The 55,334-nt window shown below is 69.7% G+C and carries 54 protein-coding genes and 1 pseudogene (1 of these 55 only partly in view); 17 read left to right on the plus strand and 38 right to left on the minus strand.

All coding sequences use genetic code 11. From position 1 onward, the window contains the following. Positions 1 to 50: 50 nt before the first annotated feature. The 11 genes from ACH3VR_RS19200 to ACH3VR_RS19250 all read right to left on the minus strand — a co-directional run bounded on the left by ACH3VR_RS19200 (position 51) and on the right by ACH3VR_RS19250 (position 9,287). A complete protein-coding gene (locus ACH3VR_RS19200; protein ID WP_397557934.1) occupies positions 51 to 1,286 on the minus strand; it encodes a type II secretion system F family protein in 1,236 nt (411 codons plus the stop codon). 3 nt (positions 1,287 to 1,289) lie between these two features. Then, on the minus strand, positions 1,290 to 2,528 hold the full coding sequence (locus ACH3VR_RS19205; protein WP_397557935.1) for a type IV pilus twitching motility protein PilT: 1,239 nt from the start codon (positions 2,526 to 2,528) through the stop codon (positions 1,290 to 1,292). 3 nt (positions 2,529 to 2,531) lie between these two features. Then, complete coding sequence (locus tag ACH3VR_RS19210) at positions 2,532 to 3,200, minus strand: hypothetical protein (RefSeq protein ID WP_397557936.1); 669 nt, start codon at positions 3,198 to 3,200, stop codon at positions 2,532 to 2,534. Further along, complete coding sequence (locus ACH3VR_RS19215; RefSeq protein ID WP_397557937.1) at positions 3,200 to 3,853, minus strand: hypothetical protein; 654 nt, start codon at positions 3,851 to 3,853, stop codon at positions 3,200 to 3,202. The genes ACH3VR_RS19210 and ACH3VR_RS19215 overlap by 1 nt, the downstream gene beginning before the upstream one ends. After that, positions 3,853 to 4,878, minus strand: a complete 1,026-nt coding sequence (pilM, locus tag ACH3VR_RS19220) for a pilus assembly protein PilM (protein ID WP_397557938.1) — start codon at positions 4,876 to 4,878, stop codon at positions 3,853 to 3,855. Before pilM ends, ACH3VR_RS19215 begins: the two co-directional genes overlap by 1 nt. A gap of 11 nt (positions 4,879 to 4,889) precedes the next feature. Further along, the gene (locus ACH3VR_RS19225) at positions 4,890 to 5,708 is read right to left on the minus strand and encodes a prepilin peptidase (RefSeq protein ID WP_397557939.1); all 819 of its coding nucleotides are present in this window, start codon (positions 5,706 to 5,708) and stop codon (positions 4,890 to 4,892) included. 2 nt (positions 5,709 to 5,710) lie between these two features. Beyond that, positions 5,711 to 7,276: a hypothetical protein gene (locus ACH3VR_RS19230; protein ID WP_397557940.1), complete on the minus strand. Its 1,566-nt coding sequence runs from the start codon at positions 7,274 to 7,276 to the stop codon at positions 5,711 to 5,713. Beyond that, entirely contained in the window at positions 7,276 to 7,806 is a 531-nt protein-coding gene (locus ACH3VR_RS19235) for a hypothetical protein (protein WP_397557941.1), read from the minus strand. Before ACH3VR_RS19235 ends, ACH3VR_RS19230 begins: the two co-directional genes overlap by 1 nt. Continuing rightward, positions 7,803 to 8,180 carry a prepilin-type N-terminal cleavage/methylation domain-containing protein gene (locus ACH3VR_RS19240; RefSeq protein WP_397557942.1) on the minus strand — a complete coding sequence of 126 codons (378 nt, stop codon included), beginning with the start codon at positions 8,178 to 8,180 and terminating at the stop codon, positions 7,803 to 7,805. Before ACH3VR_RS19240 ends, ACH3VR_RS19235 begins: the two co-directional genes overlap by 4 nt. A gap of 77 nt (positions 8,181 to 8,257) precedes the next feature. Continuing rightward, positions 8,258 to 8,734, minus strand: a complete 477-nt coding sequence (locus tag ACH3VR_RS19245; protein ID WP_397557943.1) for a prepilin-type N-terminal cleavage/methylation domain-containing protein — start codon at positions 8,732 to 8,734, stop codon at positions 8,258 to 8,260. A 256-nt stretch (positions 8,735 to 8,990) separates the two neighbouring features. Continuing rightward, positions 8,991 to 9,287, minus strand: a complete 297-nt coding sequence (locus tag ACH3VR_RS19250) for a DUF1905 domain-containing protein (protein ID WP_397557944.1) — start codon at positions 9,285 to 9,287, stop codon at positions 8,991 to 8,993. 122 nt (positions 9,288 to 9,409) lie between these two features. Between ACH3VR_RS19250 and ACH3VR_RS19255 the strand changes: the two genes are divergently transcribed. Beyond that, positions 9,410 to 10,342: an NADP-dependent oxidoreductase gene (locus tag ACH3VR_RS19255; RefSeq protein WP_397557945.1), complete on the plus strand. Its 933-nt coding sequence runs from the start codon at positions 9,410 to 9,412 to the stop codon at positions 10,340 to 10,342. Between the two features lie 251 nt (positions 10,343 to 10,593). Here the strand turns inward: ACH3VR_RS19255 and ACH3VR_RS19260 are convergent, their stop codons facing one another. Beyond that, positions 10,594 to 11,388, minus strand: coding sequence for a glycosyltransferase (locus ACH3VR_RS19260; protein WP_397557946.1), 795 nt, complete (start codon positions 11,386 to 11,388; stop codon positions 10,594 to 10,596). A gap of 10 nt (positions 11,389 to 11,398) precedes the next feature. Then, entirely contained in the window at positions 11,399 to 12,727 is a 1,329-nt protein-coding gene (locus ACH3VR_RS19265) for an MFS transporter (RefSeq protein WP_397557947.1), read from the minus strand. A 220-nt stretch (positions 12,728 to 12,947) separates the two neighbouring features. Between ACH3VR_RS19265 and ACH3VR_RS19270 the strand changes: the two genes are divergently transcribed. From ACH3VR_RS19270 to ACH3VR_RS19280, 3 genes are all read left to right on the plus strand, one after another. Continuing rightward, positions 12,948 to 13,352, plus strand: coding sequence for a DUF7144 family membrane protein (locus ACH3VR_RS19270; RefSeq protein WP_397557948.1), 405 nt, complete (start codon positions 12,948 to 12,950; stop codon positions 13,350 to 13,352). A gap of 165 nt (positions 13,353 to 13,517) precedes the next feature. Next, complete coding sequence (locus ACH3VR_RS19275; RefSeq protein ID WP_397557949.1) at positions 13,518 to 15,407, plus strand: adenylyl cyclase; 1,890 nt, start codon at positions 13,518 to 13,520, stop codon at positions 15,405 to 15,407. A gap of 247 nt (positions 15,408 to 15,654) precedes the next feature. Beyond that, on the plus strand, positions 15,655 to 16,062 hold the full coding sequence (locus ACH3VR_RS19280) for a DUF1294 domain-containing protein (RefSeq protein WP_397557950.1): 408 nt from the start codon (positions 15,655 to 15,657) through the stop codon (positions 16,060 to 16,062). Between the two features lie 140 nt (positions 16,063 to 16,202). Here the strand turns inward: ACH3VR_RS19280 and ACH3VR_RS19285 are convergent, their stop codons facing one another. Beyond that, positions 16,203 to 17,192: an aldo/keto reductase gene (locus ACH3VR_RS19285; protein WP_397557951.1), complete on the minus strand. Its 990-nt coding sequence runs from the start codon at positions 17,190 to 17,192 to the stop codon at positions 16,203 to 16,205. A gap of 89 nt (positions 17,193 to 17,281) precedes the next feature. Here ACH3VR_RS19285 and ACH3VR_RS19290 point away from each other — a divergent pair, with 89 nt between their 5' ends. Continuing rightward, complete coding sequence (locus ACH3VR_RS19290) at positions 17,282 to 17,680, plus strand: HsmA family protein (RefSeq protein ID WP_397557952.1); 399 nt, start codon at positions 17,282 to 17,284, stop codon at positions 17,678 to 17,680. An 18-nt stretch (positions 17,681 to 17,698) separates the two neighbouring features. On the opposite strand, the gene ACH3VR_RS19295 is transcribed toward ACH3VR_RS19290, so the two are convergent. The 4 genes from ACH3VR_RS19295 to ACH3VR_RS19310 form a co-directional block, all read right to left on the minus strand. Continuing rightward, positions 17,699 to 18,019, minus strand: a complete 321-nt coding sequence (locus ACH3VR_RS19295; protein ID WP_397557953.1) for a YciI family protein — start codon at positions 18,017 to 18,019, stop codon at positions 17,699 to 17,701. Positions 18,020 to 18,119: 100 nt separating this feature from the next. After that, entirely contained in the window at positions 18,120 to 18,689 is a 570-nt protein-coding gene (locus ACH3VR_RS19300) for a mismatch-specific DNA-glycosylase (protein ID WP_397557954.1), read from the minus strand. Then, a complete protein-coding gene (locus ACH3VR_RS19305; protein WP_397557955.1) occupies positions 18,689 to 19,099 on the minus strand; it encodes a ribosomal maturation YjgA family protein in 411 nt (136 codons plus the stop codon). Before ACH3VR_RS19305 ends, ACH3VR_RS19300 begins: the two co-directional genes overlap by 1 nt. Further along, the gene (locus ACH3VR_RS19310) at positions 19,096 to 19,986 is read right to left on the minus strand and encodes a L,D-transpeptidase (protein ID WP_397557956.1); all 891 of its coding nucleotides are present in this window, start codon (positions 19,984 to 19,986) and stop codon (positions 19,096 to 19,098) included. The genes ACH3VR_RS19305 and ACH3VR_RS19310 overlap by 4 nt, the downstream gene beginning before the upstream one ends. Positions 19,987 to 20,101: 115 nt before the next feature. On the opposite strand from ACH3VR_RS19310, the gene ACH3VR_RS19315 reads away from it, so the two are divergent. Further along, positions 20,102 to 20,347: a DUF4287 domain-containing protein gene (locus ACH3VR_RS19315; protein WP_397557957.1), complete on the plus strand. Its 246-nt coding sequence runs from the start codon at positions 20,102 to 20,104 to the stop codon at positions 20,345 to 20,347. Between the two features lie 3 nt (positions 20,348 to 20,350). On the opposite strand, the gene ACH3VR_RS19320 is transcribed toward ACH3VR_RS19315, so the two are convergent. Beyond that, positions 20,351 to 21,571, minus strand: coding sequence for a globin domain-containing protein (locus ACH3VR_RS19320; RefSeq protein ID WP_397557958.1), 1,221 nt, complete (start codon positions 21,569 to 21,571; stop codon positions 20,351 to 20,353). Positions 21,572 to 21,707: 136 nt separating this feature from the next. Between ACH3VR_RS19320 and ACH3VR_RS19325 the strand changes: the two genes are divergently transcribed. Continuing rightward, positions 21,708 to 22,328 carry a helix-turn-helix domain-containing protein gene (locus ACH3VR_RS19325; RefSeq protein ID WP_397557959.1) on the plus strand — a complete coding sequence of 207 codons (621 nt, stop codon included), beginning with the start codon at positions 21,708 to 21,710 and terminating at the stop codon, positions 22,326 to 22,328. A gap of 58 nt (positions 22,329 to 22,386) precedes the next feature. On the opposite strand, the gene speB is transcribed toward ACH3VR_RS19325, so the two are convergent. From speB to ACH3VR_RS19345, 4 genes are read right to left on the minus strand one after another with little or no spacing between them, the layout of a single operon-like run. After that, entirely contained in the window at positions 22,387 to 23,346 is a 960-nt protein-coding gene (speB, locus tag ACH3VR_RS19330; protein WP_397557960.1) for an agmatinase, read from the minus strand. Further along, positions 23,343 to 25,010 carry a thiamine pyrophosphate-binding protein gene (locus tag ACH3VR_RS19335; RefSeq protein WP_449566857.1) on the minus strand — a complete coding sequence of 556 codons (1,668 nt, stop codon included), beginning with the start codon at positions 25,008 to 25,010 and terminating at the stop codon, positions 23,343 to 23,345. Before ACH3VR_RS19335 ends, speB begins: the two co-directional genes overlap by 4 nt. A gap of 2 nt (positions 25,011 to 25,012) precedes the next feature. Further along, complete coding sequence (locus ACH3VR_RS19340; protein ID WP_397557962.1) at positions 25,013 to 26,683, minus strand: amidohydrolase; 1,671 nt, start codon at positions 26,681 to 26,683, stop codon at positions 25,013 to 25,015. Further along, positions 26,680 to 28,008, minus strand: a complete 1,329-nt coding sequence (locus ACH3VR_RS19345; RefSeq protein ID WP_397557963.1) for an MFS transporter — start codon at positions 28,006 to 28,008, stop codon at positions 26,680 to 26,682. The genes ACH3VR_RS19340 and ACH3VR_RS19345 overlap by 4 nt, the downstream gene beginning before the upstream one ends. A 213-nt stretch (positions 28,009 to 28,221) precedes the next feature. On the opposite strand from ACH3VR_RS19345, the gene ACH3VR_RS19350 reads away from it, so the two are divergent. Continuing rightward, entirely contained in the window at positions 28,222 to 29,112 is an 891-nt protein-coding gene (locus ACH3VR_RS19350) for an Lrp/AsnC family transcriptional regulator (RefSeq protein WP_397557964.1), read from the plus strand. A gap of 56 nt (positions 29,113 to 29,168) precedes the next feature. After that, complete coding sequence (locus tag ACH3VR_RS19355) at positions 29,169 to 29,525, plus strand: MmcQ/YjbR family DNA-binding protein (RefSeq protein WP_397557965.1); 357 nt, start codon at positions 29,169 to 29,171, stop codon at positions 29,523 to 29,525. Between the two features lie 93 nt (positions 29,526 to 29,618). Here ACH3VR_RS19355 and ACH3VR_RS19360 read toward each other — a convergent pair whose 3' ends face one another. Together ACH3VR_RS19360 and ACH3VR_RS19365 are read right to left on the minus strand one after the other, a co-directional pair. Further along, positions 29,619 to 30,929, minus strand: a complete 1,311-nt coding sequence (locus ACH3VR_RS19360) for an ABC transporter permease (RefSeq protein ID WP_397557966.1) — start codon at positions 30,927 to 30,929, stop codon at positions 29,619 to 29,621. Then, entirely contained in the window at positions 30,926 to 31,630 is a 705-nt protein-coding gene (locus ACH3VR_RS19365; RefSeq protein ID WP_397557967.1) for an ABC transporter ATP-binding protein, read from the minus strand. The genes ACH3VR_RS19360 and ACH3VR_RS19365 overlap by 4 nt, the downstream gene beginning before the upstream one ends. 174 nt (positions 31,631 to 31,804) lie before the next feature. Here ACH3VR_RS19365 and ACH3VR_RS19370 point away from each other — a divergent pair, with 174 nt between their 5' ends. Genes ACH3VR_RS19370 through ACH3VR_RS19380 form a run of 3 tightly spaced genes read left to right on the plus strand, consistent with a single transcriptional unit; the run spans position 31,805 to position 34,169 of the window. Next, complete coding sequence (locus ACH3VR_RS19370; RefSeq protein WP_397557968.1) at positions 31,805 to 32,977, plus strand: sensor histidine kinase; 1,173 nt, start codon at positions 31,805 to 31,807, stop codon at positions 32,975 to 32,977. Beyond that, positions 32,974 to 33,660: a response regulator gene (locus ACH3VR_RS19375; RefSeq protein WP_397557969.1), complete on the plus strand. Its 687-nt coding sequence runs from the start codon at positions 32,974 to 32,976 to the stop codon at positions 33,658 to 33,660. Before ACH3VR_RS19370 ends, ACH3VR_RS19375 begins: the two co-directional genes overlap by 4 nt. A gap of 53 nt (positions 33,661 to 33,713) precedes the next feature. After that, positions 33,714 to 34,169, plus strand: coding sequence for a nitroreductase/quinone reductase family protein (locus tag ACH3VR_RS19380; protein ID WP_397557970.1), 456 nt, complete (start codon positions 33,714 to 33,716; stop codon positions 34,167 to 34,169). Between the two features lie 7 nt (positions 34,170 to 34,176). On the opposite strand, the gene ACH3VR_RS19385 is transcribed toward ACH3VR_RS19380, so the two are convergent. Together ACH3VR_RS19385 and ACH3VR_RS19390 are read right to left on the minus strand one after the other, a co-directional pair. Continuing rightward, a complete protein-coding gene (locus tag ACH3VR_RS19385; RefSeq protein ID WP_397557971.1) occupies positions 34,177 to 34,509 on the minus strand; it encodes a hypothetical protein in 333 nt (110 codons plus the stop codon). Then, positions 34,494 to 35,219, minus strand: a complete 726-nt coding sequence (locus ACH3VR_RS19390) for a Gfo/Idh/MocA family protein (RefSeq protein WP_397557972.1) — start codon at positions 35,217 to 35,219, stop codon at positions 34,494 to 34,496. Before ACH3VR_RS19390 ends, ACH3VR_RS19385 begins: the two co-directional genes overlap by 16 nt. 400 nt (positions 35,220 to 35,619) lie before the next feature. Between ACH3VR_RS19390 and ACH3VR_RS19395 the strand changes: the two genes are divergently transcribed. Both ACH3VR_RS19395 and katG read left to right on the plus strand, forming a co-directional pair. Continuing rightward, positions 35,620 to 36,054, plus strand: a complete 435-nt coding sequence (locus tag ACH3VR_RS19395) for a Fur family transcriptional regulator (RefSeq protein WP_397557973.1) — start codon at positions 35,620 to 35,622, stop codon at positions 36,052 to 36,054. A 51-nt stretch (positions 36,055 to 36,105) separates the two neighbouring features. After that, a complete protein-coding gene (gene katG / locus ACH3VR_RS19400) occupies positions 36,106 to 38,373 on the plus strand; it encodes a catalase/peroxidase HPI (protein WP_397557974.1) in 2,268 nt (755 codons plus the stop codon). An 82-nt stretch (positions 38,374 to 38,455) separates the two neighbouring features. Here katG and ACH3VR_RS19405 read toward each other — a convergent pair. The 4 genes and pseudogenes from ACH3VR_RS19405 to ACH3VR_RS19420 form a co-directional block, all read right to left on the minus strand. Beyond that, positions 38,456 to 39,859: pseudogene (locus ACH3VR_RS19405) on the minus strand (MFS transporter). Beyond that, complete coding sequence (dapA, locus tag ACH3VR_RS19410) at positions 39,859 to 40,752, minus strand: 4-hydroxy-tetrahydrodipicolinate synthase (RefSeq protein WP_397557975.1); 894 nt, start codon at positions 40,750 to 40,752, stop codon at positions 39,859 to 39,861. Before dapA ends, ACH3VR_RS19405 begins: the two are co-directional and overlap by 1 nt. Further along, complete coding sequence (locus tag ACH3VR_RS19415) at positions 40,749 to 42,188, minus strand: protoporphyrinogen/coproporphyrinogen oxidase (RefSeq protein WP_397557976.1); 1,440 nt, start codon at positions 42,186 to 42,188, stop codon at positions 40,749 to 40,751. Before ACH3VR_RS19415 ends, dapA begins: the two co-directional genes overlap by 4 nt. Before the next feature lie 127 nt (positions 42,189 to 42,315). Further along, complete coding sequence (locus ACH3VR_RS19420) at positions 42,316 to 42,984, minus strand: GntR family transcriptional regulator (RefSeq protein WP_397557977.1); 669 nt, start codon at positions 42,982 to 42,984, stop codon at positions 42,316 to 42,318. A gap of 177 nt (positions 42,985 to 43,161) precedes the next feature. Here ACH3VR_RS19420 and ACH3VR_RS19425 point away from each other — a divergent pair, with 177 nt between their 5' ends. The 3 genes from ACH3VR_RS19425 to ACH3VR_RS19435 all read left to right on the plus strand — a co-directional run bounded on the left by ACH3VR_RS19425 (position 43,162) and on the right by ACH3VR_RS19435 (position 46,944). Beyond that, a complete protein-coding gene (locus ACH3VR_RS19425; RefSeq protein WP_397557978.1) occupies positions 43,162 to 44,667 on the plus strand; it encodes an aldehyde dehydrogenase family protein in 1,506 nt (501 codons plus the stop codon). Between the two features lie 9 nt (positions 44,668 to 44,676). Then, positions 44,677 to 45,570 (plus strand): formyltetrahydrofolate deformylase, encoded by an 894-nt coding sequence (gene purU, locus ACH3VR_RS19430; protein WP_397557979.1) that lies wholly within the window; start codon positions 44,677 to 44,679, stop codon positions 45,568 to 45,570. Between the two features lie 573 nt (positions 45,571 to 46,143). Continuing rightward, positions 46,144 to 46,944 (plus strand): GIY-YIG nuclease family protein, encoded by an 801-nt coding sequence (locus tag ACH3VR_RS19435; RefSeq protein WP_397557980.1) that lies wholly within the window; start codon positions 46,144 to 46,146, stop codon positions 46,942 to 46,944. A gap of 90 nt (positions 46,945 to 47,034) precedes the next feature. Here ACH3VR_RS19435 and ACH3VR_RS19440 read toward each other — a convergent pair whose 3' ends face one another. The 7 genes in view from ACH3VR_RS19440 to glyA are tightly spaced (at most 21 nt apart) and all read right to left on the minus strand, a layout consistent with a single transcriptional unit that may run on beyond the window. After that, complete coding sequence (locus ACH3VR_RS19440; protein WP_397557981.1) at positions 47,035 to 47,790, minus strand: methylenetetrahydrofolate reductase; 756 nt, start codon at positions 47,788 to 47,790, stop codon at positions 47,035 to 47,037. Beyond that, complete coding sequence (locus tag ACH3VR_RS19445) at positions 47,784 to 49,166, minus strand: L-serine ammonia-lyase (RefSeq protein ID WP_397557982.1); 1,383 nt, start codon at positions 49,164 to 49,166, stop codon at positions 47,784 to 47,786. Before ACH3VR_RS19445 ends, ACH3VR_RS19440 begins: the two co-directional genes overlap by 7 nt. A gap of 3 nt (positions 49,167 to 49,169) precedes the next feature. Beyond that, on the minus strand, positions 49,170 to 49,775 hold the full coding sequence (locus ACH3VR_RS19450) for a sarcosine oxidase subunit gamma (RefSeq protein WP_397557983.1): 606 nt from the start codon (positions 49,773 to 49,775) through the stop codon (positions 49,170 to 49,172). Next, positions 49,768 to 52,623 carry a glycine cleavage T C-terminal barrel domain-containing protein gene (locus ACH3VR_RS19455; RefSeq protein WP_397557984.1) on the minus strand — a complete coding sequence of 952 codons (2,856 nt, stop codon included), beginning with the start codon at positions 52,621 to 52,623 and terminating at the stop codon, positions 49,768 to 49,770. The genes ACH3VR_RS19450 and ACH3VR_RS19455 overlap by 8 nt, the downstream gene beginning before the upstream one ends. Next, positions 52,620 to 52,967, minus strand: coding sequence for a sarcosine oxidase subunit delta (locus ACH3VR_RS19460; protein ID WP_397557985.1), 348 nt, complete (start codon positions 52,965 to 52,967; stop codon positions 52,620 to 52,622). Before ACH3VR_RS19460 ends, ACH3VR_RS19455 begins: the two co-directional genes overlap by 4 nt. A 21-nt stretch (positions 52,968 to 52,988) precedes the next feature. Beyond that, a complete protein-coding gene (locus ACH3VR_RS19465; protein ID WP_397557986.1) occupies positions 52,989 to 54,224 on the minus strand; it encodes a sarcosine oxidase subunit beta family protein in 1,236 nt (411 codons plus the stop codon). A gap of 8 nt (positions 54,225 to 54,232) precedes the next feature. Continuing rightward, positions 54,233 to 55,334: the 3' portion of a serine hydroxymethyltransferase gene (gene glyA / locus ACH3VR_RS19470; RefSeq protein WP_397557987.1), read on the minus strand. It continues 200 nt past the right edge of the window; the window shows 1,102 of its 1,302 coding nt (coding positions 201-1,302); the start codon falls outside the window, past its right edge; the stop codon is at positions 54,233 to 54,235.

The following is a 55,334-nucleotide window of genomic DNA, read 5'->3' on the forward strand; positions in this document are numbered from 1 at the left end:
GGCGGCATCCCCCAAGATGCCGCCGCCTCCTTCCCCCCAGAAGACTTCTCCTACTGCTGTGCGAGCTCTCCATACAGCGTGAAGATCGGCAGGTAGAGCGAGATCACCATGCCACCGATCACGATGCCGATGATCACGATGAGCAGCGGCTCGATCATCGCCGACAGCTGCGACGTGGCGGTCTCGACCTCGTCCTCGTAGAAGTCGGCGATGCTTGCGAGCATCTCGACGAGCGTGCCCGACTCCTCGCCGACGGCCACCATCTGCGACACCATCGTCGGGAAGACCTCGGCCTTCGCGAGCGGGCCGGCAAACGAACGGCCCTGTCGGATCGATTCCTGGATGTCGCGCACGGCACCCTCGATCTTCCAGTTGTTCGACGCCTGGCCGACGATCGAAAGGGCCTGGATGATCGGCACGCCGGCGTCGAGCATCATCGACAGGTTGCGGGCGAATCGCGCGACGGCGATCTTGGTGGCGACCTTGCCGAAGATCGGCAGCTTGAGCTTGAGCGGGTCGACGACGCGGCGCACCTGCTCCGTGTGCCGATTGCGCACCCACCAGATCCAGATGACCGCTATGACGAGGACGAGGGCCGGCAGGATCCAGACCATGTTCTTCGAGATCGTCACGAGGATCTGCGTCGGGAGCGGAAGCGCACCCCCGATGCCCTCGAACATCTGCTCGAAGATCGGCACGACGAACGTGACCATGACGAGCACGCCGATGATCGCGATCGAGAGGACGATGATCGGGTACGTGACCGCGGCGCGGATCTTGTTCTGCAGCTCGGCTTCGCGCTTGTAGTTCTCGGCGATCGAGTTGAGCGCACGTGCCAGGAAGCCGCCGCTCTCGCCGACACGAACGATGCTCAGCAAGAGCGGCGGGAAGGTCTGCGGATGCCGCGCCAGCGCCGCCGAGAACGATGAGCCGCCTTCCACATCAGCCTGCACCGCGATGAGCGCCGGCTTGAGGTTCTTGTCGTCGGTCTGGTCGATCAGCACCGCGAGCGTGCGCATGAGCGGAAGGCCGGCGGTGAGCAGCCCCGCCATCTGCCGCGCGAAGACAGCGAGCGCCTTGGCCGAGACGTGCTTCGAGCCGCTGCCGATGCGGATCTCGCGGTTGAGACCCGTGTTCGACTTCAGCCCGACCTCGAGCGGCGTGAGGCCCTGAGCCTTGAGCTTGCCCGTGACGGCGGACTCGGTCTGCGCCTCGATCGAGCCCTTGACGACGCTGCCGCTGCGCGGGTCGACCGCGCGGTAGACGAACTCCTGCAGGACTGCCATGACTCAGACCTCCTGCCGGGGCTGCGGAGCACCGAAGCGCGACCCCATGCCGATGCCCGTGCCGAGCGCCGCTCCGATCTCGCCGCCGACGGGCGTGGATGCGGACGCGCCGACGAGCGGCTGATGCCACTCCCCTGCGTGCGCCGACCATGCCTCCGCGTCGAGGTCGCTCGGGCGCACCCACACGCCGTCGAGCGAGCTGGGATCGACGGCGAACGACCTCGCGACGTTGTGCGCGATGACGCCCTCCTCGACGAGGCGCTTCAGATCCTGATCGAGCGTGTGCATTCCGACCGATGAGCCCGCCTGCATCGCCGAGTAGATCTGCGCGACCTGCCCCTCGCGGATCATGTTCGCGACGGCCGGAGTGTTGATGAGCACCTCGGTTGCGATCGTGCGACCGTTCGTCTGCGCCAGCGGCATGAGCGTCTGGCTGATGATGCCCTGCAGGGTGTCGCCGAGCTGCGTGCGGATCTGCGCCTGCTGGTCGGCGGGGAACACGTCGATGATGCGGTTGACGCTCTTCGCCGCCCCCTGCGTGTGCAGGGTCGAGAGCACGAGGTGGCCCGTCTCCGCCGCCGACAGCGCGGTGCGGATCGACTCCGGGTCGCGGAGCTCACCGATGAGGATCACGTCGGGGTCCTGACGCAGGACGCGTCGCAGCGCCTCAGCGAACGAGTCGGTGTCGGTGCCGACTTCGCGCTGGTGAACGAGCGCGCGCTTGCTCTCGTGGTGGAACTCGATCGGGTCTTCGATCGTGATGATGTGGGCGGGCACGAGCTCGTTGATGATGTCGACCATCGCCGTCAGCGTCGTCGACTTGCCCGACCCTGTCGGCCCGGTGAGGAGCACGAGCCCTCGAGGCAGGAGCGCGAGATCGCGGGCGATCGGCGGCGCTCCGAGCTCCTCGAGCGAGTACACGCGGTCCGGGATGTAGCGGAGCGCGATCGCGATGTTGCCGAGTTGGCGGAACACGTTCACGCGGAAGCGCCCGATCTCGGGCGACGCGTGGGCGAGGTCGACCTCGCCATTCTCCGCGAATTCGCGGCGCTGCGCCTCGGTCATGAGGTCGAACGCGGCCTTCTCGACCCACTCGAAGGAGAGGGGCTCGGTGAAGCCCGGCACCGGCATGAGATCGCCGTCGACACGCATGAGCGCCAGGCTGCCCGCAGTGATGTGAAGGTCGGATGCCTTGTGCCGCGCGCCCCTCGCGAGGAGCCCGTCGAAGTTCTGCTCGACCATGGCTCAGCCCTCCGCATCCGTGTAGGCGAGCGCCTTCACCTGCACGTCGATCGCGTCTTCACCCGACGTCGTGGCGCTCGTCTCGATGTTGCTGAGCAGTCGCGGACCACCTCGCAGCGCGTCGAGGAACGCCGTGACCTGGTCCATCGACGTCGCCGTCACGCTGATCGCGAAGTCGACCTGCTGACGACCGCCGACCGGTGTCGTCGGCGCGGCCGCGGCATCCGTCGTCGTGTCGGTGGTCGAACCCTCCGCCGAGGCGCTGGGCGACGGCGCGGGCGCCGGAGCCGGCGCCGCGGCCGTCTCCGAGGCATCCGCAGCCGTGCGAGGTGCGAACGCGACGACGTCACCCGCCGTCACGCTCACGATCGTGACTCCGGACGCCGCGGCGGCATTGCCGACCACCTCGAAGACGTCGTCGAACTGGTCGGAGCCCGGGATCTGCTTGCGGAGCGCGTCGACGGATGCCTGGATCTCGTCCTGGTGCTTCTGCTGCTCCTGCAGCGTCGCGAGCTGGGTCTCGTAGGTCGCGTTCGTCGCTGCGACTGATGCGGTCTGCGCATCCACGGCGAAGGCCTGCGCGACGAGCGGCGCTGCGACCGCCGAGACGCCGAGGGCGACGACGCCGAGCGTGACGATGAGGCCGATGATGGTGATGAGCTGCTTGGGCATCACTTCGCCCCTTCCGCGTCGGCCTCGTACTGGCCCGAGTAGACGGACTGGTCGAACTGCACCGTGATCTCGTAGGCGTAGTGGCCCTCGATCACGTTGCTCGACGTGACCGCCTGCCCGTCGGCGGCGAGCACACCGTCGACCTGGCGCAGCGATCGCACCGTGCCGACGATGTCGATCGGCGTCGGGCTGTCGAGCGTGAGAGTGCCCACGAGACCGGGCTCGGCGGTCGGGTCGTCTCCCACGGGAGTCCCACCGGTCTTCATGGAGAAGCCTGTGAACACGACATCGGAAGGCAGGATGCCTTTCACCGACGCCATGACCGGCGCCCAGGCGAAGTCCGTCACCATGGCATCCGAGCGGAACGACTCGAGTTCGCTCTGCGTCGCGAGCGCGCTGCTGACCTCGGAGAGCGCCGAGAGCTGCACGAGCAGGTCGTTCGTGTGCGCCTGCTCAGCGACGAGACGCTGATCGGACACCCACTTGAAGGCGAACGCAGCGGCGATGATCGCGAGCGTCACGAGGATCGCGGCGAACACGCCCCACACCCAGCCGCGGATGAGCGCATCGCGCTCGCGCCGGATGATCTCCATCTTGGGCATCAGATTGATGCGCGGCACCCCCGCCAGCGCGGGGACCATCGACTTGGCCATCAGCGCACCTCCCCGAGCGCGACGCCGACCGTGCTCACGAGGTTGAGCGCGAGGTCGGGAGTGATCCCGGAGGACTTGACCGCGACGATCTCGCCGACCGACACGACGCGCACCGGAACGTCGAGGCCTGCGGTCAGCCCCGGCACGACGCCCGCTACGTTGGCTCCGGCGCCGGAGAGGAGCACCTCGTCGACGGGCAGCGCGTTCGGGCGGCTCGCGTAGAACGCGAGAGTGCTCCGCACGCGGGCGACGAGGTCGGAAACGACCGGATCGCCCGTCGACGAGCGCAGGGCGCCTCGCGTGCGGGGCGCGGGGGCGGCCGCAGCCGGAACGAGCTCGAGCATCTCGGCTTCGACGGGAATCTCGGCGGTCTGCCCGAGGCGCGCCTGCACGGCGGCGGTGGGCACATCGATCGGCAGCAGGCGGACGAACTGCGGGATGCCGCCGGTCGAGACGACGAACTGCGTCGTGTGGTCGCCGATGTGCACGGCCGCGACCGTTCCCTGACGGCCGTGTGCGAGTGCCGACGTGCGGGCGAGGCCGAACGCGGCGAGGTCGATCGCGCGGGCGCGGAGCTTCACACGGTCGAGCGTCGCGATGATCTGCTCGATCGACTCCGAGATCGCCGCCACGAGCAGACCGCTCACCTGGTCGTCGTGATACGAGAGCGGAAAGAAGTCGAGCACCGCCTGACTTGCAGGCACAGGCAGGAAGTCCTGCACCTGGTACGGCAATGCCTCGCGGAGCAGCTCGGGCTTCATCGCCTGAGTCGTGTACTCCCGCACGAGGATGCGCCGGCTCGCGACGCCCAGCGTCACCTCTTTGCCCTTGAACCCCGCACCCGTCCACAGCTGACGGAGCGCCACGGCGACAGCTCCGGCATCCGTGATCTCGGAGTCGCGCGCAGCGTCAGCCGGAAGCGGCACTTCGCCGTACCCGACCAGCTGAGGCGTGCGCCCGATGGCTATCTGGGCTGCTCTCACGCTCTCTTCCGTGATCTCCAGCCCTACTACTGTTCTCCCCATTTGTGTTCCCCCTAGATGAAAAGTCCCAAGTACCACGCGGCGATCGCCTCGCCCGTGAAGATTCCGACCCAGGCCCCGAGGATCATCCACGGGCCGAAGGGGATGGCCGATCGACGGCCCGCCCGCCGGGCGAGGATCAGCGCGATGCCGAAGATGCCGCCGAGCAGGAATGCCGCGAAGGCGCCGACCACAAGGGCTCCCCAGCCGATCCAGCCGAGGTAGAGCCCGATGACACCCGCGAGCTTGACGTCTCCACCGCCCATGCCGTCAGGACGGATGAGGCGCAGGACGAAATAGAAGAGGTAGAGGATCGCCATGCCGACGGCGGCACGCACGATCGCTCCCCAGTCGCCCGCAAGGGCAGACGCGAGGGTCAGCAACACCGCGGCGACGACATAGCTCGGCAGCACGATGGCGTTCGGCAGGCGCCGCGTGTCGAGGTCGATGAGCGTCAGCGCGATGCTGATCGCCGCGAGATACAGGAAGGCGACGATCGCCGCCGTCAGCGCTCCCGGTGTGGCCGACGGCCCCGCCGCTTCGAGCATGGCCCACGTGATGATGCCGAAGGATGCCGCGGTCACGGCCTCGACCGCCGGGTAGCGGGCCGAGATCGCTGCGCCGCAGTGCGCGCACCGGCCGCGCAGCGCCATCCAGGAGACGACCGGCACGTTCTGCCACGCCGCGATCGCCTCGCCGCAGCCGGGGCAGCGGCTGTCGCGCATGAGCGAGATGCCGGCCGGCACACGATAGACGACGACGTTGAGGAACGACCCGATCGCGAGTCCGAAGACTCCTGCGATCACGACGAGCAGGATGTTCAGGCCAGACATGTCTACTTCTCCGTCTGGTACACGAGGTCGCCGAGACGCTGCACCTGCGACCCTTCCGCAACTCCGCCCGCGCCCTTGATCTTGCAGCCGAGCTGATCGAATGCGGGGCTCCACGACATCGACTGGCAGGTGTAGGCGTTCGCGTGCAGGTGCGTCGTGTCGTTGGCGTAGAGCTGACCGGAGAAACTCGCCGTCGCCGTGCCCGTCATGCCGCACGGCGTGTAGTACATGACCCGCACGTCACCGGTGAAGGTGCCACTCGCGTTGAAGGTGTCGTTCTGGTTGCCGTTGCCGCAGTTCGGGACGGGCTCGCCGTTCGTGTAGGCGCGGCTTGCATCGGAATGGATGAACAAGAGCTGCTTCGTGCCGTTTCCCCCCGCGATCGTGCCCGTGAGGTTGGCGGTCAGCGCCGTCGTCGGCTTGACGATGAAGACGGCGTCGCGTGCGAGGTTGACGTTGCCGAGCGCGACCGTGACGGACTCATTGCCGTTGCCGAGGTTGCACGACGTGAAGTCGAAGACGAGCCGGCTCCCCGAGGCCTCGAGCAGGCTCGTGATCGTCGGGTTCGGGTTGTTCTTGATGAGATCGCACACGTTCGTGGCCGAGTACTTCGTGCCCCAGCCCGTGTTGTCGAGGTCGATCCACTTCGTCGCGGCCTTGAGCCAGTCGAGCTTCGGGTCGAACACCGGGTCGGTCCCACTGTTCGGCGTGACGAGGCCCGCGACCGTCCAGTTCGTGCCGATATTGACACTGTTGCGGCTCGTGACCGCACCGCCGACTGTGCCGACGTCGCTGCCCTGGTTGCTCAGCGTGACCTGACCCTTGGCGCTGATGTTCTTGCCGATCTTCGTGCCGCCGTTGGCGGTGAAGCTCGCGTAGCCGTTCGTCGTCACGTTGCCGGTCACTGTGACCTGCTGACTGTTGTTGGTGACGTTCCCGCTCGACCAGATGTCGCCGTTGACGGTGCAGGCCTTGCTGAACGAGACGTTGCCCGACAGCACGTAGAGGTCGCCGTCGAGCGTGCCCGACACATTGCAGCCGAAGTCGCCGTCGCGCAGCACGAGGTCGCCCGTGTAGTGCGTGACGCCGGCCGTGAAGCCGCCTGAGAAGTAGGTGACGACGCCGCCGGGCTGCTGCGAGTAGGTCACCTGCCACGGGTAGACGGAGTCCGTCGTGACCGTCGCGCCATTCGGCCCCGTGCCCGTCGACTTGATGACGACGTACCGGGTCGCGGAGGTCGGGCAGCCCACCGCGACGCCGGCGTCGCTGGACGAGGTCGGCTGGTTTCCGTTCGTCGAGTAGATCGTGGTCGAGTAGATCGGGTCAGTGCCCGTGAAAGTCGTCGCGGAGCATCCGGCAGTGATGGCTGCGACCGCGACGTCGCGGCCGGACTCGGCGGCGATGAAGGCCTGGGTGCGACCGCGGTTCGAGTAGTTGTCTTTGACGACGAACATGACCGATGCCGCGACGGATGCGGCGATGACGAATCCGATGAGCATGACGATGACGACGGTGACGAGCACCGCGCCTGAGTCATCGTTCGCGGGTCGAAAGCGGAGCTTGAGCATCACCAGCACCCGCCACTGGACCCGATGGCGACGGATCGAGGCTCTGCGTCGCCCGTGATTCGCACCGACCCTCCGCTCGTAGAGAGGTCGAATGTGTAGACGACACGTTCGCCAGACTCGGTGAAGTAACGGGTCGTACCCTGCGGCTGGACGCCTTGCGTCCAGGTTGTCCAGTTCGAAGGGCTAGCAAGCATCGAGGCCGACTGGCTAAGGCGGGCCTCGCCAGTCGTCAGGGAGAAGCCCTGGCACTTGAGGTTGCCGCCGAGCGTCGTCTGCACCTTCAACCAGGTGCCGTCGGACGCGATCTCGTAGGCGACCGAGTTGCGCACGGCTCTTTCGATGATGGCGCCCATGCCCTGCCCTCTCGAAGTGGCTTGCGTGACACTCGACACGTTGCGCTGAGTGGTGAACGAGTTGATGAGGATGCTCGCCGTCGTGAGCACCACGAGGCTGGCGAGAAGGAAATAGACGATGAGCTCGATCAGTGAAACGCCCTCGTCATCGAGGGCACGCGGTCTGTGGAGGCTCATGGGATGTAGACGATCGCGACGGCCGATGCGAGCGATGTGCCGGAACTGTTCGTCGCCGACAGCCGCAGCGTGACTGTGCTCTTAGGCGCGCAGGTTCCGTAGGTCCCCACCGAGGTCAGCGCGCGCCCCCGGCCGTCGGTGAAGTTGGTGGATGCCGCAGCTGCGGCGACTTGCGCGCAGGTCGGCGTCTCGCGCACCTGCTCAACTAGGGCGTTGAGCTCGCGGGTCGCGGTGGCGACGGCAGACTGCTCGACGGTGTACCTGACGCCTTGCCACAGCGCCGGCAGGACCGCGACGGCGACGAGGGCGAGAAGCACCATCGCCACGACGATCTCGACCAGACCGAAACCCTCGTCATCTTTTTGCGGTCGCACGTTCGGGTCTCCTAGGCCAATGGGTGATGACGAGTCTGGGACCGCTCGACGAGTCAAGCGGCCCCAGACCACCGACATCAGGGGCAGCCAGGGCCCGCCGTGGCCGTAGCGCCGCCGGCAGTGCTGCCAAGTCCCGCCGCGGTAACGCAGAAGTTGTCCAACGTCGGAGTACCAGTCGCCGGCGCCGAAATCGTCACCGTTGCGTTTCCGGCCGGCTTGTACACGTTCGCGTTGATGGCGGCGCCGCCGCCCGCGGTCGTCAGGGGCGTGGTCTTGCCGAGGTCAGCGGCCACAGCTGCAGCGGCGGAGCCTGCGATGCTCTTCAGCGAGTTGTCCTTCGCCTGCTGTTGGACGCCGAGGAAGATCGGGATGGCGATCGCGGCCAGGACGCCGAGGATGACCACGACGACGATGAGCTCGATCAGCGAGAAGCCCTTTTCGTTGTTCTCCTCGCGGCGCGCCTTCGCAGCCTCGAGGTGGTTCTGAATGGTTGCACGCATGTGCGTATCTCCTTGTTTGAGGACGGTAGACAGCACTGAATCGACCGGCTTCATTACCAGTCCTCAAACACCCCAAGTAGCGCATATTCCGGCAACACCCGTAGCCGGCCCCCAAGAACACCCCAGTTACGTCCCAGTCTCTTCAGGCTGGGTTTCGAGATACGCACCCCAAGCGCGAATCCCCTCCCGAGAAGAAAGCATGAGAGATCTCTCATCAAAGGTCAAGCTCAGCTAGTCACGTTCAGGTAACGGTCAGGCTTCTGACACTGCGTACCCAGGAAGCCGATACCGGGTATCAGTCCATGTCTGATCAGCCGTCGAGCACCTCGAGACGAACCGACACCGGCCCGCCGTCGACGAGGGACTCGGCATCCCGAACCTTCTTCTTGAGCGGCAGCACGTAGGCGCCGTGAGAGGAGTCGGGGAAGATCGACGTCCGCCATGTCGAGGCTCCGACCCGGGCGATGACGCGCACCGAGCCGAAGCCGCGGTAGGGCCGCGGAATCTCGCGGATCTGCTCGCTCAGCTCGACCGGGAGCGCCGTGAAGAACCACGAATCGGTGCGGGCGTCCCAGCGGAAGATCTCACCGTCGAACTCCACGATCATGACCTCGAGAGTAGATGCTTGCGCCGACATGGGCGCGGGGTATATCGGTCGGCTGAGTGCGCCCTCCTCGCCCCGCGGACCCGCCGCAGACAGGGCGCGCAGAAGGTCATCGGGGACCAGAAATGAAGGCATACGCTGTCTCAGCGCAGGGGGAACAGCCTGCGCACATCGACATCGACACTCCTGAGCCGGAGCCGGGTGAGGTGCGCGTGCGCGTCATCGCGGCGTCGGTGAACGACTTCGATCTCGCAGTCGCCGCGGGCTACATGGGCGGGTTCTTCGAGCACCGGTATCCGGTCGTGCTCGGGCGCGAATTCGCGGGGGTCGTGGATGCCGTCGCCGACGACGTCTCGGGCATCGAAGTGGGCGACCGCGTGCTCGGCGTCGTCTCGAAGCCCTTCCTGCGGGAAGGCGCATTCGCCGAATACACGACCGCCTACGCCGACGGAGGGCTGATCGTCGCGCCCGAGGTGCTGTCGGACGCCGAGGCCGCGTCGCTCGCGCACACCGGATCGACGGCGCTCTCGATCCTCGCGTCGATCGGCGAGCCGGAGGGCAAGACCGTGCTCATCGTCGGGGCTACGGGAGGCGTCGGAACGCTCCTCGTGCAGCTCGCGGCGGCCGCGGGCGTGACGGTCATCGCGACCGGGCGCACGAGCGCCGGACGGGAACTTCTCAGCGAGCTGGGCGCGACCCACACCGTCGACTACGCGAACCTCGAGTCGGAGGTAGCCGCGCTCGCCCCGGACGGCGTCGACGCGGCGGTGCACCTGAGCGGCGACGCATCCGCCTTCTCGGCACTCGTGAAGGACGGCGGCATGTTCATCTCGCCGATCCTCTACTCCCCCGAGATGTTCGGGGATGCCGAGCGACTCACGTTCGTGCCGATCGCCGGGTATCCGAGCGCCGAAGCGCTCGCGACACTCGCCGGCCTCACAGCATCGGGCGACCTGCGCGTCATCGTCGACCGCGAGCGCGCGTTCGACGACATCGGGCTGGCACTCGGAGAGTTCGGGCACGAGACGCTGGGGAACATCGTCATCAGGATCGGGTGACGGGGCGGGGTTCCTCGCGGGTGCGGGCTCGACCCCTCGACAAGCTCGGGGACCGGGGTCGGGTCGGGGACGTGGTTCCTCGCGGGGCTCGGGCTCGACCCCTCGACAAGCTCGGGGACCGGGGTGGAGGCGCGGGCGGGGCTCGTCGCGGGTGCGGGGTCGACCCCTCGACAAGCTCGGGGACCGGGGGAAGGCCGGGACCCGGCGGAAGGGCGGGGACCGAAGGGTGTCGAGTCCGACCAAACCCCCGGTCAGGCGCCGAACTCGGGGGTCCAGTCCTCGTCGGCGGGCGTCCAGGAGTCGGAGGCGGCGGGCGTCGCGGCCGACTGGCGGTTCCAGCGCGCGCCCTCGGGCCAGCTCGCCGCGAAGGTCGGAACGACGCGCCAGACGCGCCGCCACAGCCCGCGCTGCGTCGTGAGCGGGCGCGCCGAGACGGGCATGCGCAGCTCGGGGTCGTAACGCACGCCATCGGACGCGCGAAGACGGATCGTCAGGTCGAGGTCGTCGTGGATCTTCGCGTTCGTGCGATCCACCTGCTCGCGCACGCGCTCCCAGACGGCCGAGCGCATCGCGAAGTTCGATCCGAAGACGAGCGGGATGCCGAGGAACTTCTTCATCCAGTAGTTCCCGCCGCCGACGTACCAGTGTTCGCCGAGGTAGTTCACGAGGGGGCTCGCACCGTAGAACTCGGCACCGCCGGTGAGGACGCCGAGACCAGGGTCGGACACGAATGCCCTGAGCACGCGAGCGATCCAGTCGGGGTGGGGACGGGAGTCGGCATCGAGCCGGGCGATGATGTCGGCGCTGCCGCGCGCCTCGTCGTAGCCCCGCGCAGCGGCGGGCCAGATGCCGATGAGCGCCTCCTCGACGACGTCGGCGCCGTACCGCCGCGCGACCTCGGCCGAGACATCCGAGCTGCCGTTGTCGACGACCACGATGCGATCGGCAGGCCTCGTCTGGGCGGCGAGGGCAGCGAGGCACTCCTCGAGGAATCCCGCGTCGTTCCGGCACGGGATCACGACCGTGACGCGGGGCGAGAGTGACACGTCGCTCACCCTACCGTCGGGTCGGCGACGCCTCGGCGGACCGCGCCGCGCGCCGCCGCAACACCACGACGAGCACGATCACGGCGACGATCTGGAGCCCCACGACGATGCCGATCAGCACAGGCACCGACGAGTAGAGCGCGCCCGCGACGACGGCGCCGGCCAAGGCGCCGACTCCTTGGAACACGGCGAACCACCCGTAGGCGGCGCCGCGCCGGCGCCCTGGCACGAGGTCGGCGACGAGCGCCTTGACGGTCGAGTCCTGCACGCCCGAGGCGGCGCCCCACACGACGACTCCCCCGATGACGGCGGCAAGCGTCGGGCCGAGCACGAGTCCCGGAACGAACACCGTCAGGACCGGCACCACGAACAGCACCGCGGGCCCCCACCGGTCGTACGCCCACCCCGTCGCGACGGCGGCGACCGCCGCCACGGCCATGCCCAGCGCGTACACGAGGGGCACGGCGCTCGTCGGCACGAGCGCCGCGTCGGCGAGGTGGAACGCGATGACGCCGTAGCTCAAGAGCCCGAACGTCGTGAGGCCCGCGAACAGCGAGAACAGCATGAACGTCAGGAACGCGCCTCGCGAGATCGGCTCCGCCGAATCGGTTCGGGATGCCTCGACCGCGGCCTCGACGTCGGGTGCGCCGGGCTGGACGCCGTCGGCGGACGCGGTATTCCTCTCCTCCTCCGCCGTGGGCTTCGGGAGCCGCGCATACAGGCTCGGATCGGGCACTTTCGCGCGCAGCCAGAAGAGGATGACCATCGCGACGACGCCCGGCACGATGAGCCACAGGAACGCGGGCCACAGCTCACCCGTCAGTGCGGCGATGGCGGCGACCAGGAGAGGACCTGCGAAGGCACCGATCTGATCGAGGAGCTTGTGCACGCCGAAGCCCTTGCCCAGCCCGACGGCTCCCGCCGCATCGGCGAGCAGCACGGTCTTGGCCGGCGCGCGCACCGCCTTGCCCGTGCGCTCGACCAGCAGGAGGGCGCTCGCGACGGCGAGGCCCGCGGCACCGAGGAACGGCGTCACGGCAAGCAGCGGCACCGAGATCGCCGTGAGCGCATAGCCGACGATCGTGAACGCCCAGTAGGCGCCGGTGCGATCGGCCCACGGGCCCGTAACCAGGCGCAGCAGCAGGGCGAGCGCCTCCGCCCCACCCGAGACGAGACCCACGAGCACGGCCGTCGCGCCGAGCTGCTGCAGCAGTGCGCCGCTCACGGAGGCCGCGCCGTCGGCGACCATGTCGATCGTGAGGCTCACGAGGCCCAGGCCGACGACCATCGACCAGGGCCGCAGCGCAGGCATTGTCGGGGCGCTCCACGGTGTCGTCATGTCATCGCCAGGCTAGCCGCGCCTGCAGCTCCGAAGGCCGATTACGGCGGGTGACGAATGCCGCGCGCCCGCGTCACCCGACACGGGTGAGCATCGGCGCGCCTGCGTCGACGGCGCCGGGCAGTCGCGGCAACATCGAAGCTGAACGGTTCCTGTGAGAACCGCCCCTCGCAACCCCGCGGAATCGCGGGTGACAACCCCGAGAAAGGGATAGACGGATATGTCCGACACCAAGCAGTCCGGTTGGGTGGGATGGGCCGTGTTCGGCGGCATCATCCTCATCATCGCCGGCGTCTTCGATGCGCTCTTCGGTCTGGCCGCCATCATCGGTCCCGACAGCAGCATCTTCCTCAACACCACCACCGGCAGCGCCATCCTGTTCGACGTGCAGGGCTGGGGCTGGTGGCACCTCATCATCGGCCTCGCGCTCGTGCTCGTCGGCATCTTCGTGCTGCGCGGCGCCACGTGGGCCCGCATCACCGCCGTGATCCTCGTGGCGATCAACGCGATCGGCCAGTTCGGCACCTTCGGCTACCAGCCGTGGTGGGCGCTCGCCGTCATCGCGCTGGACATCCTCGTGATCTTCGCGCTCGTCGTGCACGGCAAGGAGCTCCGCGACCGCTGAGTCGTCCGACCTCGCAGAGGGCGCCGCATCCTTCGGGATGCGGCGCCCTTCGCGTGTGCCGCGGCATCCCGAAATCTCCTCTTGAGAGCGCTCCTATGGTTTGGTTACAGTGCAGTAAGTAAATGCGGCACCCCGCCGCATCACCCTCAACGGAGAGGACTGCGCATGATCCCCCGTCCCGAATCCGCCCGCCGCTCCCGCGGTCGCACGCGCACCGTCGCAGCAATCACCGCGGGCGCCGCCCTCATCGCCGGAGCGTTCATGTCCGCACCGGCATATGCCGCGCCGCCACGCGCCGTCGACCCGACGAACCCCGATTTCGGGCCGAACGTCACGATCTTCAGCCCGCAGACGCCGCTCGACCAGATCCAGTCCACGCTCGACGACCTCGCCGACCAGCAGCGCGATGCAGAGATGACGTCGGCTCGGCACGCGGTCTACTTCCTTCCCGGCCAGTACGGCGCGGCCGGCACGCCGCTGCAGTTCGAGGTCGGCTACTACACCGAGGTCGCGGGCCTCGGCGCCTCGCCCGGCGACGTGACGATCCGCGGAGCGGCGGAGGTCTACAACCGCTGCCTCGAGAACAACGGCACCTCGAACTGCCTCGCGCTCGTCAACTTCTGGCGGACGCTCGCGAACCTGACGGTGGACATCGACAAGTCGGGACAGGACGGATGCCGCGCGAGCGCCAACTTCTGGGCCGTCTCGCAGGCCGTCTCACTGCGGCGCGTGCAGTTCACGGGCGGCACGAACGTATCGCTCATGGACTACTGCACGGCCGGTCCGCAGTACGCGAGCGGCGGGTACATCGGCGACTCGAAGCTGCCCTTCACGATCAACGGCTCCCAGCAGCAGTGGCTCACGCGCAACAGCGAGGTGGCCGGCTGGAGCAACGCCGTGTGGAACCAGGTCTTCTCGGGCGTCGTGGGCGCTCCGGATGACACGGCCTTCCCGAACCCGCCGTACACGACGGTCGCCAAGACCCCGGTCTCGCGCGAGAAGCCGTTCCTCTACGTCGGCGCCGACGGGAAGTACGCCGTGCGCGTGCCCTCGGCACAGACCGAGACGAGCGGAACCTCGTGGACGAACGACGCGGCGGGGCGCAGCATCCCGATCACGGACTTCTTCATCGCGAAGCCCGGCGACTCGGTGCAGGAGATCAACAACAACCTCGCACGCGGCAAGAACCTGATCTTCACGCCCGGCGTGTACGACATCAACGGCACGATCGACATCAAGCGCGCCGACACCGTCGTGCTCGGCATGGGCCACGCGACCCTCACCGCCGTGAACGGCGCCGTGCCGCTGCAGATCGCCGACGTGCCGGGTGTCGTCGTCGCGGGGGTCACCGTCGACGCGGGTACGACCCTCTCCCCCGCGCTCATGCGCATCGGCAAGGCGAGCGGCAACAACCACAAGGCGGATGCTGCGAACCCCGTCACCCTCAACGACGTGTACTTCCGCGTGGGCGGCCCGCACGTCGGCAAGGTCACGACGGCGCTCGAGGTGAACTCCGACGACGTGCTCATCGACCACATCTGGGTGTGGCGCGCCGACCACGGCATCGAAGGATTCACCGGCGGTGACACCGAGCGATGGAACACCAACATCGGCACGACGGGCGTCATCGTGAACGGCGACGACGTCACCGCGACGGGCCTGTTCGTCGAGCACTTCCAGACGTACAACACGCTCTGGAACGGCGAGAACGGCCGCGTCATCCTGTACCAGAACGAGCTGCCGTACGACCCGCCGACCCAGGCGGACTGGACGCAGCCCGACGGCACGCTCGGCTACCCGGGCTACGCCGTGGCGGCAGGCGTGAAGAAGCACGAGCTCGACGGCGGAGGCGTGTACGTCTTCAACCAGAACAACCCGTCGATCGTCACGGCGAACGGGTTCACGGTTCCGCAGACGCCGGGCGTGAAGCTGCACCACATCATGACGGTCAACCTCTCGGCCGGCACGATCGAGCACGTCGTCAACGGCGTCGGCGGCACCGCCGACACGTCGGTGATCGGCGTGCCGCAGTTCGTGACGGACTACTCCGGCTGATCCTCGGTCGGCAGTGGATGCCCCGGTCCGGCGTGTGGGCAGGGCCGGGGCATCCTCGTTCTTGCCGTACCTAAGACCGGGATCGGTCGCTGAGCTTGTCGAAGCGTCGAGCGCGAACCGACGAGGACGCCAGGTTCGGCCTCGACCCCTCGACAAGCTCGGGGACCGGTCCACGGCCGGGATCGGTCGCTGAGCTTGTCGCCGGCGGGACCGGGGAGGCGCGGGGTTGAACCATAGGATCGAGCGCGTGTCCGGATCACCTCGCCCCATCGATCGCACGGCCGACCGCGATCTGTCCCGTCCGCTCCCGGCGGCGCTCAGCTGGACGGTGCTGGGAGTGTTCGTCGCCGCGTTCGCGACGGCCTGGTTCGCGCTCACGCTGCCGTGGTGGCTGCCGGCGCTCTACGGCGCGTTGAGCGTCGTCGCGTTCGCCGCCTACGGACTCGACAAGCGTGCGGCGAAGCGGAGCACGCCGAGGACGCCGGAGCGGACCCTCCTCACCCTCGGAGTGCTCGGCGGCTGGCCGGGCGCGCTCGTGGCCCAGCAGGTGTTCCGGCACAAGACGCGCAAACGGACGTTCCGGCGGGCGTTCTGGGTCACGGTCGTCGTGAACGTCCTGGTGCTCGGCGTCGCCGTCTGGTTCGTCGCGCGCTGAGCGCGCGTGCCTCGGCGTACGAGTCGAGCCCTCGCGGGTGAGTCGAGACCTCGTCGCTGAGTCAGGACCTGGGAGGCCCTGACTCGACGCCGAAAGCTCGACTCGGCGCCCAGCCCCTGACTCGGCGCAGAGGACCGCGGTCACCAGTGGGAGTGGACGGACTCCCGGAGGCGGCGGTCGTAGACGTCGTGGATCACGGCGTCGAACGCGGCCAGATCGAAGTCGCCGTCCATGAGCGCGGCGGCGTCCGCGTTCGACTGGGCCTGGGCGATGTTGCGGGCGCCGGGGATCACCGTCGTCACGCCGGGTCGTGAGGCGATCCACGCGAGCGTCGCGGCCGGCAGCGAAACGCCGTCCGGAAGCGCGGCGGAGAGCTCGGCGACGGCATCCAGGCCCGTCTGATAGTCGACTCCCGAGAACGTCTCGCCACGATCGAACGCCTCGCCGTGGCGGTTGTAGGTGCGGTGGTCGTTCGCCGCGAACGTCGTCGACGCCGTGTACCTGCCGGACAGCAGTCCCGACGCGAGCGGCACGCGAGCGAAGATCGAGACTCCTGCCTTGTCGGCGGCCGGCAGCACCTCGTCGAGAGGCTTGAGCCGGAACGGGTTGAAGATGATCTGCACATTCGTGACGCCGTGCGCGATGGCCGCGAGCGCCTGATCGCACGTCTCGACCGACACGCCGTAGGCGGCGATCGCGCCGTCGGACACGAGCGCGTCGAGAGCCTCGTACGTCGCGTCGGATTCGATGACGGCCGACGGCGGGCAGTGCAGCTGCACGAGGTCGAGCGTGTCGACGCCGAGGTTGCCGCGCGAGCGGTCGGTCCACGCGCGGAAGTTCTCCGGCGAGTAGTTCTCCGGCTCCTGCGGCATCCGTCGCCCCATCTTCGTCGCGACGACGATGTCGTGCCCCGGACGCTGGGCGAGGAAGCCGCCGATGATCGACTCGCTGCGCCCGTCGCCGTACACGTCGGCCGTGTCGAAGAGGGTCACGCCGTGGGCAGCGGATGCCTCGAGCACGGCGTGCGCATCAGCCTCGCTGACGTCACCCCAATCGGCGCCGAGCTGCCACGTGCCGAGGCCGATCGGAGAGACCGAGCGGCCGGTTCGGCCGAGAGGACGCTGATGCATGGTGGGCTCCTTCGCGCGGGGGGATGCATCCATCCTGCCCGCTCGGCGACCTTTCGTATTACTGAAGCTTTTCGCCTAGGGTGGAGGGCATGCTCGTTCCCGCCATCATCGTCATCACCCTCGCCCTCGTCTTCTACACGATCGGCGTCTGGGCCGAACGCGTGCAGAAGACCCTCAAGTGGTGGCACGCCGCCTTCTTCGCCCTCGGTCTCGCGTGCGACACGATCGGCACGCTCATGATGACCGGGATCGCCACGGACCGCCGCACCGCCGGCATCGAGCCGGGCCCCCTCGACACGCTCATGGCGTGGACGGGAACCGCCGCGATCCTCCTCATGGCCGTGCACCTGGCGTGGGCGATCGTCGTGCTCGTGCGGAACCGGGACGCCGAGAAGCAGACGTTCCACCGCTTCAGCATCGTCGTATGGGCGATCTGGCTCGTGCCGTATACGCTCGGCGCCGTCGCCGCGATGGCCGGCCCGAAGTAGGACCGGCCACCGATGAGGTCACATGCCGGGGATCTCCAGCAGCTCCAGGACCTCGATCGAGCCGCCCTGCGCCTTGTGCGGGTGGTCTTCCAGGAGCGCCTGGAGGTCGTCCAGCGAATCGGCCTGCATGAGCGAGTAGCCGCCTACCGAGGTCTTCGAGCTCTCGTCGGCACCCGCCACCGGCTGCGTGGGCGAGCCGAAGTCGACGACCGCGTCGCCGGCTTTCGCCTGCCAGTCCATCCACGCCTGCATGCTGGCCGCGCCGTCTTCCGGACTCATCTCCGTCATCTGGTCGGCGGCGGTGCCTTCGGCGCGGTAGAGGATCAGATAGTTCGTCATGACGGTCTCCCCTCGGGTGGGTGCCGAGAGGCCCCACGCCTCACGGCCACGTGCAATCTACGCTCGGCCCCGACGACACGCCAGGGTGCTCGCGTGCGCGTCAGGCGGGGAGGATGCCGGCCGCGCGAGCAGGCCCCGCGTACGCTTCGGCGAGGGTCGCGACGGTGTCGTGCGCGTTGAGCCCGCTCGGGTTCGGGACGACCCACAACTCGGCGCCCGCGAGGGTCTCGGGCTGGCGGCCGGCCACGGCGCGAGGCCGTGCGAAGGCCTGCCGATAGGCCGTGATCCCGAGCACCGCGACCACGCGCGGACGCCAGCGCGCGGCATCCCTCTCCAGCCTCACCGCGCCTTCGCGCAGCTCGGCGCACGAGAGCTCGTCGGCCCGCGCGGTCGCCCGGCGCACGATGCTCGAGATGCCGATGCCGCGGCCCTGCAGCATCCGGCGGTCGTCGTCGGTGAAGGCCTCCGACAACGCCGGTATGTACGGGATGACCCCCGCCGCGGCGAGCGCCGGGTAGAAGCGATTGCCGGGACGCGCGAACGGCGCGTTCGTGGCGGCCGTCCACAGGCCCGGGTTGATGCCGACGAAGACGAGGAGCGGATGCTCGGGCATGAGGTCGTCGATGACGGCATCCCGGTACGACTCGAGCTCGGCGCGCGTGAACCCCATCAGCCGATTGTGCCCGAGCCGGCGAGGCGGCGGCTCCGCCCGGTGACGACGGCGTCGATCCCGAGAGCGAGTGCGACCGTGACGGCGTAGACGAAGAGATCGCGCGCGTCGAAGACAGTTCCGAAGACGAGGACGATCGGCGGGAAGGCCGCAGCCCACTCCCCTGGCAGCCCCGTCAGCTGGAAGAGTTCGACGCCCAGGCACCACACGAGGGCGATCGCGGCGACGACGAGGGGCGCGAGCCGAGGCGCGACGATGACGACCGCGAGGTAGACCGCGACGGTATAGAGCGCGTCGCCCGCGATGTCGGTGATCTGGGAGTCGGGCAGGAGCAGATGCACGACGAGTCCTGCGCCGAGCGTCAGCGCGAGGAGTCCTGACGCCCACAGGCGCCGTGCGTGCCGCCTCACGCGCGGATGAAGACGGGCGTGCCGAGCGGGAGCTGGGCGAGCTTCTCGATCGCGTCGGGGTCCATGCGGAGGCATCCGTTCGAGATCTGTCCGGAATGGTCGTCGTGGTAGTGGAACGCGGTCACCGCGACGCTCGAGCCGCCGAAGCCGTCGAGCGTCGGGGACTGCACGGAGAGGTACACGATCGGGTGGCCGCGCGTGTACCAGAGGCTCGGATCGGGTCGCACGAGCATGACGAACGCGCGGCCGAGCGGGGTCGGCGTCGACGGCGTGCCCCACGCGAAGTCCGTCGAGACCCGCTCGGCGACGCCGCCGCGCCAGATGTCGACGGTGCGGGCCGAGATGCTGACCTCGACCATGGCCTCCAGCGGCGTGAGCTCGACGTCCTGCACGCGCAGCCAGCCCGCGACCTGCGCGGGGTCGCCCTGCGACGGCACCGCCTGGCGACCGGTCAGGAGCACTTTGATCCAATCCTGCTGCTGTTCGACGACGGGCACCGTCATGCCGCCGTAGACGAAGTCGCGCAGCAGCCGCGCGACGGGCTGGCCGAGTGGATCGGCGAAGACGGGCGCCGCCCAGTCACGCGGTCTCGCCGCGACGCCGGTGACGGCCCCGTACGGCGCATCGTCGACCGGCATCGCGGCATTGACGGCGAACACGTCGGTGTCGGGCAGTGCCTGCAGGTCGTATCCGGCCGTGTTGGCGGGGTAGCCCGTCGGCGCGGGGGTCGGCGTGGGCGTGGGAGTCGGGGTCGGCGTCAGTGTCGGCGACGGAGAGGGAGCGGAGGCCGCAGGCACGGCCGGACGCGAGAACCACGCCATCGCGATCCCGGCGACGAGCACGGCGACGCACGCGGCGGCGAGCCACGCGATCCTCCGTCGTGCCATGTGTCCATCGTCGGCGGGGGTGCGGGATGCCGCAACCTCGCGCCGCCCGCGCGTGTCGGGCGGCGGCAGCCCGCGCGGCCTGCGCGTGTCGGGCGGCCTCGCTAGAGTCGCGACCATGGCTGAGCACCGCGTGACCCCGCCCCCGCCGTCGGACGAGAAGCCGAAGGGGCCGGCCTCGTACTTCCCGAGCATCGAGAAGAACTACGGCCGGCCCATCCAGGATTGGCTCGACATCGCCGCCGACCAGCTCGACGACCACAAGCACATGGAGGTCGTCGAGTACCTCAAGTCGGAGTACGGCATGGGTCACGGCCACGCGCAGGCGATCGTCGGCTACACGAAGGCGCAGCTCCCGAGCTGACGCTCAGGCGGCGGCGTTGTCGGGGTTGTGCGCCCAGAGGTCGGGGCCGAACACCTCGTAGTTGATCCTCTCGCTCGGCACGCCGCGCGAGATGAGGGTCGAGCGCGCCGCCTGCATGAACGGGAGCGGACCGCACATGAAGACCGTCGCGTCGTCGGGGAGCTCGACCTCGGTGAGGTCCATGAATCCCGACAGCGCGGGGTGCAGCGTCGGGGCGGACTCGGCATCCGTCTCGTACCAGTTCTGCGCCTTCGCGTCGGGCATCGCGAGCACCTGACGGCGCAGCGACTCGTAGAGCGCGTGCGTGTCGTGCGCCCGGTCGGCGTGGAAGAGACGCACGGTGCGGTCGGGCTGGCGGCGCGAGAGGTCTTCGAGGATCGCCGCGATCGGCGTGATGCCGATACCCGCCGACACGAGCACGAGCGGCTGGTCGGACTCGTCGAGCACGACATCGCCCGCCGGCTGCGACACGTCGAGCACCGTGCCGGGCTGCGCGTTCTCGTGCAGCCACGTCGACACCTGACCCTCGGGGGTTCCGTCGACGCCGCGCACGCGCTTGACCGTCACGCGGAGCGAATCGCCGCGGCGGCCCGACGAGATCGTGTACTGCCGCGGCTGGCGCGTGCCGTCGGGCAGGTCGACGGCGATCGCGACGTACTGGCCCGTGTGGTGCGACGGGGTCTCGCCGGACACGGGGGCGAGCAGCAGCGAGATGACGTCTTCGGACTCGTCGATGCGCTCCACGACGCGGTACTTGCGCCACGGCTGCTCCGGGTCGGTGCCGCCGAGCGCGTAGAGCCGCGCCTCCTCGGCGATGAGCGCCGTCGCGAACAGCCAGTAGACCTCGTCCCACGCGGCCCGCACCTCGGGGGTGACGGCGTCGCCCAGCACCGTGCCGACGGCGTCGAGCAGGTGATGTCCGACGATGAGATACGAGCGGGCCTGGATGCCGAGCGAGACGTGCTTGTGCGCGATGCGCTCCATGACGGGCGTGAAGTCGGGTGCATTCGGGTCGATCAGCTGCACCGCGAACGCGACGACCGAAGCGGCGAGCGCCTTGGGCTGCTCGCCGATGGCCTGGTTGGCGCGGTTGAAGACGTTGAGCAGCTCCGGGTGGGCCGCGAACATGGCGGGGTAGAAGACTTTCGTGATCTCCTCCGCGTGGGCGGCGACGACGCCTGCGGTGGCGGCGACGATGGCTTCGGACTCCGGTGAGAGCTTCATGACGATCCCTTTCTCGATCGGGTCACGACGACTCTTCGACGATCCCGCGCCCGGGGCCTGCGCGCCACCCCTTCGACCGGTTTTATTCGGCTCCGCCCCAGCCGCTCGCGGCCTGTGTCCGGTTACCCTCGAAACCATGCCCCGCCGCGTCCACGACTTCCGCGGGCTCACCCAGCCGCGTCGTCTGCAGCTCCTGCACGCCATCCAGCGGGTGCCCGGACGCCGCATCGGCGAGCTCGCGTCGGAGTGCGGCATCCCGCTCAACACGGTGCGCGACCATCTGCGGGTGCTGGAGGACGAAGGCCTCATCCGCAGCGAGACGCTCGCCGTCGGCACGCGCGGCCGGCCTCCCGTCGTGTTCCATCCGGTGCGGGAGTCGGCGTCGAACCCGGCGGCGACGGCACGCGTCGAAGGGGCGAGTGAGCGGGGGCGGATGCTCCGCGCCGTCACGCAGCAGGATTCCGGCCCGCTCGACCCGGACGCCGCGCGCCAGCTCGACGTGCTCTACGAGCACCTCGACGACGCCGGTCTCGAACCCGTCGTCGACGAGCGCGCGCTGTCGTTCGACCTCGCGCCGTGCCGGTACCACGACATGATCGACGAGGACCGCGCGCTCGTATGCGGTGTGCACGCACGACTCGTCGAAGACGTGCTGCGCCACACCGAGGGCCCGCTCTCGGTCGAGCGGCTCGAGCCGTTCGTGACCGCGCACCAGTGCCGGCTGCTCCTGACCCTCGAGCCGCCCGCGCCGCGCTGATCGAACCGCGGCGTCACGCTGAGCCTCACGCCAGCGCCGCGCTGATCGAACCGCGGCGTCACGCCCGGCGCGAGCCGCCGATCTGCGCGGCCATGAGCGTCACGAGCTCGTAGAGCACGTGGCTGGCGGCGATGCCGGTGAGCTGGGCGTGGTCGTACGCGGGCGAGACCTCGACGACGTCGGCGCCGACGATGCGGCTGCCGCTCAGCGCGCGCAGCATCCTGAGCACTTCCCTGCTCGTGAGTCCGCCGGCCTCGGGCGTACCCGTGCCGGGTGCGTGCGCGGGGTCGAGCACGTCGATGTCGATCGAGACGTAGACAGGCCGGTCGCCGAGGCGCTGCAGCATGCGCTCGATCGCCTTCTCGACGCCCTGCTCCTCGACGTCGACGCTCGAGATGATCGAGAAGCCGAGGCGCTGGTCGTCGTCGAGGTCCTGTCGCGAGTAGAGCGGGCCGCGCGTGCCGACGTGGCAGCTCGCGGTGAGGTCGATGAGCCCCTCCTCGCTCGCGCGGCGGAACGGCGTGCCGTGCGTCACGGGTGCGCCGAAGTAGGTGTCCCACGTGTCGAGGTGCGCGTCGAAGTGGAGGACGGCGACGGGGCCGTGCTTCTTCGTGACGGCGCGCAGGAGCGGCAGCGCGATCGTGTGGTCGCCCCCGATCGTCACGATGCGATCGACGCGCTCCCCGAGCGCGGTCGCGGCGCGCTCGATCTCGCCGACGGCCTCGCCGATGTCGAAGGGGTTGGCCGGGATGTCGCCAGCGTCGACGACCTGGGCCTCGGCGAACGGCGACACGTCCTGCGCGGGGTTGTACGGGCGCAGCAGGCGCGACGACTCGCGCACGTGCGAGGGGCCGAAGCGCGCGCCGGGGCGGTAGCTGACGCCGGAGTCGAACGGGATGCCGACGAGGGCGATGTCGGCGCGCTCGACGTCTTCGATGCGGGGCAGCCGGGCGAACGTCGCGATGCCCGCGTAGCGGGGATTGACCGATGCGTCGACCGGTCCGATGTTGTCGGTCATGAGTCTTCCTTCGAGCTGCGGTCTCGGCGGTTCAGCGCCGCTTGCGGGACGTGGACGAGCTGCACGCCGCCCTCGGCGACGGCAGCCCGGATGGCCGGCTCGACGTCGTCGAGCGCGTCGACGCGACGGCCGACGCCGCCGAAGGCCGCAGCGAGGGCGACCCAGTCGGGCTGCACGAGGTCGACGCCGATGGGATGGATGCCGCGGTCCACTTCGTTCTGCCGGATCTCGGCGTAGCCGCCGTTGTCGACGCACACGATCGTGAGGTCGAGGCGCTGCTCGACGGCGGTCGCGAGCTCGTTGACGCAGAACATGAGCGCGCCATCGCCCAGCACGGCCACGACGGGCCGGTCGGGGCGTGCGACGCGCGCGCCGATCGCCGCGGGCAGGCCGTAGCCGAGCGTCGCGTACGTGGGTGTGTAGAGGAGGGAGTGCGGCTGCGACTGGTGCACGACATTGGCGAGCGCGAGGTAGACGATCTGCGACGAGTCGCCGGCGACGATCGCGTCGTCGGGAAGCGCCGCAGCGATCCGCTCGGCGAGCTCGACCGTCTCTGGGGCCGCCTCGCGCGTCTCAACGGCGATGGCGTCGCGCACGACAGCGAGCTCGGGCTGCGCCCGCGTGCCGGCGGGAAGCGCGTCGAGCAGTTCCGCGACGACAGCGGCCGTGTCGCCGACGATGCCGACGGTGGCCTCGAGGTTCTTGTGCAGCTGCGCCGCCGACACGTCCACGCGCACGACCGCACCACGCACCGCGAGTGCGGGCGCCCACAACTCCGCGGAGCCGAGCTTCGACCCGAGCACGATGAGCACGTCGGCCGCCTCGGCGACGTCGCGGGCAGCCTCCAGCCGCAGGTTCGCGCCGAGCGAGAGCGGATGCCGCTCATCGAGGGTCGCCTTGCCGTTGAGCGTCGTGAGCACCGGCGCCGAGAGCCGCTCGGCGAGCGCCGTGACCTCCCGGACAGCCCGCGTCGCGCCGCCGCCGGCCACGATGACAGGCCGCCGAGCCGCGCCGATGAGGCGTCCGGCGCGGGCGACGGCATCCCGATCGATGCGCTCCGCGCGCGCAGCCGGACGTGCCGCACGGGCGCTCGCCGGAAGATCGGCGGGCGCCTCGAGCACGTCGAGCGGGATCTCGATGTGCACGGGCCGCGGCCGGCCCGTGCGGAACAGCGCGAAGGCGTCGTGCACGGCGTCGACGGCCTCGGCGGCACTCGACACTCGGCGCGACCACTCGGCGATCGCGCCGACCATGGCGGAGGCATCCTTCGTCTCGTGCAGGGTTCCGACGTCGCGGAACTCCTCGCCGCGCGGCACCCCCGGCGACACGACGAGGAGTGGCCGCGACTCGCAGAACGCCGTGCCGATGGCACTCATGGCGTTCTGCAGGCCCGGGCCCGACGTCGTGATGACGACGCCGGGCAGGCCGGTCTGCTGCGCCCAGCCGTCGGCGCCGTAGCCCGAGCCCTGCTCGTGGCGGTTCGTCACGGCGCGGATGCCGAGCTCTGCGAGCGGGCGGTACAGCTCGAGGTTGTGCGTGCCGGGGATGCCGAAGACCGTCGTCACGCCGTAGGCGCGGATCGTCTCCATGACGGCACGGCCCGCCGTGTCGGCGTACTGCTCGGCGATGTCGGTCTCAGCCCGGTCGGTGCTCACGATGCTCATCCTCAGGCCGCCCGGTGTCGGCGCTCGCCGTCGACCCACGTCTCGAGCACGCGGATGCCCGAGATCTCGTCCGCCGCGACGGCGAGCGGATCGCCCGACAGCACGGCGAAGTCGGCGTACTTCCCGGGCTCGAGCGACCCGAGGTCGTCTTCCCGGCCGATCGACACGGCGCCTTCGTAGGTGTGCGCGCGGAGGGCCGCGCGCGCCGAGACGCGGAGGTCGTCGGGGCCGAGCCTGTGACCTCGGCGCGTGATGCGGGTCACGGCGGTCTGGATGGCCTCGAGCGGGATGGGCTCGGCGACGGGCGCGTCGGACGAGATCGTGAACGGCACGCCGGCGGCCTCGAACTCGCCGAGCGGGTTGAACCGCTCCCCCGGCGTGCCGATCGCCTGCTCGACGCCCTCGCCCCAGTTGAAGTAGTGCTGCGTCTGGTTGACGGGGCGGATGCCCGACACCGCCATGCGCTGGATCTGCTCGGGGGTCGGCAGCCCGCAGTGCTCGATGCGGTGCCGCGCGTCGGCGTCGGGCCGGTCGGCGAGCGCCGCCTCGATCGCCGAGACCACCATCTCGATCGCCGTCGGCGACTGCGCGTGGGTCGCCGTCTGCAGCCCCGCGCCATGCGCGCGGCGGATCAGCTCGGCGTACTCGGCGGGCTCGTGGTAGAGCTGGCCGGTACGGCACGGGTCGCCGACGTAGCCGTCGGGGAAGTACGCCGTCCAGCCGCCGAGCGTGCCGTCGGCGTAGAGCTTGATGCCGGCGAAGCTCAGGTAGGCGTTGCCGAACTGGCCGACGAGCCCCATATCGAGAGCGTCGTCGAGCAGGTGCGACAGGAGGTACATCGAGACGCGCAGCTCGAGTCGGCCGGCCTCCGCGAGGCGCAGGTACATGTCGAACTCGCGGCGCGACACCTGCGCGTCGCCGATCGTCGTGACGCCGCCCGCGAGGAAGCGCTGCGTCGCGGCATCCAGCTGTCGCAGGTGCTCCTCGGGCTCGTCGGCGAGGTGGAAGTTCGGCCCGTGGTGGCCGATCTTCACGCCGTGCACGCCCGTGAGGATGTTGCACGCGGCGTCGGAGATCTCGCCCGTGAGCTCTCCGTCGGCGTCGCGGAAGTACTCGCCGCCGTCGGGGTTCGGCGTGTCTCGGTCGACGCCGTGCAGCGCGAAGGTGCGGGAGTTCACGACTCCCCCGTGGCCCGACGCGTTCATGAGGTACACCTCACGGTCCGTCGCGACCTCGTCGAGCTCGAATCGGGTGGGATGCCGCCGCTCAGCCAGGTTGCGGTGCTCGTAGCCGTAGCCCCGCACGGGGCGCCCGGCGGGAAGTCCGGCCGCGGCATCCTTCAGGAGGGCGAGGATCTCGGGGATGCTCGCCGCCTTCTCCGGCCCGCAGTCGACCCACGTCATCAGCTGGCCGAACATGAGCGGGTGCGCGTGGGCGTCGATGAAGCCGGGGACGACGACGGCGTCACCGAGGTCAACCCGTTCGGGCTCGAGTCCGAGCCGCTCGGCGGCCGCCTCGCACTCGGCGGCCGAACCGAGGGCGAGGATGCGGCCGGCGTCGGTCAGCATCGCGGTGGCGGTGCTGCCTGTGGCGTCGACGGTGTGGATGACGCGGGCCGTGACCAGGCGCGGCGCGGTCTGCACGGGGCGGTCGAAGGCGGCGAGCTTTCTCATGACACTCGATTCGTGGTGGTGTCGGTGCGGGGGACGAAGGTGTCGGTGACCGGCGCCTCGTCGGAGTGCTGCGGCGCGAGCTTCGTGCAGATCGCCGCGAGGACCGCCATGCCGGTGAACATCGCGATGACCGACCAGATGCTGCCCGTCCACGAGATGAGCTGGGTCGCGAACCAGGGCGAGAAGCCGGCCCAGACGGCCGCGCCGACGCCGTACGACAGCGCGATCGACGTGTAGCGGGCCTGCGGGCGGAACATCTGCGCGAGGATCGCGGCGATCGGGGCGTAGGTGGCGCTCATCGCGATGCGCACGAGCGACGCCATGAGGAAGATGACCGGTTCGATGCGGCCCGGCAGCACCAGCATGAACGGCACGAACGTCAGCACGGAGGTTGCAAGACCGATGTACATGATGTTCTTGCGGCCCCACTTGTCGCCGAGCCAGGCGACGGGCAGTGTCACGAGGAACTCGATGAACGACGCGATCGTCATGGCGTCGAGGATGACCTGCTCGCTGACGCCGATCGTGTCGCCCGTCGCGTACGCGGTCGCGAACGTCGTGGCGAGGTAGTAGCCGCCGGTCGAGATCGGCAGCAGGCCGATGCCGAGGAGGATCGGCCACCAGTTGACGCGCAGCGCGAACGCGAGCGGCATCGACTGCTTGCGGCCCTCGACCTTCGACTCGAAGACCGGCGACTCCTCGACGCGGTAGCGCACCCAGAAGCCGACGCCGACCAGCACGATCGAGAGGAGGAACGGGATGCGCCATCCGCCGTTCATGATGAAGTCGTCGCCTGCGCGCGACATGATCGCGAAGATGCCCGAGGCCAGCAGCGCACCGGCGGGGTTGCCGAGCTGCGTGAAGCCGCCGTAGAAGGTCTTCTTGCCGGCGGGTGCGTGCTCGACGCTCATGAGCACCGCGCCGCCCCACTCGCCGCCGACCGCGAGGCCCTGCACGGCGCGCAGGAGGATCAGCAGGATCGGAGCCCAGATGCCGATCGCGTCGTAGGTGGGGAGGCATCCCACGAGCACCGTCGAGGCGCCCATGAGCAGGAGCGTGATGACGAGCGACACGCGCCGGCCGAGCTTGTCGCCGATGTGGCCGAACAGGATGCCGCCGAGCGGGCGGACGAGGAAGGCCACGGCGAAGGTCGCGAAGGCCGCGGCCGTCTCGGCGAGGGGGTCGCCGCTCGGGAAGAACAGCGGGCCGAACACGAGCGCGGCGGCCGTCGCGTAGATGTAGAAGTCGTACCACTCGATCGTGGTGCCGGCGAACGCGGCGAGACCGGCTCGTCGTGCCCTGCTGGTGGTCGGGTTGGAAGTCATGACCGCTCCTTTGCGGATGATCGGGGATGCGAAGGATGCTACGAGCGTCCAGACGCCTCGGCAACCGCGAAAGTCCAGCCGAACGGCTTCCTCACTGGAGTTCTGAATCCGAATGCATGCATGCGTTCGGAAACGTCACTCAGGGGCCCTCGTGTGGTCTACTTCTGTCAGGGATCAGGAGCGATCCCGGGAAATTCGACGAATCGAGCGGACATGGACTTCGACGCCGATCTGATCCGCGCCCTGCAGGAGAACGGCAGGGCGAGCATCCACTCGCTGGGCGAGCGGCTCGGCCGGCCTCGTGCTGCCGTCTCGGAGCGCCTGCACGCGATGCTCGCCGACGGCACCGTGCGCGTCGTCGCTGCCGTCGATCCCGGGTTCCTCGGGCAGCATGTGCTCGCGCACGTCTCGATCCGCACCGACGCCACGGTCGAGCCGCTCGCGCAGCGCCTGCGCGGGCTCGGCGAGACGGTGCTCGTGTCGGCGATCGGCGGCGCGCACGACCTCGTCACGGAGGTGCGCGTCGGCTCGATGGCGGCGTTGCATGACCTCCTCGCCGAGATCCGGGCGATGCCGAGGGTCGTCGACATCAACACGCTCATCTACTCGAGCGTCGTGAAGGGCTTCTTCGTGTCGGACTACCGCGGCGACGTCACGATCGACACGACCGACACGGCGCTCATCGAGCTGCTGCAGCGCGACGGCAGGATGAGCTTCCGCGCCCTCGGCGAGGCGGTGCGCCTCTCCCCTTCCGCCGTCACGACCCGCGTCGAGCGGCTCATCGGCAGCGGCGTCATCAAGATCAGCGCCGTCGAGGCGCGCGGACTCGCGCACCGGCAGCTCTCGATGGGTGTCGGCCTCAACCTCACGGCCGACGACGACACGGTCATGGAGGCGCTGCGGACATGGCGGGGCGTCGACTTCGCGGCGCGCACGCTCGGGCGCTTCGACGCCGTCATGACGCTCGTCGAGCCGTCGGCGGGCGCCCTCTACGCGAGCCTGGAGCGCATCCGCTCACTCCCCGGCGTCGCGCACGTCGAGGCGTGGTTCCACCTCGCGGTGCTCAAAGAGGATTACGCGCGCACGCTCAGGCCCGCAGGCTGAGCGCGCTCGCCGGAGCAGCCCGGGCGGGCGCGGCATCCATCGGCCATACTGGCGCCGTGAGCCCTGAAGACGTCCACGCGTACTGCGCCGCGAAGCCGGGTGCCTGGGAGGACCAGCCCTGGGAGGGCGACGTCGTCTTCAAGGTGGGGCCGGGCGAGCGCGGCAAGATCTTCGCCTTCTACGGCGACGGGACCAGGGTCGGCGTCAAGGCCGCCACGACCCGCGACGAGGCCGACGAGTGGCTCGTCCGGTATCCCGACGATGCCCGCGCGTCGGCGTACATCGGGCGATCGGGCTGGAACTCGCTGAACACGGGGGGCGGCATCCCCGACGACGAGCTGCGCGAGGCGATCGACACGTCGTACGAGCTCGTCGTCGCGGGGCTGCCGAAGAAGCTCCGGCCGGGAACCTAGCGGGCCCAGCCCGGAAGTTCGGGGTCGCGAAGTGCGGGAATCACGTCGAATATCCGCAGAACGCGACCCCGAACCGCCTGGCGTCGGTGGCAGTCACTCGTAGCGCAGCGACTCCACCGGATCAGCCCGCGCCGCGCGCGCCGCCGGCAGCGTGCCTGCGAGGAACGCGATGAACATCACGACGAGGATGATGACGGCGATCGAGCTCGGTGCGAACGAGATCACCTGCAGCCCCGGCAGATTCGACAGCAACCCACGTGACAGCACACCGCTCACCGCGGTGCCCGCCGCGATCGCCGCGACGACGCCGATCGCGCTGCCGAGGAAGCCGATGAAGGTCGCCTCGAGGCTGAATAGTCCGAAGACCTTGCCCGACCCCATCCCCATCGCCTTCATCAAGCCGATCTCGCGCGTGCGCTCCTGCACCGACATGAGCAGCGTGTTCACGATGCCGAAGCTCGCCGCGAGCAGCGCGATGATCGCGAAGGCGTTGAGCACGAGGACGATGCCGTCGATGACGGTCGTGAACGTGCCGAGCTGCTGCGTCAGGGTCGTCGAGGTGAAGCCGGCGTCCTTCAGCGCCGACTGCACGGCCGTGATCTCGGCATCCGTCGCCCCTTCCGCGACCCACACGTGCGCCGAGGCGTAGCGTCCGATCTGGGCCTGCGGCACACCCACCTTCTGCGTGTCGTACAGCGTCGTCGTGAGCGCGTCGTTGGGCGTGATGGCCTCGGTCCCGGCGCCGAGGCTGAAGCTCGCCTCCGACACCCCGACGACGGTCGCCTCGACGGTCTGCTGCTCACCGTTGCCGTCGGTCAGGGCGATCGTCACGGTGCTGCCCACGGCATCCGCAGCACTCGAGAACCCGAGCGGCTCGACGTAGCCCGCGGGCAGCGCGAGCTGGAGCGCGTCCGAGCCCGAATCGGGCTGCTCCCCCGCCGCGAGCTGCACCACCTGGCCCGCGATGAACGAGCCGGCGCTCACGCGGTACTTCGCGCCTCCGCCGTACTGGATGTAGTCGAGCGTCACGGCGCGCACCGGTTCGACCTTCTCGACGCCGTCGACCGCGGCGATCGCGTCGAGATCGTCCTGCGTCATGGCCTCGACAGTGCCGGGGTCGCCGGGGCCACGACCAGCACTCACGGCATCCGGGTCGTACTTCTGCGGACCGCTGTCGGTTCCCGCCTGCGCTTGCGAGTCGGCAGCCTTCGTGACGGTGATCGCCGTGTCGGTGCCGAACGACGCGACGGTCGAGTCGATGTAGGCGTTGATGCCGGTGCCGAGACCGTTCGTGATCGTCAGGGTGAAGGCGCCGACGAAAATCGCGAGGATCGTCAGGATCGTGCGCGTCTTCGAGCGGAACGTGCTCGAGATCGCCGAGCCGATGAGGTCGATCGTCTTCATGCCGCGACCTCCTCGCGGTCCGCCGCTTCGACGACGAGTCCGTCGCGGATGTGGATGCGGCGATCGCACCGCGCCGCGAGCTCCTCGTCGTGCGTCACGATGACGAGGGTGATGCCGTGCTCGCGGTTGAGGGCGAAGAGGATGTCTTCGACGACGGCACCCGTCGCGGTGTCGAGGTTGCCCGTGGGCTCGTCGGCGAAGATGATGCGCGGGTCGTTGACGAGGGCGCGGGCGATCACGGCGCGCTGCTTCTGGCCGCCCGACAGGTTGACGGCCTTGTTCTTCGCCTTGTCGCCCATGTCGAGCTGCTCGAGCGCCGCGAGGCCGCGGCGACGCCGCTCACTCCGCCGTACGCCGGCGATCTTGAGCGGGAGGACGACGTTCTCGAGCACCGACTGGTCGGGCGTCAGGAAGAACTGCTGGAACACGAATCCGAAGGTCTGGTTGCGCGCCTTGTTCAGCGTGCGCCCCTTGAGCGCGCGCGTGTCGGTTCCCCCGAGCTCGATGCGTCCCTCCGTGGGCTCGTCCATCAGGGCGAGCAGGTGCATGAGCGTCGACTTGCCCGATCCGGACTTGCCGATGATCGCGAGGGACTCTCCCTCCGCGATGTCGAGGTCCACCCCTTTCAGCGCGTCGAAGCGGTTTGCTCCCCGGCCGTAGCTCTTGCGGAGGCCGTGCGCCGAGATGACGTTCGTGGCCATGTCTCTCCTGTCTCGAGTGCGAATCGCCGGGCAGAGCGCCCGTGACTCCACTCTGCGAGAAGCAGGCGCCCGGCGAATCCGCCGCGGGGAGGCATCCGCGTACAGCATCCGCGGTATGCCGCTCTACGCCACCGGGTGCATGACTGATCGGCCTTCGCGCGGCATGCTGAGGGGATGACCGGCACCGCACCACCCGCCGCCCCGCGCGGCGTGCCGCCGTGGGTGTGGGATGCCGTCGGCGCACTGTGCGTCGTGCTGGGCGCGTTCGTCCGTTTTCCCGAGCTCTCCGGTGTCTACACCGTCATCGGAGCGGTCGCGGTGCTGCTTCCGGCTGTCTTCGTCTTCTTCCGCCGACGCATCCCGTGGGTCGCGCTTCCCGTCACGGTCGTCTGCTACGCCGTCGCCCTCTTCACGTGGCCCACGACACCGCTCTCCGCCCTCGCGATGGCGATCGCGATGTATACCGTCGCCGTCATGTCGACCCGTCGGGTGTCGATCATCACGGCCCTCGTCATCATCATCGTGACCGTCGCGGTGACGGCGATCGTGACGGGCGGCGTGATCCACGCCTGGACCTTCCAGATCATCGTCACCTTCGGCTTCGCAACGGCCCTCGGTGACGCCGTCCGCACGCGCCGCGCCTACATCGCCGAGATCATGCAGCGAGCCGTGCGCGCCGAGCAGACGCGCGAAGCCGAGGCATCCCGTCGCGTCGCGGAGGACCGCCTCCGCATCGCGCGCGATCTGCACGACGCGGTCGCCCATCAGATCTCGGTCATCAGCCTCAACGCCGGTGTGGCCAGCTCCGCCCTCGACGCGGATCCCGAGGCCGCGCGGCGGGCATTGGCGACGATCCGCAGCGCCTCCCGCGACGTGCTGGGCGAGATCGGCAACCTCCTCGCGACGCTCCGGCTCCCCGAAGAGCAGACCGCTCCGCGGGCCCTCACGAGCCTGACTCAGCTCGACACGCTTCTGAACGAGTTCGAGGCATCCGGACTTCACACGACCATCCGCCGCGACGGCGACATGGAGCACCTCCCGACCGCCGTCGACGTCGTCTGCTACCGGATCATCCAGGAGGGCCTCACGAATGCGCTCAAGCACGGCTCGGCGGGCCGCGCACACGTCTGGGTGGCCGTCCGTTCCTCGTCGGTCGACATCGTCATCGCCAACCCGGCCGCCGTCGGCGCCTCGTCATCGACTTCGGGCGGGCACGGGCTGCTCGGCGTGCGCGAGCGGGCTGAGAGCGTGAACGGCACGGTCGTGTCCTCCACCGACGCGACGGGGTTCCGGCTCGAGGTGCACATCCCGCTCACCTCGGGCGCCGTCGCGCGGGCGCACGCATGATCCGCGTCCTCATCGCCGACGATCAGGCCCTCATCCGCACGGCGGTGCGCGAGATCCTGCGCACGCACGACGACATCGAGGTGGTCGGCGAGGCGATCGACGGACGGGATGCCGTTGACCGGGTGCGGCTGCTGAACCCCGACGTCGTCCTGATGGACATCCGGATGCCGGGCACCGACGGCATCCAGGCGACCGAGCTCATCCGCGCCGACGCCGCCCTCAGCGCGAGTCGCGTGCTCATCCTCACGACCTTCGAGGAGGACGACTACGTCGTCGCCGCGCTCAGGGCAGGAGCGAGCGGCTTCATCGGCAAGGGCTCGGAACCCGACGACATCGCCCGCGCGATCCGCACGGTGCACGCCGGCGACGCCCTGCTCTCCCCCGCGGCCACGCGCGGACTCATCGAGCGCTACCTCGCCTCGCCCGGGGCCTCGAGCGATCGCTTCGACGCGAGCCGACTCTCCGAGCTCACCGCGCGCGAGACGGAGATCCTCGCACACGTCGCCCGGGGCGAGTCGAACGAGGAGATCGCCGGCGAGCTGTTCATCTCACCCCACACCGCGAAGACGCACGTCAACCGGATCATGGCCAAGCTCGACGCCCGCGACCGCTCGCAGCTCGTCGTGTGGGGTTACGAGACGGGGCTCGTGCACCCGACGGGCGGAGGCTCCTCGCCGGCATAGTCGCGTCGGGTTGACGCGCGACCACCCCCGCCGAACGGGAGCAGACTCGGATCATGAGCTTCGATTCGCACAAAGGGACCCGCGGGGCGCGGCAGCCGAAAGGCGCTCTGCTGCGCTGGATCACCGGGATCTCGGCGAGGCGGGTCAAGAAGGGCCATGGCATGGGAGGCATGAGCGTGCTCGTGCTCGTCACGATCGGCAAGAAGTCGGGAAAGGTGCGCGAGACGCCGGTCGCGTGGTTCCCGGGGCCGGACGGCGGCTGGATCATCGTCGCCTCTGCCGCCGGCGCGACCGACAACCCTGCCTGGTACTACAACCTCGCCGCACATCCGGATCGGGTCTCGATCGTGCTCGACGCTCGCCCCATCGCGGTGACGCCCCGTCAGCTGCACGGCGCGGAGCGCGCCGCCGCGTGGCAGGTGGTGGTGTCGCGGGTGCCACGCTTCGAGAGCTACCTGTCGAAGACCGACCGGGAGCTCCCCGTCATGCTGCTGACGGCGGAGGGCTGATCGGAACTCAGCCCCTCGGGTCGTAATCGACGACCGTCAGCCGAGTCCGGATCTCGTCGAGCGTCTCGAGGACCGAGACGACCTCGTCGAGGGGATGCAGCGGAGACTCGAGACGCCCTTCGCCGACATACCGGGCCAGCGCCGTCGCCTGGTAGCTGAGCGCGTCGTACCGTTCCTCGAACGCGGTGTCGCGCCATTCCTCGACGACGTCGACGCGGTCGACCCGTCGGGTCAGGACCAGCCCCGTCGGGCTGAAGAACGGGGCCGTGACATCGACTCGGGCGTCGGAGCCGATCACGGCCGCGCGCATCGGCGTCGAGGAGATCATCGACGTCGCCACGACGCATCCGCCCCGCTCTCGTACCCGAGAAGAGCCGTCGCGCGCAGATCGATCCCGTTCTGCGTCGCGAGGCCGGTCGCCTGGATCCGCGTCGGCGTCCCGAGGATCGACGACGCGAACGAGACCGGGTAGACGCCGAGATCGAGCAGTGCGCCGCCCGCGAGCGCGGGATTCCACATCCGCCCCGCGGGATCGTAGGGCGATCGGCCACCGAAGTCGGCCGTGACCTGATGGATCTCGCCGAGCTCGCCGTTCGCGACGAGCTGCCGGAGAATGTCGGACTGCGGCAGGTACCGCGTCCACATCGCCTCCATGACGAGCACGCCCGCGGCGCGGGCCGCGTCGACGATCTCGCGCGCCTCCGGAGCACTGGTCGCGATCGGCTTCTCGATCAGGACGTGCTTGCCCGACGCGATCGCCTGCAGCGCGAGCTCGGCGTGAGCACTGTGCGGGGTGGCGATGTAGACGACGTCGATGTCTTCGTCGGCGAAGAGTGCGTCCGCGGTCTGGTGCGTGCGGCCGAGGTCGTGGGCCTCGGCGAAGGCGGCGGCGCGCGCGGTGTCGCGGGCGGCCACGGCCATGACGTGCTGCGGCGTGCGCGTGCGGAGGGCTGTGACGAATCGGGAGGCGATCCACCCGGTTCCGAGGATGCCCCAGCGCAGGGCGGGGACGGATCCCGGGTCGATCGTGCGGGGAGCGGGGAAGGTCACGGAACGGTCCTTGTCGGTCGATACGGTTCGCGAGATGCAGATGTGCGACGTCCCGAGGCTAGCTGTCGCATCCGTTCGGCGCGCCCGGCGGTAGCCCGAAGGCACCCGTGCCCCACCTCGGCCGGATGTGACGACAGCCCGCCGCTCCGGCCATTCGGGGTCACTCCTGCCCCAGTCAGCCGAGATCCAGGACGGTCGAGGGGTCACCCCGACCCGGGCAGGTCGAGCAGTCCGCCCTGCCGTTCGCGCGGCGCGGCCTCCGGATCGTCCAGACCCAGCTCGGGGAGGATGCGCCGATCCTGGGCTCGGTCCATTTCGCACGGCGCGCACTGCTCGATGCGTAAGGCAGAAGTCATCCAATTGTTTTGATGTATTCAAAACAAGCCCCTAGACTGCTGGCATGAGCTCCCGCGGCCTTCCCTCCCCCGATGCGGGCGAGCGGATCCGCGCGGCGGGCCTCCGGGTGACCGATTCGCGCCGCGCCGTCATCGATGCGCTCGACGCGTATCCGCACGCGGGTGCCGACGAGCTCTTCGAGGTCGTCGCGCGATCGGTCCCGAACACGAGCTTGCAGTCCGTGTACAACGCCCTCAACGACTTCACCGTCGCCGGCCTCGTGCGTCGCATCGAGCCGGCGGGTCAGCCCGGCCGCTTCGAACTGCGCGTCGGCGACAACCACCACCACTTGGTGTGCTCGCGCTGCGGCGCCGTCGAAGACGTCGACTGCGTCGTCGGCGAGCCGCCCTGCCTCACCCCGTCAGACACACACGGGTTCTCCGTGCACGTGGCCGAGATCACGTTCTGGGGCGTCTGTCCCGCGTGCGCCGCGACCTGACACCCCCGATTCGTCCTGTTCGCCCCGTTCGCCCATCTGGAAGGAATCACCATGACCTCTCACGACGACCTCGCCACCGGAATCGGCGGTGAGACGGAAGTCGACCAGTCCGTCACCGTGACGGACGAGCCGCAGGCGCCGGGCGGATGCCCCGTGGTGCACACGTCGCAGCCGCACCCCACGGCCGGCTCGGCGAACCGCGTGTGGTGGCCGAACCAGCTCAACCTCAAGGTGCTCGCGAAGAACCCCGCCGTCGCCAACCCGCTCGGCGAGGAGTTCGACTACAAGGCCGCGTTCGAGAGCCTCGACCTCGCCGCCGTCAAGAAGGACATCGAAGTGGTCCTCACGACGTCGCAGGACTGGTGGCCCGCCGACTTCGGCCACTACGGCCCGCTCGTCATCCGCATGGCGTGGCACTCCGCCGGCACGTACCGCGTGACCGACGGCCGCGGCGGCGGCGGCGCGGGGCAGCAGCGCTTCGCGCCGCTCAACTCGTGGCCCGACAACGTCAACCTCGACAAGGCCCGCCGCCTGCTGTGGCCCGTCAAGAAGAAGTACGGCCAGTCGATCTCGTGGGCCGACCTCATGATCCTCGCCGGCAACGTCGCGCTCGAGTCGATGGGCTTCCAGACCTTCGGCTTCGGCGGCGGCCGCCCCGACGTGTGGGAGCCGGACGACGACGTGTACTGGGGCCCCGAGACCACGTGGCTCGGCGACGAGCGCTACTCGGGCGACCGCGACCTCGAGAAGCCGCTCGCGGCGGTGCAGATGGGCCTCATCTACGTCAACCCCGAGGGCCCCAACGGCCAGCCCGACCCGCTGCTCGCGGCCCGCGACATCCGCGAGACGTTCTCGCGCATGGCGATGGACGACGAGGAGACCGTCGCTCTCATCGCGGGCGGCCACACCTTCGGCAAGACGCACGGCGCGGCATCCGATTCGAACGTCGGCGACAACCCCGAGGCGGCCTCGCTCGAGCAGCAGGGCCTCGGCTGGTCCAACGCGCACGGCACGGGCAAGGGCGACGACACGATCACGTCGGGCCTCGAGGTGACGTGGACCTACCACCCGACGCGCTGGGACAACGAGTTCTTCCACATCCTCTTCGCGTACGAGTGGGAGCTCTTCCAGAGCCCGGCCGGCGCGAACCAGTGGCGCCCGAAGAACAACGGCGGCGCCGACATGGTGCCCCTCGCGCACTCCGACGGCCGCCGCGAGCCGCGCATGCTCACGACCGACCTCGCGCTGCGCTTCGACCCGGCTTACGGCCCGATCTCGAAGAAGTTCTCGGAGGACCCGGATGCCTTCGCCGACGCCTTCGCACGCGCCTGGTTCAAGCTGACCCACCGTGACATGGGCCCCATCGCCCGCTACCTCGGATCCGAGGTGCCGGCCGAGGAGCTCATCTGGCAGGACCCGGTGCCCGCCGTCGACCACGAGCTCATCGACGCGGCCGACGCCGCCGAGCTCAAGGCGCGCATCCTCGCGTCGGGCCTCACGGTCGCCGAGCTCGTCGGGGCGACGTGGGCCGCGGCATCCTCGTTCCGCGGCAGCGACAAGCGCGGCGGCGTCAACGGCGCCCGCATCCGCCTCGCGCCGCAGAAGGACTTCGAGGTCAACAACCCCGCGCAGCTCGCCAAGGTGCTCGAGGTGCTCGAGGGCGTCAAGGCCGCCTTCGACGCCGACCGCACGGACGGCAAGAAGGTGTCGCTCGCCGACCTCATCGTGCTTGCGGGCAACGCGGCGGTCGAGAAGGCCGCGCAGGATGCCGGCGTCGAGGTCGAGGTGACGTTCCACCCGGGCCGCACCGACGCCTCGCAGGAGCAGACCGACGTCGAGTCGTTCCACTACCTCGAGCCCGTCGCCGACGGCTTCCGCAACCACTACGGCCCGCTCGCCGAGCTCCCCGCCGAGTACCTCCTCGTCGACCGTGCGAACCTCCTGACGCTCAGCGCGCCGGAGCTCACGGTGCTCGTCGGAGGCCTCCGCGTCCTCGGCGCCAACTGGGACGGTTCGCAGTACGGCGTGTTCACCGAGCGCCCGGGCGTGCTCACGAACGACTTCTTCGTGAACCTGCTCGACCTCGGCACGACGTGGAAGCCGCTCGACCCGGGTGCGCACGCGTTCCTCGGCACGAAGGACGGCTCGGGCGAGAAGGTCGGGATCGGCACGCGCGCCGACCTCGTGTTCGGCTCGAACTCCGAGCTGCGCGCCGTCGCCGAGGTCTACGCCTCGGACGACGCCCACGAGAAGTTCGTCCACGACTTCGTCAAGGCGTGGGGCAAGGTCACGGAGCTCGACCGCTTCGACCTCGTCTGACCGAGAGTCGACGCGAAAGGCGCTCGGCCGGAGTCATCCGGGCGAGCGCCTTTCTCGTTGGTGAGGGTCGACGCCTGAGGATTCAGTGCGCGAACCCGGCGGCCGTCTCGGCCAGGCTCTTGCCCTTCGTCTCCGGAGCAAGCCACTGCGACAGCGCGGCTCCGACGAACGCGACCCCCGCGGCGATGATGAGCGTCGTGCTCTCCCCGAGGTTCGTCATCGACCACGGCAGGGCGAAGACGGCGAGCGCCGCGCCGATCCGGCTGACCGCGGCGGCGAAGCCGGTCCCGATCCCCCGGAGCTCGCTGGGGAAGAGCTCCGCCGGATAGATGCTCGTGAGCGTGTTGTATCCCGCGTTGAAGAACGAGAACGCGAAGAACAGGAAGATCACCACATACACCGGCGCTCCCGTCCACACACCGATGACGAGCAGCATGGACGCGCACAGCCACTGCGTGGGGACGGTGAGGATGCGGCGGCCGAGCTTGTCCACGAGCAGCACCGTGACAGTCACACCCGCCGCGGCGAGCGCCGACATCCCCACCCCGCCCGAGTTGATCCCGTAGGGGGCGAGCACCTCGTCGGCGAAGGTGGCGAGCGCGAAGTAGGGCGATACCGCGCAGAACCAGAACCCGGCGGTGAAGAGGGTCACACGCCAGTACTGAGGCGAGAACAGGTCCCTGAACGTCTTGCGAGCGGGACCCTGCCCATTCGCTCGGCGGGCCTGCTCCTCCTTGATCATCCGGAGGTCGATCTCGGTGGTGATGCTCTCGTGCAGCTCGCTCGATCCGACGTACCGGCGTGCGACGGAGAGTGCGTCATCGCGCCGACCCTTGCTGATCAGCCAGCTCGGCGATTCCGGCAGACCCAGTCGTGCCAGGAACAGGGCGAGGGCGATCACCGTGCTGCTGCCGAGGATGAGCCGCCACGATGCACCGGCATCGCGCATGGCGGTGCCGACGATGAAGGCGGCCATGAAGCCGACGTATCAGGCGATCACGGTCACGCCGAGCAGGCGTCCGCGCTGCTTCGGCGGCGAGAACTCGGACGTGAGCGGCCAGCCGATCGCGTACTCGCCGCCGATGGCGATGCCCATCAGCACGCGGATGAAGAACAGCTGCGCGGCCGCAGAGATCGCTCCGTCCACGATGAAGAACTGCAGAGCCGAGGCGACGACGAACAGCGCCATGTCGATGAGGAACATCGGCTTTCGGCCGAACTTGTCGGTCGCCCACCCGGCCAACGGCGAGCCGAGGAAGATGCCGAACAGCGGTCCTGCGGCGATGAGGCCGATCCAGATGTCGTCGACGCTCAGGTCCTCCCGGACCAGGCCGGTCACCGGACCGAGGATGCCGAGGATGTAGCCGTCGAGGAACATACCGCCGATGACCACCGCGATCAGCCGGATCATGAACCGGCGCTTGAACTGAGGCGTCGTCGCCTCAGCGGCGCCGGCGGCTCCGGCGGCCCCGGTCCGGCCGTCCATCAGACGACCTCCGGGACGAGTGCCGAGAGCGACGTGCGGACACGCTCGAGCGCGTCGGCCGACAGCTCGCCGGTGGGCTTGCGCGGAACGCCGACGGGAAGCCCCTGCAGCTCGAGACCGGCCTTGACGGCGGGGATGAACGGCACCGAGAGCAGCGCGTCGATGACGGGGTAGAGCCGCTTCCACTCGTCGAGGGCGGTGTTGAGGTCGCCCTGGCGGATGAGCCGCGCGACCGACACGATCTCGTCGGGGACGACATTGGCCGTGCCGGCCATGACGCCCGCGGCGCCCTCGACGAGGGCGCTGTAGAGGTAGGCATCCCAGCCGATGAACGTGCCGATGACGTCGCTGTGGTGGTGGATGAGCTGGAGGGCCTGCTCCCAGTTGGCGCTGGAGTCCTTGATGTACCGGATGTTGTCGACCGACGTCGCGAGCGAGCGCACCGTGTCGGGGTCGAGGTTGATGCCGGTGACGGCCGGGATGTTGTAGAGCATGACCGGGATGTCGACCGACGCCGCGACATCCGTGATGTACGCCACGGTCTCGTCGATCGAGAGGGGCTCGTAGTAGGGCGTGATGAGCATGAGCACATCGGCGCCCGAGCTCTGCGCAGCACGCGAGAGGCGGATCGCCTCGGCGGTCGAGGTCGCACCGGTCTGGGCGATCACGGGCACGCGACCGGCCGCCTGGTCGATGACGGTGTCGATGAGCAGGAGGCGCTCGTCGGACGAGAGCGCGCCGACCTCGCCGGTCGAGCCGGCGGCGACGACGCCGTCGACTCCGGCCTCGATCGAGCGGTCGACGACCCGACGCAGCGTCGGCACGTCGATCGCCTCGTTCTGGTCGAAGGGCGTGGTGAGGGCGGTGAGAACTCCGCGGAGGTCGGTGGTCATGCGACGGTCCTTTCTGGGGTGATGTCGGCAACGCGAGCCGATGCCGGGGCGGGGGTGGATGCGGTGCCGAAGTCGACGGCGGACTGGCGCCCCGTGGCGAGCACGCTGGCCGCCTCCTGCGCCGCCGAGAAGCCCGACGTGATGGAGGTCTCGGTATAGAGGGTGCCGAGGTAGTCGCCGGCGAGGAAGACCCGGCCGCCGCCGCGCGTCAGGATGGGCTGGATCTTGGCGCGGCCCGGTGCGCAGTATGGCGACGCGTTGGCCCAGCGCTCCGTCTTGGCCTCGACGACCGTGCGCGAGAAGCCGGGCGAGTCGAGCACCTTCTCGAGGTCGGCGAGGTGGATGCCCGCGACCTCCTCGTCGCTCTTGTCGAGGAGCGCCTTGCCGAGGGCGGCCGGCGAGAACGTCATGAAGCTGCCACCGGGGCGGCGCACCGATTCGGTGCCGCGCACGATGCTCGCCTGGTTGAGCGCGATGGCGAACGAGCGCTTCGGCGCCGCGATGGCGTAGATGTCGTCCCACGGCTGCGACGTCGTCTCGTTCGTGAGGAACGCGGTGCTCACGTGCGGACCGTACTGGACCTGCGAGAGCGCTCCGCGGAGGTCCTCGGGCAGGTCGACGCCGACGCGGTGCGAGACGTCGGCGGTCGTGGCGAGCACGACGGTGCGCGCCTCGACCTCGCGGTCGACGCCGTCCTGGCGGTAGCGCACGACGACGGAGTCCTTCTTGTGCACGACCTCCTGCACCTGAGCGCCGAGCTGCACCCGGTCGCCGAGCGCCGCCGAGATCGACTCCGTGAGGGTCGAGGGCCCGCCGACGATGCCGCGGCTCAGTCCCTGGCCGAAGCCGAGGACGAGGCTGAAGTAGCCGATCCCGGCACCGGCCGAGATCTGGTCCATGTTGCCGGCCGAGCGCGTGACGGTCGTCTGGAAGAGCGCTGCGGCGTCCTCCGGCAGGTGGCCGATGAAGTCGGCGAACGACTGGTCGTTCATGAAGTCGTAGATGCGCTGCTGACGCATGGCGCCCGACTCCCCCGAACGCTTGCGCACGACGCGCGTGTACTTGGCGACGCCCGCGACGACCTTGAGTCCGGCGGTCACGGTCGCGACCCGCGACGAGACGGACATCGGCAGACGCAGCGGATAGGTCGCGATGTGGCCCTTGCGCAGGAAGGTGCCGTTCATCGACAGCGCCTGCAGCGAGCCGGGCACGGCGACCGCCATGACGCCCACCTCGTTGAGCAGCGCATCGGTCGAAGATCCGGGGCCGGCGAACACATGTCCACCCCAGTTCAGCCAGTACTCGCCGCGCCGCTCCGACTTGATGCGGCCGCCGACGCGGGTGTCGGCTTCGAGGACCAGCGTGTCCCAATGGCGCAGACGCCAGGCGGCCGAGAGGCCTGCGAGCCCTGCTCCGATGACGACGACGTCTTTCATGTGGAACTCCTTCGTTCCAGGTCAGACTAACTTGTGATCACAAATCACACAAGAGGGAACGTAAGAATGCCGCCGACCTTTCGCAGATCGGCGGCGGGAGGAGTGGATGCCGCGGCACGGCCCCCGGCTAGGCGCGGAGCGCGCCTTCGATGCGCATGGTCGCGGCATCCAGGGAAGCGGCGGTGATGTCGCCGGCAGTCTCGGCCTCACCGTCGCGCGCGGCGCGGAGAAGCTGCTCCTGGAAGACGAGGAGACGGGACGGATCACCCGAATCGAGCTCGCGGCGCGCACCGACTGCCTTGTACGTGCGGCAGCGATCCCACAGCGTGCGGATCAGCTCGAGGAGCACGTCGTTGCCCGACCCCGCGTACATGATCGCCAGGAAGGCCTCGTCGTGCGCGAGGTAGTCGATCGCGTCCCCGCCGTCGATCGACTGCCTCATGAGTCCGAGCTCGTCCTCCATGCGTCCAAGCCCCTCGGCATCGAGCCCCGGCACGCCGGCACGCGTCGCCTCGACCTCGAGCAGGCGGCGCACCGCGTAGAGATCGAGCAGCTCCTTGTCGGTGAACTCCTTCACGACCGCTCCGCGATACGGGATGGCCTCCGCGAGGCCGATCTCCTCGAGGCGGCGAATCGCCTCCCGGACGGGCATGACGCTCGTGCCGAGCTCCTCGGCGAGATCGCGGATCCGCAGTCGGAAGCCGGCCGGGAGCTCACCGCTCATGATGGCGGCGCGGATCGCGTCGAAGACCTGATCGCCCACGCGACCACCGGTTTCCAAGCGAGGCAACGGCATTTCGGCATCCTATCCTCGGCGATCCTCCCGGCCGCCACATGTCGCAGGCTTCCGCGAAATCAGGGCTGGCGCTCATCGAGATTGCCTGTATGATCTGTGATCACAAGTTTACCGCTCGATGAGGAGCTGGTCCCAGTGACCTCGGAGCACTCGCCCTATCTGAAGGATCTGACGACCATGACCGACCAGCTGACTGCGGCCGCCATCCTCCGCGGCGGCCCCGCCGACGAATTCGTCGCCCGCGAGGACTTCCCTCCCCTCACGCACTACATCGACGGCGAATTCGTCCCGTCGTACTCCGATGAGGTCTTCACGCTCGTGAACCCCGCGACGGGCGAAAACCTCGTCTCGGTCCCGAACGGCACGGCCGACGACACCGACGCAGCCATCGCCGCGGCGAAGGCCGCACTCCCTGCCTGGCGCCGCACGACCCCGAAGACCCGCGCAGAGCTGCTCCTCAAGATCGCCGATCGCATCGAAGCGTCGTCGGGCCTGTTCAAGCGCCTCGAGGCCCTCAACACCGGCAAGCCACACCCCGTCGCCGATGACGACGTGTCGAGCACGGTGGACGTCTTCCGATTCGCCGCCGGGGCTGCGCGCGCCTTCTCGGAGGTGGGCTCGGCGGAGTACGTCGAGGGCCACACCTCGATTCTCGTCCGCGAGCCGATCGGCGTCGTGGGAGCGGTCGTCCCGTGGAACTACCCGCTGCTCATGGGTGCGTGGAAGATCGCGCCCATCCTCGCGGCGGGCAACACGCTCGTCGTGAAGCCGTCCGAGCAGACGCCTCTGAGCCTGCTCAAGCTCGTCGAAGTCGTCGGCGATCTGATCCCCGCAGGGGTGCTGAACGTCGTGCTCGGCACCGGCCCGGTCGTGGGCGAACGGCTTTCGACGAGCCCTGACGTCGATCTCGTCGCCCTGACCGGCAGCGTCCGCAGCGGGAAGGCCGTTGCGACCGCCGCCGCAGGGTCACTCAAGCGCGTGCACCTCGAGCTCGGCGGAAAGGCGCCCGTCGTCATCCTCCCCGATGCCGACCTCGCGCTCGCGGCCGAGGGCGTGCGCACAGCCGGTTACTGGAACGCCGGACAGGAGTGCGGCGCAGGCACCCGCGTGCTCGTGCACGAATCGGTGGCCGACCGCTTCACCAGCCTGCTCGCCGACCAGGTGCGCACGCTCAAGGTTGGCGAGCCGTGGGCCGGAGACGACGTCGAGATCGGCCCGATGATCTCCGAAGCGCACTTCGGGCGGGTGACGGCTTTCCTCGAGCGGGCGATCGCCGACGGCGCCGTGCCAGTCGTGGGCGGGGCTCCCCTGCCCGGGCCCGGCTTCTTCATCGCGCCCACAGTGCTCGCCGACGTCGCCCCCAGGTCGGAGGCCTCGCAGGAGGAGATCTTCGGGCCCGTCGTGACGATCGAGACCTTCGCCGACACAGCGGAGGCGATCGAGCGCGCGAACGAGGTGCCCTACGGACTCGCCGCCTCGGTGTGGACCCGCGACGCGTCGGATGCCATCGAGCTGCCCAAGCAGCTGGACTTCGGCACGGTGTGGGTCAACGCGCACCTCGTCATCGCGAACGAGGCTCCCTGGGGCGGGTTCAAGGGCTCGGGCTACGGACGCGATCTGTCGGCGTACGCGCTGCAGGACTACTCCCGCACGAAGCACGTGCAGATCAACCACTCGCGCTGAGGGCACGCTGTGACACTCGTCTCCCCCGTCGCCGACACGACCTCGGACAACGCGTCGCGCTTCGTGCTCACCGTGTCGTGTCCGAACCGGCCCGGGATCGTCCGGGCCGTCACGGAGTTCATCGACACGCGCGGATGCTCGATCGACGAGCATCAGCAGTTCGACGACGCCGGCGGCGGGCTGTTCTTCCTGCGCACGAGCTTCGGCGGGACCGAGTCGCGCCGCATCGATGAGCTGCGGCGCGAGTTCGCCGACGAGGTCGCCAACCGCCACGACATGTCGTTCACCCTCGTGGCGGCCGACCGGCGTCCGCGCATCGGCGTGCTCGTGTCGAAGGAAGGCCATTGCCTCAACGACCTCGTCTACCGGTGGCGCGCGGGCGATCTCGGTGGCGAGCTGGCCGTCGTGATCTCGAACCACGACATCCTCCGCCCCATGGGGGAAGCCGCGGGACTGCCCTATCTGCGCATCCCCGTGACGGCCGAGACGAAGGCCGAGGCCGAGCGTGCGCTGCGCGCCGCGATCGACGAGCACGACCTCGACGTCATCGTCCTCGCGCGGTACATGCAGGTGCTGAGCGACGAGTTCTGCCGCGACTTCCGCGGCCGCGTCATCAACATCCACCACTCCTTCCTGCCCGGGTTCAAGGGCGCGCGGCCCTACCACCAGGCGTTCGACCGCGGTGTGAAGTACGTCGGCGCGACGGCGCACTACGTGACGGGCGACCTCGATGAAGGGCCCATCATCGAGCAGGAGGTCATCCGCGTGACCCACGCGTACGACGCCGCCGGGCTCGCGCGCGTGGGACGGGATGCCGAGGCCCTCGCCCTTTCGCGGGCGGTGCGCTGGCACTGCCAGAACCGCGTCGTGCTGAACGGAACGCGCACCGTCGTCTTCTCCTGACGCCCCGCGCGAACGTCGGCCTTCGACGCCTCGACAAGCTCGGCGACCGGGTCGGGGTCGGCCGACCGGGTCGGGGTCGACGCCAGGATCAGCACTCCACAGGATGCGGGTGCAGCCTGAATCCGGTCCCCGAGCCTGTCGAGGGGCCGACCCCAAGCCCCTCGGGAACGTCGGCCCTCGCCGCCTCGACCAGCTCGGCGCCCGGGTCGGGGTCGGCCGACCGGGTCGGGGTCGACGCCAGGATCGGCACTCCACAGGATGCGGGTGCAGCCTGAATCCGGTCCCCGAGCCTGTCGAGGGGCCGACCCCAAGCCCCTCGGGAACGTCGGCCCTCGACGCCTCGACAAGCTCGGCGACCGGGTCGGGGTCGGCCGACCGGGTCGGGGTCGACGCCAGGATCGGCACTCCACAGGATGCGGGTGCAGCCTGAATCCGGTCCCCGAGCCTGTCGAGGGGCCGACCCCAAGCGTCCGAGGAACGCATCCTCTCGTCCACAGGAGCCCGCACCCGCCACCGATCCCCAGGTCCGCCCGTTCCGCCCTTCCGGCGAATGATCACGGGCACGCTGGGCTGATGGCCTTCGTCTACATCGTCGTCTGCAGCGACGGCACCTTCTACACCGGCAGCACCAAGGAGGATCCGGAGATCCGGGTCTGGGAGCACAACCACGACGAACGGCGGGCAGCGAGGTACACGATCAAGCGCCGTCCCGTCCGCCTGATCTACACCGAGGAGTATCCCTCGATCGACCTCGCCTTCGATCGCGAGAAGGAAGTCCAGAATTGGAGCCGTGCGAAGAAGCTGGCCCTGATGGAAGGCCGGTTCGACGACCTCATCGAACTCTCCCGCTCCCGTAGCGGCAAAGCCCCGGTCCCCGAGCCTGTCGAGGGGTCGACCCCAAGCCCCTCGGGAACGTCGACCTCGACGCCTCGACAAGCTCGGCGACCAGGGGTTGGGGCATTCGCCGGGATCGCTCCCGACCGCGGTTCCGGCACCGCGCCGGATTCGGTCCTCGAGCCCGTCGAGGGGTCGACCCCAAGCCCCTCGGGAACGTCGACGTCGACGCCTCGACAAGCTCGGCGACCAGGGGTTGGGGCATTCGCCGGGATCGCTCCCGACCGCGGTTCCGGCACCGCGCCGGATTCGGTCCTCGAGCCCGTCGAGGGGTCGACCCCAAGCCCCTCGGGAACGTCGACGTCGACGCCTCGACAAGCTCGGCGACCAGGGGTTGGGGCATTCGCCGGGATCGCTCCCGACCGCGGTTCCGGCACCGCGCCGGATTCGGTCCCCGAACCTGTCGAGGGATCCAACCAAAGCCCCTCGGGCACATTGGCGTTCGACGCCTCGACAAGCTCGGCGACCGGGTTGGGGTGACCGCCAGGTATCGGTCCGACCGGAACCCGGGGGCAGCGCATTTCGGTCCCCGAGCCTGTCGAGGGGTCGACCCCAAGCCCCTCGCAGACGTCAGCCGCGCGACGCCGGCGGGAGCGCGTTGAAGCTGTAGACGTGGAACCCCTCGGCGGGAACGGCTGCCTCTCCCAGCCCGCGCACGATCTCCGCGCGGAGCCGCGCGGCATCGAACCCGCCGAGCAGCCGTCGATTGGCGCCCTTCCGCGCGAACGACAGCGAGGGCCCGACGCCGATCCTCATCGCGATGGAGAGGAGCTTCGCCAAACCCACTGGGGCCGGCACGCCGATCCAGAGGGGCAGCGGCACATCCGCTGCGAACCGTACGATCTCCCACGCGTCGAAGCACAGCTGCGTCACGGCGAAGTCGGCGAGCGGAGCCTTTGCGGCGAGGATCTCGAGGCCGCGCGCCCGGTCGAACGCGGGATGCCCTTCGGGATAGGCGGCAACGCCGAGCGAGAAGCGGTCCCCCGACCGCTCCCGGATAACGCGGAGCAGCCCGGAGCCGTCGCCGAACTCCGTGGCCGCGGCATCCCCGTCTCCTCCGATCACGAAGAGCGAGTCGACCGGCGAGTCGTCGAAGCGCGCGAGCATGTCGGCCAGGCGCGCAGCAGTGCCGATGCGGCTCGCCGCGACGTGCGGGACCGCGCGCATCCCCGCCTCCGCGAGCTTCAGCGCGGTGCGGACTGTCGCTTCGACGTCGTACCCGGGCAGGGCGGTGACGGTCACCGTCGTCCCCGGGGCGAGGGCATCGACGGCACGGCCGACGATGCCCTCGGTGGGGATGACTTCGACGCGGTCGGGTTTCAGCACTCGACCATCGCGACGTTGAGGGCAAGGCCGCCCTCGGCCGTCTCCTTGTACTTGTGGCTCATGTCGAGGCCCGTGTCGCGCATCGTCTTGATGGCCGTGTCGAGTGACACGAGATGCGTGCCGTCGCCGCGCACCGCCATCCGCGCCGCCGTGATCGCCTTGACGGAGGCGATCGCGTTCCGCTCGATGCACGGGATCTGCACGAGGCCCCCGACGGGGTCGCACGTGAGCCCGAGGTTGTGCTCGATGCCGATCTCCGCCGCGTTCTCGATCTGCTCCGGCGTGCCGCCGAGCACCTCGGCGAGTCCCCCCGCCGCCATCGAGCACGCCGAGCCGACCTCGCCCTGGCAGCCGACCTCGGCTCCCGAGATCGATGCGTTCGTCTTGAAGAGCATGCCGATCGCCGCCGCCGTCAGGAAGAACCGGATGACGCCCTCGTCGTCGGCGCCGGGCACGAAGCGCACGTAGTAGTCGAGCACGGCGGGGATGATGCCCGCCGCGCCGTTCGTCGGTGCGGTGACGACGCGACCCCCGGCCGCGTTCTCCTCGTTGACGGCCAGTGCCGCGAGCGTCACCCACTCCATCGCGTGGAGCGGATCGCCGGTGTGCCCGGCGGCCTCGAGCTGCTCGCGCTGGATCGCGCCGCGGCGGCGCACGTTGAGCCCGCCGGGCAGGATGCCGGTCTCGTGCGTGCCGTTGTGGATGCACTCCTGCATGACGGCCCAGATCTGCAGGATCCCGTCGCGCACCTCCTGCTCGCTGCGCCGGACGAGCTCGTTCTGCAGCACGATGTCGCTGATCCGCAGGCCCGTGCGCCGGGCGATCGAGACGAGCTCGTCCGCTGTCGCGAATGGGTGCGGCACCGCCACGCCGTCGCCGGCCGCCGCGGCCGGACGGCGGGCCTCGTCCTCGTCGAGGATGAAGCCGCCGCCGACCGAGTAGTACTCGCGGCTGTCGAAGTGCGCCCCTGAGTCGTCGAAGACGTCGAAGCGCATGCCGTTCGAGTGGAACGGCAGCCGCTCCTTGAGGTGGAGGATGACGTCGGTCTTCACGTCGAACGGGATCGGATGCGTGCCGCCGAGCTCCAGCATCCCGATCGCCTGCGAGGCCTGGAAGCGCTCTTCCGCGGCCTGCGGATCGACGAGATGAGGCTGCTCGCCCTGCAGCCCCAGGATCACGGCCTTGACGGTGCCGTGCCCGTGGCCCGTGAGGCCGAGCGACCCGAACAGCTGCGTCTCGATCCGCGCGACGCGGTCGAGGCCGCCCGACCCGCGCAGCCGCTCCACGAAGGTGACGGCGGCGCGCATCGGTCCGACGGTGTGGGAGCTCGACGGTCCGATCCCGATCTTGAAGAGGTCGAAGACGCTGAGCTGCACGGCTCAGCCTCCCAGCGGAGCGGGGTACGCGAGCGGGTCGAGCAGCGCGTCGAGCACCCAGTCGGCGACGTAGCGCGCGAACGAGGTGCGCACGATGAGCTCGATGCGCGAAGCATCCGCCGACCGCGACACGAAGATCACCACGGCCTGCGCGAGCAGTCCCTGCAGCGCCGTCCCCTCGGGGAAGCCCGAGGGATGCAGGTCGAACGCGACGCCCTTCGCGAGCAGGCCGCGGGCGTCGCCCTCGACGAGGAGCGAGAGCCGCTGACCCGACTGGTCGACGACGGCGCCGCCGTCGCCGACCGCCGCGCGCAGCTCGCCCTCGAGCGAGGTCGAGCGCGACGGGTCGACGACGAGCCACTCGTCGGGACCGAGCCAGATCACGGTCGCACCCGTGGGCGAGGTCACCGCCGAGAGCGCCCCCGGAAGAGCGACCCCCAGTACGGCCTCGACGGCGCTCGGCGAGACGCGGGAGGCGTCGACCCGCAGGTTCAGCTGCTGCGCGAGCGGCTGGACCGTGACGCGGACGTCGGTGGATGCCTCGGCGAGGCGCTCGACGTAGTCGTCGAGGATCCCCTGCGCCTGCAGGGTTTCGCGGGTGTCAGCCATCTCGGCGGGCTCCTTCGGGGTCGAACAGGACGTGACTGGTGATGGTCGCGGGGACGAGCTGTCCGTCCACGACCGCGTTGATGCGCTCGCCGATGCGGCTGTGGCCGGCGTCGAGGAGGGCGAGGGCGAAGGTGCTGTCCAGGGCGCGGCTGTCGTAGCTCGACGTGACGAAGCCGTGCATGTGCACGGGCATGCCGTCCAGCGTCTCGACCGCGACGAGCTGCGAGCCCTCGGGGATGAGGGTCGACGAGTCCTCGGGCAGCAGCCCGACGAGCTGCCGGCGGTCCGGGTCGTGGTTGGCGGGACGGTCGAAGGACCGCTTGCCGAGGAAGTCGACCTTCTTCTTGGAGACGACCCACGACATGCCGAGGTCCTGCGGCGTGACGGTGCCGTCGGTGTCCTGCCCGACGATCGGGTAGCCCTTCTCGGCGCGCAGCACGTGCATCGTCTCGGTGCCGTACGGCGTGATGCCGTACTGCTCGCCGGCCGCGATGAGCCGCTCCCACAGGTCCCGTCCGTACCAGGAGGTCGCGCTGACCTCGTAGGCGAGCTCACCGGAGAAGCTCACCCGAGCCAGGCGCACCGGGATGCCGCCCAGCTCGGTGTCGCGCCACGTCATGAACGGGAACGCCTCGTTGGACACGTCGACGCCGGGGAACAGGTCGCCGATCACCGAGCGCGAGAGCGGACCGACGACGGGGAAGGTCACGAGGTGCTCCGTCACCGACGCGAGGAAGACGCGCAGCTCGGGCCACTCGGTCTGCAGCCACTCCTCGAGCCAGTCGAGGATCTTCGCCGCTCCGCCCGTCGTCGTGTAGACGAGGAAGCGGTTCTCCTCGAGGCGCAGCACGGTGCCGTCGTCGATGACCATGCCGTCGACGCCGCACATGACGCCGTAGCGCACCGAGCCGACCTTGAGCGAGCTCATCAGGTTCGTGTAGATCCGGTCGAGGAACTCCCCCGCGTCCGGGCCCTGCACATCGATCTTGCCGAGCGTCGAGCCGTCCATGATGCCGACGGCGTTGCGCGCGGCGATCGTCTCGCGGCGCACGGCGGCGTGGATGTCCTCCCCGTCCTGCGGGTAGAACCACGGCCGATTCCACTGCCCGACGTCTTCGAACTCCGCGCCGCGGGCTGCGTGCCAGTCGTGCACGGCCGTCACGCGGACGGGGTCGAAGAGATCGCCGCGGGCACGGCCGGCGAGCGCCGCGAACGCGACCGGCGTGTACGGCGGGCGGAAGCGCGTCGTGCCGACGCCCGCGATCTTCTCTCCCGAGATGGCCGCGGCGATGCCGGACGCGACGATGCCCGAGGTCTTGCCCTGGTCGTGCGCTGTGCCGATCGTCGTGTACCGCTTGATGTGCTCGATCGAGCGCAGTCCTGCGCCGATCGCGTGCGCGATGTCGGCCACGGTCGCGTCGCGCTGCACGTCGACGAAGTGGGTCGTGAGCGTTGCGGGGTCGCCGCTGGGGACGAACCAGAGCACGGCGCCCGGCGTGTGGTCGAGGTCCTCGTCGGGGACGGGGGCGACCGTCGCCGCCGGCGTGAAGCCGAGGCCGGTGAGCACGCCGTCCGCGACCTCGCGGGCGTTGTGCAGCACGTCGGCGAGGCCGAAGCGACCTGCCGCCGATCCGGCGACCGTGATGCCCTCCACGTCGGTGTCGGGCACGAACGCGCCGAGCCGCTCGTCGTAGCGCAGCGTTCCGCCGGCCTGGCTGTACAGGTGGACGGCGGGGTTCCAGCCGCCGCTCACGAGCAGCGTGTCGGCCGCGAGCTGCTGTGTGACGCCGAACACCGACCCGTTGAACGGTGCGAACGAGACCGAGGTGACGCGCTGGTCGCCTTCCGTGCCGGTGACGACGCTGCCGTGGTGCAGCGCGATGCCGCGATCCGACGCTCCCGTCAGCCAGTGGTCGCCGATGACGGAGCGCACGTCGATGATGGCCGCGATCTCGACACCCGCGTCGTGCAGGTCGAAGGCAGCGCTGTACGCGCTGTCGTTCGTCGTGAAGACCGCGACGCGCTCGCCCACCCGCACGCCGTAGCGGTGCAGGAAGGTGCGCGCCGCGCCCGCGAGCAGGATGCCGGGGCGGTCGTTGTCGGCGAACACGACAGGACGCTCGTGCGAACCGGCCGCGACGATGGTGCGCCGGGCACGGATCCGCCACACGCGCTGACGCAGCGCGCCAGGCGCGGCATCCGTCCCGAGGTGATCCGATCGGCGCTCGACGGCGAGCGCGAGCCCGTCGTCGTACACGCCGAACACCGTCGTGCGCTGCAGCAGCACGACACCGAGCGCGCCGAGTTCGGCGACCGTCCCGTCGATCCACTGCTGGGCGTCGACGCCGTCGATCGTGCGGGGCGTGTCGGCGAGCGACCCGCCGGGCTCCGGCTTCTCGTCGACGAGGGCGACGCGGGCTCCCGCGCGGGCCGCTTCCGCGGCTGCCATCAGGCCCGCGGGACCCGATCCGACGACGAGCACGTCGACGTGCAGGTGGGCGGTGTCGTAGCGGGCGGGGTCGGCCTCTTCGGGGAGCTTCCCCTGACCGGGGACCCCGTGGGCTTCGATCCCCGGCGCGAGCTCGACGATCGTCGCGAGCTGCATGGGGTCGGGGAAGGGGCGGGTGATCTGGATGAGCCCGCTCGGGTCTTCCGGGCCCGCGGCGGCGATGCCGCGGGGACGGCCGAACTTGATGCTCGTCGTGACCTGGTGGATGCCGTTCGCGAGCAGCGCGGAGGCGAGCGAGTCGCCCGCGTAGCCGCCGACGTGGAGGCCCTCGAACGTGAAGAAGACGGGGGCCTCACGGTCGATGCGACCGCCCGCGTCCGTGCGGAATTGCTGAGTCATCGTGCGTCGGTGCTTTCGAGCTCGGTGGTGAGGAGGTCGCGGGCGTCGGGCGGAACGTCGTCCGCCGCACTCGCGAGGGGTGCCGCGTGACCCATGGGGTAGACGGCGAGGAAGCGGTACGAGACCGTGTCGCGCAGGGCGTTGAACCACCGGCGGCATCCCGCCGAGTGGACCCACCGTTCGGCGAAGACACCCTTCGTGTTGCCGCGGAAGAAGACGTAGTACGCCCAGCTGAGGTCATCGAGCTCGGCGGGGTTCTCGGGATACGCGACGTGGGCTTCGCCTCCGTAGGAGAACTCGGTCTCCTCGCGGGGTCCGCACCAGGGGCATTGGATGAGTTGCATGATCCGCTCCTCTCGGGCGATTCAGTGGGCGACGGCCGCGGCGCCGTGCTCGTCGACGAGCCGGCCGGTGACGAAGCGGTCGAGGGTGAAGGGGGCGATCAGCTCGTGCGGCGTGCCGGTGGCGATCGTGTGCGCGAAGGCGTCGCCGATGCCCGGCGTCGCCTTGAACCCGCCCGTGCCCCAGCCGCAGTTGAGGTAGAGGTTCTCGTAGGGCGTGAGGCTCACGATGGGCGAGGCATCCGGGGTGACGTCCACGACCCCCGCCCACGTGCGCAGCAGGTGCGCACGGGCGAAGACGGGGAAGAGCTCGACGGCCGCGGCCATCTGACGCTCGATGATGTGGAACGACCCGCGCTGGCCGAAGCCGTTGTACGCGTCGACGCCGGCGCCCATGACGAGCTCGCCCTTGTGCGCCTGCGAGACGTACACGTGCACGGCGTTCGACATGACGACGTTCGGGTGCACGGGCTCGAGGAGCTCCGAGACGAGGGCCTGCAGCGGATGGCTCTGGATCGGGACCCGGATGCCGAGGGTGTCGGTCAGTGCCGAGGTGTGACCCGCCGCGGCGAGAGCGACCCGCCCCGCGCCGATGTCGCCGCGGTTCGTGCGCACGCCGACGACACGGTCGCCTTCGGTGAGGAATCCCGTGACCTCGGTGTCCTGGATGAGGTGCACGCCCGCGGCGGCCGCCTTGCGGGCGAAGCCCCACGCGACGTAGTCGTGCTTGGCGATGCCGGCGCGCGGCTGGTACGTCGCGCCCAGGACCGGGTAGCGGATGTCCTGCGAGATGTTGACGAGCGGGCACAGCTCCTTGACCTGCTCGGCATCCACCCACTCGGCGTCGACCCCGTTGAGCTTGTTGGCCTCGACGCGGCGGCGCGAGTCGCGCACGTCCTGCAGCGTGTGCGCGAGGTTGAGGACGCCGCGCTGGCTGAACAGGATCGGGTACTCGAGGTCGTTCTCGAGGTCCTCCCACAGCTTCAGCGCGTGCTCGTAGATGCGCGCCGACTCGTCCCACAGGTAGTTGGAGCGGATGATCGTCGTGTTGCGGGCCATGTTGCCGCCCGCGAGCCAGCCGCGCTCGATGACGGCGACGTTCGTGATGCCGTGGTTCTTGACGAGGTAGTGCGCCGTCGCGAGGCCGTGGCCGCCGCCGCCCACGATCACGACGTCGTAGGAGCGCTTGGGAGCGGGGTTCTCCCACAGGAACTCGGGGTGCTCCGGGAGCTCGGCTCCCGGGGTGCGCGGTGTCGACATGTTCGTGCTCACTGTCCGTAGCCGTTGTAGAGGGGGAACCGCTCCGCGAGCGCCGCGACCTCGTCCGCAAGGGTCAGCACCGTCTGCGCGTCGAGTCCAGGCTGCAGCGCTGTCGCGATGAGGTCGGCGACGATGCGGAACTCGTCGTCGCCGAAGCCGCGGGCCGCGAGAGCGGGCGTGCCGATGCGCACCCCCGAGCTGATCATCGGCGGGCGGGGGTCGAACGGCACGGCGTTGCGGTTGACCGTGATGCCGATCTCGTGCAGGCGGTCCTCGGCCTGCTGACCGTCGAGCTCGGAGTGGCGCAGGTCGACGAGCACGAGGTGCACGTCGGTGCCGCCGCTGACGACGCCGATGCCGGCCGCCGTCGCGTCGGGCCGCTGCAGGCGCTCGGCGATGATCTTCGCGCCGCGCAGCGTGCGCTCCTGACGCTCGCGGAACGCCGGCTCGCCGGCGAGCTTGAACGCGACGGCCTTCGCGGCGATGACATGCTCCAGCGGTCCGCCCTGCTGCCCGGGGAACACCGAGCTGTTGAACTTCTTGCCGAGTTCGGCGGTGGCCAGGATCACGCCGCCGCGGGGGCCGCCGAGGGTCTTGTGCGTCGTCGAGGTCACCACGTGCGCGTGCGGCACGGGGTTGGGGTGCAGGCCCGTCGCGACCAGGCCCGCGAAGTGCGCCATGTCGACCATCAGGTACGCGTCGACGAGATCCGCGATGCGACGGAACTCGGCGAAGTCGAGCTGCCGCGGATAGGCCGACCATCCGGCGACGATGAGCTTGGGACGGTGTTCCAGGGCGAGCCGCTCGATCTCCGCGTAGTCGATCAGGTGCGAGTCCTCGCTCACGTGGTACGCGACGGCATTGTAGAGCTTGCCCGAGAAGTTCAGCCGCATGCCGTGCGTCAGGTGACCGCCGTGCGCGAGGTCCAGGCCGAGGATCGTGTCGCCCGGCGAGAGCAGCGCGAACATCGCCGCCGCGTTGGCCTGCGCACCCGAGTGCGGCTGGACGTTGGCGTACTCCGCACCGAACAGCGCCTTGAGCCGGTCGATCGCGAGCTGCTCGATGACATCGACATGCTCGCACCCGCCGTAGTAGCGGCGGCCCGGATAG

The organism is Microbacterium alkaliflavum, from assembly GCF_044325405.1.
Lineage (GTDB): Bacteria > Actinomycetota > Actinomycetes > Actinomycetales > Microbacteriaceae > Microbacterium > Microbacterium alkaliflavum.

Excerpts from the sequence above, each read along its gene's own strand:
- ACH3VR_RS19200 (WP_397557934.1), bottom strand. The coding sequence starts at position 1,286 with ATGGCAGTCCTGCAGGAGTTCGTCTACCGCGCGGTCGACCCGCGCAGC.
- ACH3VR_RS19205 (WP_397557935.1), bottom strand. The coding sequence starts at position 2,528 with ATGGTCGAGCAGAACTTCGACGGGCTCCTCGCGAGGGGCGCGCGGCAC.
- ACH3VR_RS19210 (WP_397557936.1), bottom strand. The coding sequence starts at position 3,200 with ATGCCCAAGCAGCTCATCACCATCATCGGCCTCATCGTCACGCTCGGC.
- ACH3VR_RS19215 (WP_397557937.1), bottom strand. The coding sequence starts at position 3,853 with ATGGCCAAGTCGATGGTCCCCGCGCTGGCGGGGGTGCCGCGCATCAAT.
- pilM (WP_397557938.1), bottom strand. The coding sequence starts at position 4,878 with ATGGGGAGAACAGTAGTAGGGCTGGAGATCACGGAAGAGAGCGTGAGA.
- ACH3VR_RS19225 (WP_397557939.1), bottom strand. The coding sequence starts at position 5,708 with ATGTCTGGCCTGAACATCCTGCTCGTCGTGATCGCAGGAGTCTTCGGA.
- ACH3VR_RS19230 (WP_397557940.1), bottom strand. The coding sequence starts at position 7,276 with ATGCTCAAGCTCCGCTTTCGACCCGCGAACGATGACTCAGGCGCGGTG.
- ACH3VR_RS19235 (WP_397557941.1), bottom strand. The coding sequence starts at position 7,806 with ATGAGCCTCCACAGACCGCGTGCCCTCGATGACGAGGGCGTTTCACTG.
- ACH3VR_RS19245 (WP_397557943.1), bottom strand. The coding sequence starts at position 8,734 with ATGAAGCCGGTCGATTCAGTGCTGTCTACCGTCCTCAAACAAGGAGAT.
- ACH3VR_RS19250 (WP_397557944.1), bottom strand. The coding sequence starts at position 9,287 with ATGATCGTGGAGTTCGACGGTGAGATCTTCCGCTGGGACGCCCGCACC.
- ACH3VR_RS19255 (WP_397557945.1), top strand. The coding sequence starts at position 9,410 with ATGAAGGCATACGCTGTCTCAGCGCAGGGGGAACAGCCTGCGCACATC.
- ACH3VR_RS19265 (WP_397557947.1), bottom strand. The coding sequence starts at position 12,727 with ATGACGACACCGTGGAGCGCCCCGACAATGCCTGCGCTGCGGCCCTGG.
- ACH3VR_RS19270 (WP_397557948.1), top strand. The coding sequence starts at position 12,948 with ATGTCCGACACCAAGCAGTCCGGTTGGGTGGGATGGGCCGTGTTCGGC.
- ACH3VR_RS19275 (WP_397557949.1), top strand. The coding sequence starts at position 13,518 with ATGATCCCCCGTCCCGAATCCGCCCGCCGCTCCCGCGGTCGCACGCGC.
- ACH3VR_RS19285 (WP_397557951.1), bottom strand. The coding sequence starts at position 17,192 with ATGCATCAGCGTCCTCTCGGCCGAACCGGCCGCTCGGTCTCTCCGATC.
- ACH3VR_RS19290 (WP_397557952.1), top strand. The coding sequence starts at position 17,282 with ATGCTCGTTCCCGCCATCATCGTCATCACCCTCGCCCTCGTCTTCTAC.
- ACH3VR_RS19295 (WP_397557953.1), bottom strand. The coding sequence starts at position 18,019 with ATGACGAACTATCTGATCCTCTACCGCGCCGAAGGCACCGCCGCCGAC.
- ACH3VR_RS19300 (WP_397557954.1), bottom strand. The coding sequence starts at position 18,689 with ATGGGGTTCACGCGCGCCGAGCTCGAGTCGTACCGGGATGCCGTCATC.
- ACH3VR_RS19310 (WP_397557956.1), bottom strand. The coding sequence starts at position 19,986 with ATGGCACGACGGAGGATCGCGTGGCTCGCCGCCGCGTGCGTCGCCGTG.
- ACH3VR_RS19315 (WP_397557957.1), top strand. The coding sequence starts at position 20,102 with ATGGCTGAGCACCGCGTGACCCCGCCCCCGCCGTCGGACGAGAAGCCG.
- ACH3VR_RS19320 (WP_397557958.1), bottom strand. The coding sequence starts at position 21,571 with ATGAAGCTCTCACCGGAGTCCGAAGCCATCGTCGCCGCCACCGCAGGC.
- ACH3VR_RS19325 (WP_397557959.1), top strand. The coding sequence starts at position 21,708 with ATGCCCCGCCGCGTCCACGACTTCCGCGGGCTCACCCAGCCGCGTCGT.
- speB (WP_397557960.1), bottom strand. The coding sequence starts at position 23,346 with ATGACCGACAACATCGGACCGGTCGACGCATCGGTCAATCCCCGCTAC.
- ACH3VR_RS19335 (WP_449566857.1), bottom strand. The coding sequence starts at position 25,010 with ATGAGCATCGTGAGCACCGACCGGGCTGAGACCGACATCGCCGAGCAG.
- ACH3VR_RS19340 (WP_397557962.1), bottom strand. The coding sequence starts at position 26,683 with ATGAGAAAGCTCGCCGCCTTCGACCGCCCCGTGCAGACCGCGCCGCGC.
- ACH3VR_RS19345 (WP_397557963.1), bottom strand. The coding sequence starts at position 28,008 with ATGACTTCCAACCCGACCACCAGCAGGGCACGACGAGCCGGTCTCGCC.
- ACH3VR_RS19350 (WP_397557964.1), top strand. The coding sequence starts at position 28,222 with ATGGACTTCGACGCCGATCTGATCCGCGCCCTGCAGGAGAACGGCAGG.
- ACH3VR_RS19360 (WP_397557966.1), bottom strand. The coding sequence starts at position 30,929 with ATGAAGACGATCGACCTCATCGGCTCGGCGATCTCGAGCACGTTCCGC.
- ACH3VR_RS19365 (WP_397557967.1), bottom strand. The coding sequence starts at position 31,630 with ATGGCCACGAACGTCATCTCGGCGCACGGCCTCCGCAAGAGCTACGGC.
- ACH3VR_RS19370 (WP_397557968.1), top strand. The coding sequence starts at position 31,805 with ATGACCGGCACCGCACCACCCGCCGCCCCGCGCGGCGTGCCGCCGTGG.
- ACH3VR_RS19375 (WP_397557969.1), top strand. The coding sequence starts at position 32,974 with ATGATCCGCGTCCTCATCGCCGACGATCAGGCCCTCATCCGCACGGCG.
- ACH3VR_RS19380 (WP_397557970.1), top strand. The coding sequence starts at position 33,714 with ATGAGCTTCGATTCGCACAAAGGGACCCGCGGGGCGCGGCAGCCGAAA.
- ACH3VR_RS19395 (WP_397557973.1), top strand. The coding sequence starts at position 35,620 with ATGAGCTCCCGCGGCCTTCCCTCCCCCGATGCGGGCGAGCGGATCCGC.
- katG (WP_397557974.1), top strand. The coding sequence starts at position 36,106 with ATGACCTCTCACGACGACCTCGCCACCGGAATCGGCGGTGAGACGGAA.
- dapA (WP_397557975.1), bottom strand. The coding sequence starts at position 40,752 with ATGACCACCGACCTCCGCGGAGTTCTCACCGCCCTCACCACGCCCTTC.
- ACH3VR_RS19415 (WP_397557976.1), bottom strand. The coding sequence starts at position 42,188 with ATGAAAGACGTCGTCGTCATCGGAGCAGGGCTCGCAGGCCTCTCGGCC.
- ACH3VR_RS19420 (WP_397557977.1), bottom strand. The coding sequence starts at position 42,984 with ATGCCGTTGCCTCGCTTGGAAACCGGTGGTCGCGTGGGCGATCAGGTC.
- ACH3VR_RS19425 (WP_397557978.1), top strand. The coding sequence starts at position 43,162 with ATGACCGACCAGCTGACTGCGGCCGCCATCCTCCGCGGCGGCCCCGCC.
- ACH3VR_RS19435 (WP_397557980.1), top strand. The coding sequence starts at position 46,144 with ATGGCCTTCGTCTACATCGTCGTCTGCAGCGACGGCACCTTCTACACC.
- ACH3VR_RS19450 (WP_397557983.1), bottom strand. The coding sequence starts at position 49,775 with ATGGCTGACACCCGCGAAACCCTGCAGGCGCAGGGGATCCTCGACGAC.
- ACH3VR_RS19455 (WP_397557984.1), bottom strand. The coding sequence starts at position 52,623 with ATGACTCAGCAATTCCGCACGGACGCGGGCGGTCGCATCGACCGTGAG.
- ACH3VR_RS19460 (WP_397557985.1), bottom strand. The coding sequence starts at position 52,967 with ATGCAACTCATCCAATGCCCCTGGTGCGGACCCCGCGAGGAGACCGAG.
- ACH3VR_RS19465 (WP_397557986.1), bottom strand. The coding sequence starts at position 54,224 with ATGTCGACACCGCGCACCCCGGGAGCCGAGCTCCCGGAGCACCCCGAG.